This window comes from Rhodococcus erythropolis NBRC 15567 (assembly GCF_001552595.1).
Lineage (GTDB): Bacteria > Actinomycetota > Actinomycetes > Mycobacteriales > Mycobacteriaceae > Rhodococcus_F > Rhodococcus_F erythropolis.
In genome coordinates, this window is record NZ_BCRM01000022.1 from 1 (window position 1) to 57,671 (window position 57,671).

The 57,671-nt window shown below is 62.0% G+C and carries 56 protein-coding genes (1 of these 56 running past the window's edge); 28 read left to right on the top strand and 28 right to left on the bottom strand.

What is annotated here, in order from left to right; translation table 11 throughout:
• Positions 1 to 829, bottom strand: an 829-nt coding sequence (gene zapE, locus RE4_RS22940; RefSeq protein ID WP_060939409.1) for a cell division protein ZapE, incomplete at its 3' end; no start/stop codon positions are given.
• Between the two features lie 127 nt (positions 830 to 956).
• Here zapE and RE4_RS22945 point away from each other — a divergent pair.
• Positions 957 to 1,523, top strand: coding sequence for a TetR/AcrR family transcriptional regulator (locus RE4_RS22945; protein WP_060939410.1), 567 nt, complete (start codon positions 957 to 959; stop codon positions 1,521 to 1,523).
• Between the two features lie 10 nt (positions 1,524 to 1,533).
• Here RE4_RS22945 and RE4_RS22950 read toward each other — a convergent pair whose 3' ends face one another.
• Complete coding sequence (locus RE4_RS22950) at positions 1,534 to 2,694, bottom strand: lipase family protein (RefSeq protein ID WP_060939411.1); 1,161 nt, start codon at positions 2,692 to 2,694, stop codon at positions 1,534 to 1,536.
• A gap of 207 nt (positions 2,695 to 2,901) precedes the next feature.
• Between RE4_RS22950 and RE4_RS22955 the strand changes: the two genes are divergently transcribed.
• Entirely contained in the window at positions 2,902 to 3,696 is a 795-nt protein-coding gene (locus RE4_RS22955; RefSeq protein WP_060939412.1) for a putative protein N(5)-glutamine methyltransferase, read from the top strand.
• Here RE4_RS22955 and RE4_RS22960 read toward each other — a convergent pair.
• Genes RE4_RS22960 through RE4_RS22970 form a run of 3 tightly spaced genes read right to left on the bottom strand, consistent with a single transcriptional unit; the run spans position 3,687 to position 6,100 of the window.
• Positions 3,687 to 4,316 (bottom strand): TetR/AcrR family transcriptional regulator, encoded by a 630-nt coding sequence (locus RE4_RS22960; protein WP_021342839.1) that lies wholly within the window; start codon positions 4,314 to 4,316, stop codon positions 3,687 to 3,689. The genes RE4_RS22955 and RE4_RS22960 overlap by 10 nt on opposite strands.
• A 30-nt stretch (positions 4,317 to 4,346) precedes the next feature.
• Complete coding sequence (locus tag RE4_RS22965) at positions 4,347 to 5,147, bottom strand: ABC transporter permease (protein ID WP_003945537.1); 801 nt, start codon at positions 5,145 to 5,147, stop codon at positions 4,347 to 4,349.
• Positions 5,144 to 6,100 carry a daunorubicin resistance protein DrrA family ABC transporter ATP-binding protein gene (locus RE4_RS22970; RefSeq protein ID WP_003945489.1) on the bottom strand — a complete coding sequence of 319 codons (957 nt, stop codon included), beginning with the start codon at positions 6,098 to 6,100 and terminating at the stop codon, positions 5,144 to 5,146. The genes RE4_RS22965 and RE4_RS22970 overlap by 4 nt, the downstream gene beginning before the upstream one ends.
• A gap of 44 nt (positions 6,101 to 6,144) precedes the next feature.
• Here RE4_RS22970 and RE4_RS22975 point away from each other — a divergent pair, with 44 nt between their 5' ends.
• Positions 6,145 to 8,103, top strand: coding sequence for a glycoside hydrolase family 71 protein (locus RE4_RS22975; protein ID WP_238076916.1), 1,959 nt, complete (start codon positions 6,145 to 6,147; stop codon positions 8,101 to 8,103).
• 33 nt (positions 8,104 to 8,136) lie between these two features.
• On the opposite strand, the gene RE4_RS22980 is transcribed toward RE4_RS22975, so the two are convergent.
• The 6 genes from RE4_RS22980 to RE4_RS23005 all read right to left on the bottom strand — a co-directional run bounded on the left by RE4_RS22980 (position 8,137) and on the right by RE4_RS23005 (position 14,010).
• Positions 8,137 to 9,597, bottom strand: a complete 1,461-nt coding sequence (locus RE4_RS22980; protein WP_060939414.1) for an MFS transporter — start codon at positions 9,595 to 9,597, stop codon at positions 8,137 to 8,139.
• The gene (locus RE4_RS22985) at positions 9,594 to 10,442 is read right to left on the bottom strand and encodes a mycofactocin-coupled SDR family oxidoreductase (RefSeq protein ID WP_019746862.1); all 849 of its coding nucleotides are present in this window, start codon (positions 10,440 to 10,442) and stop codon (positions 9,594 to 9,596) included. Before RE4_RS22985 ends, RE4_RS22980 begins: the two co-directional genes overlap by 4 nt.
• Before the next feature lie 103 nt (positions 10,443 to 10,545).
• Positions 10,546 to 11,739, bottom strand: a complete 1,194-nt coding sequence (acmB, locus tag RE4_RS22990) for a methyl acetate hydrolase AcmB (protein ID WP_060939415.1) — start codon at positions 11,737 to 11,739, stop codon at positions 10,546 to 10,548.
• Between the two features lie 126 nt (positions 11,740 to 11,865).
• A complete protein-coding gene (locus RE4_RS22995) occupies positions 11,866 to 12,276 on the bottom strand; it encodes a VOC family protein (RefSeq protein ID WP_060939416.1) in 411 nt (136 codons plus the stop codon).
• A gap of 134 nt (positions 12,277 to 12,410) precedes the next feature.
• Positions 12,411 to 13,412 carry an AraC family transcriptional regulator gene (locus RE4_RS23000; protein ID WP_060939417.1) on the bottom strand — a complete coding sequence of 334 codons (1,002 nt, stop codon included), beginning with the start codon at positions 13,410 to 13,412 and terminating at the stop codon, positions 12,411 to 12,413.
• Positions 13,413 to 13,467: 55 nt separating this feature from the next.
• The gene (locus RE4_RS23005) at positions 13,468 to 14,010 is read right to left on the bottom strand and encodes a GNAT family N-acetyltransferase (protein WP_060939418.1); all 543 of its coding nucleotides are present in this window, start codon (positions 14,008 to 14,010) and stop codon (positions 13,468 to 13,470) included.
• 85 nt (positions 14,011 to 14,095) lie between these two features.
• Here RE4_RS23005 and RE4_RS23010 point away from each other — a divergent pair, with 85 nt between their 5' ends.
• On the top strand, positions 14,096 to 15,400 hold the full coding sequence (locus tag RE4_RS23010) for an HNH endonuclease signature motif containing protein (RefSeq protein ID WP_060939419.1): 1,305 nt from the start codon (positions 14,096 to 14,098) through the stop codon (positions 15,398 to 15,400).
• A gap of 107 nt (positions 15,401 to 15,507) precedes the next feature.
• Here RE4_RS23010 and RE4_RS23015 read toward each other — a convergent pair whose 3' ends face one another.
• The 6 genes from RE4_RS23015 to RE4_RS23040 form a co-directional block, all read right to left on the bottom strand.
• Complete coding sequence (locus RE4_RS23015) at positions 15,508 to 16,677, bottom strand: lipid-transfer protein (RefSeq protein WP_019746856.1); 1,170 nt, start codon at positions 16,675 to 16,677, stop codon at positions 15,508 to 15,510.
• Entirely contained in the window at positions 16,674 to 17,114 is a 441-nt protein-coding gene (locus RE4_RS23020; RefSeq protein WP_020968404.1) for a MaoC family dehydratase, read from the bottom strand. The genes RE4_RS23015 and RE4_RS23020 overlap by 4 nt, the downstream gene beginning before the upstream one ends.
• 2 nt (positions 17,115 to 17,116) lie before the next feature.
• Positions 17,117 to 18,118, bottom strand: coding sequence for a bifunctional MaoC family dehydratase N-terminal/OB-fold nucleic acid binding domain-containing protein (locus tag RE4_RS23025; protein WP_060939420.1), 1,002 nt, complete (start codon positions 18,116 to 18,118; stop codon positions 17,117 to 17,119).
• A gap of 7 nt (positions 18,119 to 18,125) precedes the next feature.
• The gene (locus tag RE4_RS23030; protein WP_020968402.1) at positions 18,126 to 19,277 is read right to left on the bottom strand and encodes an acyl-CoA dehydrogenase family protein; all 1,152 of its coding nucleotides are present in this window, start codon (positions 19,275 to 19,277) and stop codon (positions 18,126 to 18,128) included.
• The gene (locus tag RE4_RS23035) at positions 19,262 to 20,302 is read right to left on the bottom strand and encodes an acyl-CoA dehydrogenase family protein (RefSeq protein ID WP_020968401.1); all 1,041 of its coding nucleotides are present in this window, start codon (positions 20,300 to 20,302) and stop codon (positions 19,262 to 19,264) included. The genes RE4_RS23030 and RE4_RS23035 overlap by 16 nt, the downstream gene beginning before the upstream one ends.
• 83 nt (positions 20,303 to 20,385) lie before the next feature.
• Positions 20,386 to 22,548 carry an acyl-CoA dehydrogenase family protein gene (locus tag RE4_RS23040; protein WP_060939421.1) on the bottom strand — a complete coding sequence of 721 codons (2,163 nt, stop codon included), beginning with the start codon at positions 22,546 to 22,548 and terminating at the stop codon, positions 20,386 to 20,388.
• A gap of 94 nt (positions 22,549 to 22,642) precedes the next feature.
• Between RE4_RS23040 and kstR the strand changes: the two genes are divergently transcribed.
• A complete protein-coding gene (kstR, locus tag RE4_RS23045; RefSeq protein WP_003945752.1) occupies positions 22,643 to 23,281 on the top strand; it encodes a cholesterol catabolism transcriptional regulator KstR in 639 nt (212 codons plus the stop codon).
• 87 nt (positions 23,282 to 23,368) lie between these two features.
• The gene (gene otsB, locus RE4_RS23050; protein WP_060939422.1) at positions 23,369 to 25,909 is read left to right on the top strand and encodes a trehalose-phosphatase; all 2,541 of its coding nucleotides are present in this window, start codon (positions 23,369 to 23,371) and stop codon (positions 25,907 to 25,909) included.
• A gap of 3 nt (positions 25,910 to 25,912) precedes the next feature.
• Here otsB and RE4_RS23055 read toward each other — a convergent pair whose 3' ends face one another.
• On the bottom strand, positions 25,913 to 27,001 hold the full coding sequence (locus tag RE4_RS23055; protein ID WP_007733995.1) for a LacI family DNA-binding transcriptional regulator: 1,089 nt from the start codon (positions 26,999 to 27,001) through the stop codon (positions 25,913 to 25,915).
• 139 nt (positions 27,002 to 27,140) lie between these two features.
• Between RE4_RS23055 and RE4_RS23060 the strand changes: the two genes are divergently transcribed.
• From RE4_RS23060 to RE4_RS23090, 7 genes are all read left to right on the top strand, one after another.
• Positions 27,141 to 28,091: a metal ABC transporter solute-binding protein, Zn/Mn family gene (locus RE4_RS23060; protein ID WP_019746850.1), complete on the top strand. Its 951-nt coding sequence runs from the start codon at positions 27,141 to 27,143 to the stop codon at positions 28,089 to 28,091.
• A 102-nt stretch (positions 28,092 to 28,193) separates the two neighbouring features.
• Positions 28,194 to 29,036 (top strand): metal ABC transporter ATP-binding protein, encoded by an 843-nt coding sequence (locus RE4_RS23065; RefSeq protein WP_020723636.1) that lies wholly within the window; start codon positions 28,194 to 28,196, stop codon positions 29,034 to 29,036.
• A complete protein-coding gene (locus RE4_RS23070; RefSeq protein WP_003945811.1) occupies positions 29,033 to 29,914 on the top strand; it encodes a metal ABC transporter permease in 882 nt (293 codons plus the stop codon). The genes RE4_RS23065 and RE4_RS23070 overlap by 4 nt, the downstream gene beginning before the upstream one ends.
• Before the next feature lie 34 nt (positions 29,915 to 29,948).
• The gene (locus RE4_RS23075) at positions 29,949 to 30,710 is read left to right on the top strand and encodes a LamB/YcsF family protein (RefSeq protein ID WP_060939423.1); all 762 of its coding nucleotides are present in this window, start codon (positions 29,949 to 29,951) and stop codon (positions 30,708 to 30,710) included.
• Positions 30,707 to 31,321 carry a 5-oxoprolinase subunit PxpB gene (gene pxpB / locus RE4_RS23080; RefSeq protein WP_081098415.1) on the top strand — a complete coding sequence of 205 codons (615 nt, stop codon included), beginning with the start codon at positions 30,707 to 30,709 and terminating at the stop codon, positions 31,319 to 31,321. The genes RE4_RS23075 and pxpB overlap by 4 nt, the downstream gene beginning before the upstream one ends.
• Positions 31,322 to 31,378: 57 nt before the next feature.
• Positions 31,379 to 32,251, top strand: coding sequence for a 5-oxoprolinase subunit C family protein (locus tag RE4_RS23085; RefSeq protein WP_060939424.1), 873 nt, complete (start codon positions 31,379 to 31,381; stop codon positions 32,249 to 32,251).
• 77 nt (positions 32,252 to 32,328) lie between these two features.
• Positions 32,329 to 33,021, top strand: coding sequence for an LpqN/LpqT family lipoprotein (locus tag RE4_RS23090; protein WP_020723635.1), 693 nt, complete (start codon positions 32,329 to 32,331; stop codon positions 33,019 to 33,021).
• Between the two features lie 88 nt (positions 33,022 to 33,109).
• Here RE4_RS23090 and RE4_RS23095 read toward each other — a convergent pair whose 3' ends face one another.
• Positions 33,110 to 33,751, bottom strand: coding sequence for a hypothetical protein (locus RE4_RS23095; protein WP_060939425.1), 642 nt, complete (start codon positions 33,749 to 33,751; stop codon positions 33,110 to 33,112).
• 366 nt (positions 33,752 to 34,117) lie between these two features.
• Here RE4_RS23095 and RE4_RS23100 point away from each other — a divergent pair, with 366 nt between their 5' ends.
• Both RE4_RS23100 and RE4_RS23105 read left to right on the top strand, forming a co-directional pair.
• Entirely contained in the window at positions 34,118 to 34,840 is a 723-nt protein-coding gene (locus RE4_RS23100) for a hypothetical protein (protein ID WP_225989632.1), read from the top strand.
• 172 nt (positions 34,841 to 35,012) lie between these two features.
• The gene (locus RE4_RS23105) at positions 35,013 to 35,810 is read left to right on the top strand and encodes a helix-turn-helix domain-containing protein (protein ID WP_019746842.1); all 798 of its coding nucleotides are present in this window, start codon (positions 35,013 to 35,015) and stop codon (positions 35,808 to 35,810) included.
• A 4-nt stretch (positions 35,811 to 35,814) separates the two neighbouring features.
• Here RE4_RS23105 and RE4_RS23110 read toward each other — a convergent pair whose 3' ends face one another.
• The gene (locus tag RE4_RS23110) at positions 35,815 to 36,804 is read right to left on the bottom strand and encodes an iron-siderophore ABC transporter substrate-binding protein (RefSeq protein ID WP_029254436.1); all 990 of its coding nucleotides are present in this window, start codon (positions 36,802 to 36,804) and stop codon (positions 35,815 to 35,817) included.
• 199 nt (positions 36,805 to 37,003) lie between these two features.
• On the opposite strand from RE4_RS23110, the gene RE4_RS23115 reads away from it, so the two are divergent.
• Positions 37,004 to 38,632 carry an ABC transporter transmembrane domain-containing protein gene (locus RE4_RS23115; RefSeq protein WP_060939426.1) on the top strand — a complete coding sequence of 543 codons (1,629 nt, stop codon included), beginning with the start codon at positions 37,004 to 37,006 and terminating at the stop codon, positions 38,630 to 38,632.
• A complete protein-coding gene (locus RE4_RS23120; protein ID WP_060939427.1) occupies positions 38,629 to 40,410 on the top strand; it encodes an ABC transporter ATP-binding protein in 1,782 nt (593 codons plus the stop codon). The genes RE4_RS23115 and RE4_RS23120 overlap by 4 nt, the downstream gene beginning before the upstream one ends.
• A 34-nt stretch (positions 40,411 to 40,444) precedes the next feature.
• Here the strand turns inward: RE4_RS23120 and rlmB are convergent, their stop codons facing one another.
• Genes rlmB through carD form a run of 5 tightly spaced genes read right to left on the bottom strand, consistent with a single transcriptional unit; the run spans position 40,445 to position 44,517 of the window.
• Positions 40,445 to 41,422, bottom strand: coding sequence for a 23S rRNA (guanosine(2251)-2'-O)-methyltransferase RlmB (gene rlmB / locus RE4_RS23125; protein WP_020906105.1), 978 nt, complete (start codon positions 41,420 to 41,422; stop codon positions 40,445 to 40,447).
• Positions 41,423 to 41,424: 2 nt separating this feature from the next.
• Positions 41,425 to 42,819 carry a cysteine--tRNA ligase gene (gene cysS, locus RE4_RS23130; RefSeq protein ID WP_003945830.1) on the bottom strand — a complete coding sequence of 465 codons (1,395 nt, stop codon included), beginning with the start codon at positions 42,817 to 42,819 and terminating at the stop codon, positions 41,425 to 41,427.
• Positions 42,820 to 42,830: 11 nt separating this feature from the next.
• On the bottom strand, positions 42,831 to 43,307 hold the full coding sequence (gene ispF, locus RE4_RS23135; protein WP_060939428.1) for a 2-C-methyl-D-erythritol 2,4-cyclodiphosphate synthase: 477 nt from the start codon (positions 43,305 to 43,307) through the stop codon (positions 42,831 to 42,833).
• The gene (gene ispD, locus RE4_RS23140; protein WP_019746836.1) at positions 43,308 to 44,006 is read right to left on the bottom strand and encodes a 2-C-methyl-D-erythritol 4-phosphate cytidylyltransferase; all 699 of its coding nucleotides are present in this window, start codon (positions 44,004 to 44,006) and stop codon (positions 43,308 to 43,310) included.
• A gap of 22 nt (positions 44,007 to 44,028) precedes the next feature.
• Complete coding sequence (gene carD / locus RE4_RS23145) at positions 44,029 to 44,517, bottom strand: RNA polymerase-binding transcription factor CarD (protein ID WP_003945666.1); 489 nt, start codon at positions 44,515 to 44,517, stop codon at positions 44,029 to 44,031.
• Between the two features lie 265 nt (positions 44,518 to 44,782).
• On the opposite strand from carD, the gene RE4_RS23150 reads away from it, so the two are divergent.
• Together RE4_RS23150 and radA are read left to right on the top strand one after the other, a co-directional pair.
• Positions 44,783 to 45,418 carry a copper chaperone PCu(A)C domain-containing protein gene (locus RE4_RS23150; protein WP_003945942.1) on the top strand — a complete coding sequence of 212 codons (636 nt, stop codon included), beginning with the start codon at positions 44,783 to 44,785 and terminating at the stop codon, positions 45,416 to 45,418.
• A gap of 97 nt (positions 45,419 to 45,515) precedes the next feature.
• Positions 45,516 to 46,949: a DNA repair protein RadA gene (gene radA / locus RE4_RS23155; protein ID WP_003945739.1), complete on the top strand. Its 1,434-nt coding sequence runs from the start codon at positions 45,516 to 45,518 to the stop codon at positions 46,947 to 46,949.
• Between the two features lie 23 nt (positions 46,950 to 46,972).
• Here radA and RE4_RS23160 read toward each other — a convergent pair whose 3' ends face one another.
• Positions 46,973 to 47,533 carry a PaaI family thioesterase gene (locus RE4_RS23160; RefSeq protein WP_019746834.1) on the bottom strand — a complete coding sequence of 187 codons (561 nt, stop codon included), beginning with the start codon at positions 47,531 to 47,533 and terminating at the stop codon, positions 46,973 to 46,975.
• Between the two features lie 96 nt (positions 47,534 to 47,629).
• Here RE4_RS23160 and disA point away from each other — a divergent pair, with 96 nt between their 5' ends.
• Complete coding sequence (gene disA, locus RE4_RS23165; protein ID WP_060939455.1) at positions 47,630 to 48,715, top strand: DNA integrity scanning diadenylate cyclase DisA; 1,086 nt, start codon at positions 47,630 to 47,632, stop codon at positions 48,713 to 48,715.
• Between the two features lie 25 nt (positions 48,716 to 48,740).
• On the opposite strand, the gene RE4_RS23170 is transcribed toward disA, so the two are convergent.
• Positions 48,741 to 49,484, bottom strand: coding sequence for a DUF4232 domain-containing protein (locus RE4_RS23170; protein WP_019746833.1), 744 nt, complete (start codon positions 49,482 to 49,484; stop codon positions 48,741 to 48,743).
• A gap of 97 nt (positions 49,485 to 49,581) precedes the next feature.
• Positions 49,582 to 50,220, bottom strand: coding sequence for a carbonic anhydrase (locus tag RE4_RS23175; RefSeq protein ID WP_019746832.1), 639 nt, complete (start codon positions 50,218 to 50,220; stop codon positions 49,582 to 49,584).
• A gap of 228 nt (positions 50,221 to 50,448) precedes the next feature.
• On the opposite strand from RE4_RS23175, the gene RE4_RS23180 reads away from it, so the two are divergent.
• The 8 genes in view from RE4_RS23180 to RE4_RS23215 are tightly spaced (each overlapping or abutting the next) and all read left to right on the top strand, a layout consistent with a single transcriptional unit that may run on beyond the window.
• Positions 50,449 to 51,288: an MlaE family ABC transporter permease gene (locus RE4_RS23180; protein ID WP_020968384.1), complete on the top strand. Its 840-nt coding sequence runs from the start codon at positions 50,449 to 50,451 to the stop codon at positions 51,286 to 51,288.
• Positions 51,288 to 52,133, top strand: coding sequence for an MlaE family ABC transporter permease (locus RE4_RS23185; RefSeq protein WP_020906104.1), 846 nt, complete (start codon positions 51,288 to 51,290; stop codon positions 52,131 to 52,133). Before RE4_RS23180 ends, RE4_RS23185 begins: the two co-directional genes overlap by 1 nt.
• On the top strand, positions 52,130 to 53,314 hold the full coding sequence (locus tag RE4_RS23190; protein ID WP_030534783.1) for an MCE family protein: 1,185 nt from the start codon (positions 52,130 to 52,132) through the stop codon (positions 53,312 to 53,314). Before RE4_RS23185 ends, RE4_RS23190 begins: the two co-directional genes overlap by 4 nt.
• Positions 53,311 to 54,321 carry an MCE family protein gene (locus RE4_RS23195; RefSeq protein WP_020906102.1) on the top strand — a complete coding sequence of 337 codons (1,011 nt, stop codon included), beginning with the start codon at positions 53,311 to 53,313 and terminating at the stop codon, positions 54,319 to 54,321. The genes RE4_RS23190 and RE4_RS23195 overlap by 4 nt, the downstream gene beginning before the upstream one ends.
• The gene (locus RE4_RS23200) at positions 54,318 to 55,310 is read left to right on the top strand and encodes an MCE family protein (protein ID WP_238076924.1); all 993 of its coding nucleotides are present in this window, start codon (positions 54,318 to 54,320) and stop codon (positions 55,308 to 55,310) included. Before RE4_RS23195 ends, RE4_RS23200 begins: the two co-directional genes overlap by 4 nt.
• Positions 55,307 to 56,386 (top strand): MCE family protein, encoded by a 1,080-nt coding sequence (locus tag RE4_RS23205; protein ID WP_031332813.1) that lies wholly within the window; start codon positions 55,307 to 55,309, stop codon positions 56,384 to 56,386. The genes RE4_RS23200 and RE4_RS23205 overlap by 4 nt, the downstream gene beginning before the upstream one ends.
• A complete protein-coding gene (locus RE4_RS23210) occupies positions 56,386 to 57,459 on the top strand; it encodes an MCE family protein (RefSeq protein WP_060939430.1) in 1,074 nt (357 codons plus the stop codon). Before RE4_RS23205 ends, RE4_RS23210 begins: the two co-directional genes overlap by 1 nt.
• On the top strand, positions 57,456 to 57,671 hold the 5' portion of the coding sequence (locus RE4_RS23215; protein WP_060939431.1) for an MlaD family protein. 1,023 nt of this gene lie beyond the right edge of the window; 216 of the gene's 1,239 nt are visible here — the first part of the coding sequence; its start codon is at positions 57,456 to 57,458; its stop codon lies beyond the right edge, outside the window. The genes RE4_RS23210 and RE4_RS23215 overlap by 4 nt, the downstream gene beginning before the upstream one ends.

Below are 57,671 nucleotides of genomic sequence, written 5' to 3' on the forward strand. Positions count from 1 at the left end.
CCGTCAGTCGCGCATCGACGTCGTAGAGAACATCGACGACATTTCCGAAACGGCGAAGGGCAAATTCCGAAGCTTCGGCGAGCACTGGTACTCCGAAGATCACCCAGTCGTCGAAGCGGGAGGCAAGCTCGAGATAGTCGGCAGCCGAGGTCGAACCAGCGCACAGCACCTCGAAGTCGAACCAGACAACACCGTCTCGAATCGCCGAGCACTCCAATGTGCGTGTGCCTATCGTCAATTCGACACTTTCGCCCGAAGGCCACGTAATTCCCGAGCCGACGAGGAATTCCCCTGTCGCAAAACGGTAGTCTCCGGCACCTGGCTGACCCGCCGTCCGATAGTCGACGGAGCCACCCAATTCGATCACCTCGAGAGTCCGCTCGATCAACTCGATCGACGGAACGAACTGCTCGTGAAAAAGCGGATTCGGAAGAAGATCGGTCGGCGGGACATTGGACGTGACAACAACAGTCACACCTTTCGCGACGATTGTGTCGAGAACCCTTGCCATGAACATGGCGTCGGCGACGTCGTCGATGTGGAACTCGTCGAAACAGAGCACGCGGATTCCGTCGACGACGTGGTCCAGCGCCGCGCCCATCGACCCGAGTTCGTGCGCCCGAGAGTGCAGATCTGCAAAGAACCGATGAAAGTGAATGCGCCGCTTGCCGACTCGGATGCTCTCGTAGAACTCGTCCATGAGCATCGTCTTACCGCGGCCGACGCTACCCCAGAGGTAGATCCCTCCGCCGGCCTCACCGCCCGAGATTCGGGCCCGCAGTGCATCGAGGGCTTCATGTGCCGCCAACTGCTCTTCGTCCAGTAACATGAGGCTCCTCTACATCTGTAGAGTCGAGGCTAGTGACCGAGGGCAAATCGAGTCAATGTGACCCTCACGACGCACCATCTGCAGCATGCAACTCCGGGAGCATGCAACATCGACAGCAAGGAACGACATGAAGCCCGATCGCAGAGCCCTCATTGCGGCGTCCGCCGTTACGATCATCGCCGAGCAGGGCCCGCGTGCACTCACCCACCGGGCGGTTGATCAGTCCCTGGAACTTCCTGCCGGTTCGACGTCGTACTATTTCCGCACTCGCGAGTCACTTCTCGAAGCAACCGCATTGCACATCGTGCACCGGTCACGTTCGACTTTCGACGAACTCCGCGAGAGGCCCAGCGATCCTGCTGCCCTGACGGCCGAGTATCTCGACGATCTTCTCTCGCACCGCAGACACGAATTGATCGCGCGCTATGCACTACTCGTGGAAACTCCCCGAGATTCGGCATTGCACCAACTCCTCGAAGGCAGCGTGTTTTCGTTCGAGAAGGCAAGACCCGTCTTCGAAACCGTTGGCGTTGACGACCCTGACGTCTCCGCCGCAAATTTCCTGAGCCTGCTGGAGGGCTTGATCTTCGACTATTGTCTCGGATCACGTAGCCGGGACCCTCACTCCAGCGAGACCGTTCGGCAACTTCGGATCCCGATCGACATCTACCTTCGCGGAGTGGGGGTCATCTGAAAGACCTCGGTCAGCAGAGGCTTCCGGTACAGGGTTGTCGACCAGAGAACAGCGCCGCGACAAAGGGAGTGCTGTCTGGAACCGAAGCCGGGACGGTTCCCAGATGATCAGTGGGATAGGTATGGAATGCAAAATCCACACCGTTGGCAGCGAGGTCGGCCGCGAACTTCAGTGTCAGCGGTGCCGGAACATCGATGTCCGACAACCCCTGACCGATGAAGAACGGGCGGTCGTATCCTGCGGTCGGCACAGTGAGCAGTTCACGCGCAGCCTCCATGAATACTGGATTGTCCAGCGACTTCGTCAGCGCCTGCCCGAGTGTGACGGTTCCGTACTTCGTGCGCGCCTCGGTGTAGCACAGGTTGTTCTCGACGTCGTCGAGGATGGTCTTGCCGAGCGGGGTCAGATACGAGTCGATGTCGATGTCCGGCCGCGAAGCACGCAGTCCGTCAAGAACGTTCGCGATGTAGACCGTCGTACCCTTGAGCGGAAGCGCCGGGAAAGCCGGACCACCGAGCGGTAGAAGATTTTCGATGTTCGAGGGGACACCAGTGGCGACAGCGCCGCGGTAGTCCAACTCCGGCGCGTAATCAGTGGCAAGCGAAGCGGTGAACATAGTCGCCTGCCCACCCTGCGACTGTCCCATCGCAACCCATTCGCTCGACAGGTCGTCGTCGACCGCACGAGCGGCACGCACCATGTCCACAACGCTGTGTGCAGCGGAACGACCGTCGAGATACGGGTGAACACCAGGTGTTCCGAGCCCCACGTAGTCGGTCGTCACCACCGCGTATCCCTGCTCCAGCCAGTGACCCAGATGTGTCGCAGTCCGTTCGAGTGGAACACTGCTGCTCGGCGCACACCGATCCGCGACACCCACCGTTCCGTGCGCATAGGAGATGACCGGCCAACCACCCTCGGGCGGAGATCCCTCTGGGCGATACACCACACCGGTACTCGTCATCGGCGCATCCTTCGGGCCCGTCGACCAGTACGTCACCTTTGTTGCGCTCACGGCACCCGGGATCACCCGATCGGGACCGAGTAACTCCCGACTCACGACAGCACCCGGAGCATCATTCGGTTCCGCTCCAGCCGGCGCCGCAACTGTCAACGCCACCAATGCACTCGCACTCAGCCCGACGAGCGTCCTACCCAGTCGCTTACTCACGTACTTCTCCTACGATTGCGGTGACGGTGCATCTGTGGTGATCGGCCCCACATCAGCCGATCGAGTTCAGACCATAGAACAGCCTTACCAATTGGTCAACCTAGATTCCCACTCCGCATCTACCGTCGTGACACGCCTGCTCGGGTAGGGTGGCGGTGTTCGATACGTGCAGGTCCCAGCGAGATCAGGAGGCCGAAAGGCTCTCTCATGTCAGCACCTGATCTCCCGACCTTCTCTGCTTCGCAGCAGAAGTCGGTGGCCGCGATTCTCCGAGCAGCAGGTTGCGTATTCGCCGAAGACGAGGCTCGCCTACTTCTTCACACCGCACGCTCTCTCGATGAACTCGACGCGATGGTCGACCGACGAGTTGCCGGCGAACCACTCGAACCTGTCCTCGGATGGGTCGAGTTCTGCGGCTTGCGTATTCACATCGACTCTGGAGTCTTCGTCCCACGCCGGCGCACCGAGTTCCTCGCCCGGCAGGCCTGCTCACTCGTCGTCTCGGGAAGCGTCGTCGTCGACATGTGTTGTGGCTCAGGAGCTGTCGGTACCGTCCTGCAGTCGACGCTCGATGCCGTCGATTTGTACGCGGTAGATGTGGAACCAGCCGCGGTGCGGTGCGCTCGCCGAAACATCACACCGCCCGAGCGCGTACTCGAAGGCGATCTCTTCGAACCACTACCAACGGAATTACTCGGTCGCGTGGATGTCGTCGTTGCCAATGCACCTTACGTCCCCACCGATTCGATCAGGCTGATGCCGCCCGAAGCCCGTCTTCACGAACCGCTGGTCTCGTTGGACGGCGGCACCGACGGACTGGACCTGCAGCGACGCATCATCGCGGACGCTGCGCCGTGGCTACGACCGGGTGGCTGTCTTCTCGTCGAGACGAGTACGGAGCAGGTCGAAATGACTGTTGAAACATTCACTCGGGGAGGTTTTCTCACTCGAGTGGCAACCTACAGTGAGACCGCCTCGACCGTGGTGATCGGTCAGTGTTGAAGGCGATCGGATCCTGGCGTGGACCACTCCCGAGCGCGGGCGGCAAAGCCGTCGACAAAAAGCCCGAACGCACGATCGACGCGGGCCCGGTCCCCAGTGGCCAGAAGATCCATCGACAGACCCCGCATTTGCGAGAGCAACAGAGTAGCGACAGAGGCAACATCGTCCTCGGGGCAACCCGCTTGTCGTAGACCGGCTTCCAGTGCCTCGATCCAATCGCCTACAAAACGGTCCAGGAACCGTCCGTAGCGTTCGCGGTCGCCGAGCGCGAGGGCGTAAATCTCGACCATCACTCGGAACCGCGGCAGGACCTCCGGCGTCGTACGTTCGGTCCACCACGCGGTCAGCACTGCCGCCGGATCGACCCCCGGTTTCATCGGAACCGCAATCGGAATGGACTCACCACGCATGTTCTCGATGACCTCGGAGAGCAGGTTCTCCTTGCTCTCGAAATGGTTGAGCAACGACGCATGCGACACACCTACGGCCTTGGCGAGCTGCCTCACCGTCAGTTCCCCGACACCGTTGTCGATGACGTAGCGGGTCAGCGCGTCGAGCAACTCCTCACGTCGCCCGGCGTATCTCAGGCTGCGTTTGTCGATGCGTTCGGGCTCCGGCACATACCCACCCTACCGGCCGGAATCACCAGGTCAGCGGCTGACTGCCTTCTGATACCGACGAATAGCGAACGGCACGAAGACGATCAGCAAACCGAAAGTCCACAACAGCGACGCGATGACCGGATTCTGCAGTGGCCACGCATCCGGAACCGTCATCGCAGGATTGGTATTGCCGAACAGTTCACGCACCGCCTGAGTCACCGCCGACACCGGATTCCATTCGGCGATCACTTTGAGCGGGCCGGGAAGATTGGTGGTCTCGACAAAAGTGTTCGCGATGAACGACAGCGGAAAGATGACGATGAAACTCGCGTTGTTGAACACTTCCGGCGTGCGGATCCAAAGCCCGACGACAGCCATGACCCATGACAATGCGTACGCGAAGAACAGAAGCAGCGCATAACCGGCCACCGCCTCGAGGAAGCTGGAATGGATGCGCCACCCCACCAGAAGACCGGTCAACGACATGACCACCAAGCTGATGACGTTGATCAACACGTCACTCGATGTTCGGCCGGTCAGCACGGCAGACGGAGCCATGGGCAGCGATCGAAATCTGTCGATGATTCCTTTCTGAATGTCTTCGACCATCCCCAAACCAGTCCAGGTAGCACCGAATATGACCGTCTGCGTGAAGATTCCGGCGATCAGGAACTCTCGATACGACGTGCCCGGGACGGAGATCGCGCTGCCGAACACGTATGCGAACAAGAGCACGAACATGATCGGCGACAAAGTGGTGAACACCAGCAGATCCGGAACGCGCTTGATCTTGATCAAGTTTCGCCTGGCGATGGTCAAACCGTCTTCGAGCGCCATCTGCACGGTCATTTCTGATCCTCCAGTTCAGCCTGGTGCCCGGTCAGTGTGAGAAAGACATCGTCGAGAGTGGGCCGGCGCAGACCGACGTCGAACACCCGAATGCCTCGTGCCGACAGGAGATTCAGCGCTGCGACCAACGCATCGGTACCGTCGTCGACAGGAACGGTGACGCGACGGACATTCTCCTGAACCTGAATATCCCCCACGGCAAGCGAGCGCAATTCCTCTCGGACGATGTCGAGATGCTCGACCTCGTGCACACTCAGTTCGATGCGCTCACCCCCGACCCGCGCCTTCAGTTGATCTGCAGTACCGCGCGCGATGACCGAGCCGCGGTCGATGACGGCGATCTGGTCGGCCAACCTCTCGGCTTCCTCCATGTATTGCGTCGTGAGCAACAGCGTGGTCCCCTGCGCCACCAACCCTTCGATGACATCCCAGAGGCCGAGTCGCGCACGAGGATCGAGGCCGGTGGTCGGCTCGTCCAGAAACAACACCTGCGGCCGAGCAACCAATGCGCCGGCCAGATCGAGACGTCGCCGCATTCCGCCGGAATAGCCCTTGACCGGCCGATCTCCAGCCTCGACGAGATCGAACTGCTCGAGCAATTCACGCGCTCGGGCCTTACTACTTCGGGCACCGAGGTGATACAGCCTCCCGACCATGTCCAAGTTCTCATAGCCCGTCAGGTACTCGTCGACCGCGGCATACTGACCCGAAGCACCGATCTTGGACCGCAACGCCCGCGCATCCTCGACCACGTCCAGTCCGGCAACCTTGGCGCGTCCACCGTCCGGAATGAGCAGCGTCGTGAATATCCTTACCGCAGTGGTTTTTCCGGCGCCGTTGGGACCCAATAGAGCCATCACCGAACCCTCGCGCACTTCCAGGTCGATGCCGTCCAATGCCGTGACGTCGCCGTACTTCTTGACCAGCCCCTCGGCCACAATCGCTTCGGTCATGAGCCCTCCCGCATCGGTAATCCGTCGGTAGTCCGTTCCCCAGTGTGACCCAGGAGGCCGACACATTCCAGGATTTTTCGTCAGTTGCCCGGCTGCAATCACCTCCCTGGTTTCGCCGGTGCCTTTCGGCCACGAGGTACGGAACAGACCACACGTCCCAGTCCTGTCCAATACAGCCGATAAATTTCACCGACCTTTCGACGGATATATACCGGAAAGAAAAACCCGAAATTCTTGAACAAAGACCGCTTTCAGGTATTCATGATGAACGCGGCAGCGTTACACTCGTACAGCAAGTGACACTCGGGCCGGTGACGGTTGACTTATGGTGTCGAATCTCGAATTACAAATCAGACAGAGGCCGAAAAGAATTGAATCACCGATTCAGCGCACGCGGGGAAGACTCACACTTCGGGGGATCGAGAAAGGCTGACTGTGCCATGAGTATCAGAACTCGATACATCCGAACTCCGTGGATCCGAAAAACGGCGAAATATTCCTTCGAGACCATCTGCTTCACCCTGGCCGTGATTGTCGCGGCCGCACTGATCGCCGCGTACAACACACAACCACGCTCCGCGCCGACGTACACGCCGGCCTCGTTCTCGGCTAATCCTGAATCTGCAGCGCTGCCCTTCGACATTCCACCCAAGTCAGCACTGAACGGAAAGTTGGTTTTCGCTCACTACTTCCCGCCCTATCCGGTTTCGATCGACAATGCGAATCCGTCTGGCGATTACTATGCGACACAATATCTTACGGTCAACGGCGAGAACAACAAACACGTTCGCTACGGAGGATTCCTCCGCGATCGGCCGACACCGCGGCAACCCATCGCCGATACGCAGTGGCGCCAACGCGACCTCGAAAACGAAGTTCGTTCGGCAATCGCCGCGGGCATCGACGGATTCTCCGTCGACATCATCGCCAAGGCAACCGACACCAGTTGGTGGGGTTCCACCGTGCCCACCGCCCTGATCAAAGCGGCCGCAGCAGTCGATCCGAATTTCAAGATCATGCTCATGCCTGATATGAACGGCGCGTTCAAAAACATGACCGCAGCTCAAATGGCAGCAGAGATGAAACCGTATTCGACCATGGCATCATCGTTCAAATTGAACGACGGACGGCTCGTGATATCTCCATTCCTTGCCGAAAACAAGACTGCGGGCTGGTGGTCGGAGTTCATCACTCTTATGAAGAATTCTTACGGCATAAATGTGGCATTTGTTCCGGTTTTCCTCGACGCTGCAGCCAACCGGAATTCTTTTGCATCGATCAGCTACGGGATGTCGAATTGGGGTAATCGAAATCCGGCAGGAAATCCGCTCTCGGGATCGAACCCGAACTCTCCGATGGGACTTGCCGCTGCCGCTCACTCCTTGGGAAAGATATGGATGCAACCAGTCGCCTTCCAAGATGTTCGTCCAAGTCAGTCGATCTACGACGAGGCACAGAATTCACAGAATCTGCAGAACATGTGGCAGATTGCGATTGCGTCCAACAGCGAATGGGTACAGCTCGTCACCTGGAACGACTACAGCGAGGGAACGTCGTTCGCGCCCAGCGTCGGCCATGGGCGTGCGTTGCTCGACATGAGTTCCTACGGGTTGTACAGCTTTCGCACCGGCGCCTCACCCGCGATTGTTCGCGACACCGCGTATCTCATCTACCGCAATCAGTCGGCCTCCGCGGTCCCCGTCAATCGCTCTGCTGCCCCTATGACACTGCGCCAATGGTCATCCCCCGCTCGAGATACCGTCGAAGTCCTTTCCTTCTTGACGGCGCCGGCGGTCGTCAAAGTGACGGTGGGAACCACGACAACCACCTGCAATGCCCCGGCCGGGATGAGCAGCTGCATAGCACCGTTGAAAGTAGGTTCGATCAAGGCTTCTGTCGTTCGCGGCACTACCGAGGTGTCCCGGGTGAGTTCGCACGCTGCGGTAACGGCCACCCCGTACAACCAGAATCTCGAGTACCTGGTTGATTCCAGTCGAAGATAACGGTGACGACGAAGATCGGGTGAGTCCGTCGACTCACCCGATCTTCGTTGCGCCATCGGTTTGAGCTGCAATTGGTAACTCGGGCAGCGATACCGCCCCCGTCCGCTCCACCTTCACTGCCAACGTCACCGCGGCGGCCAGTGCTGATACGCCCGCTCCGATCCAGTACAAAACCGCGAACGAATGCAGGGTCGGCACAGCGCTCGCACCGATCACCACCGTTGAACTGGCCAATACCGCTGCCGCAACGGCGCTTCCGGTGGAGGTACCGACCGAACGGAGCAGGCTGTTGAATCCGTTGGCCGAGGCAGTCTGATGGATCGGCGCAGATTCGGTGATCAGAGTCGGCATGGCCGCCAGCGAAAATGCCACGCCGGCCGATACCACGGCAGCGCCGATCACGATATTGACCAACGTCGGCGCCAACAGCACACGCAAGACATATCCGATTGCAATGACGATCGCACCCGACGCCAACGTAGCCTTCGCTCCCCATCGCCTCGTCACTTTGGACGACACCGGCGCCAATCCGATCATCAGGACTCCGCCCGGCATCATCGCCAGTCCGGCTTCGGCAGCCGAGAGTCCGAGACCGTCCGCCGACGCCACGGGCAACTGAAGTTCCTGCGTTGCCGCCAACGCGCTGATGAACATGGCAAAACCGAGTAATACTGCGCAGACGTTCGAAACCAGAATCGGAGCGCGAAGGGAAGTCCGCAGATCGACCAGCGGTGCCGGCGTGTGCAGTTCCCACGGAATCCATCCACAGAGCAAGACCACGCCGGACGCGATCAGAACCAGAACCTCGGGGCTTGCCCAGCCCCATTCGGTTCCTTTCGAAACGGCCAGCAGCAGTGCAGTCATAGCGAGCGTGAGGACTGTGGCTCCCAGAAAGTCGAAGCGTCCGCGACTCTTCACAGTCGATTCCGGCACCACCAGCGGCAAGACGACTATCAGTACGACCCCGAATCCACCGGTGACCCAGAAAAGCGCGGGTAGTCCCCAGTGCGCCGAGATCACCCCAGCCATCGGCATACCGAACATGCCACCGATCCCCAACGTCGCACTCATGAGAGCTACTGCACCACTGAGCTTTTCCGGAGGAAGGACATCGCGCATGATGCTGATTCCGACGGGCAGAAGTGCCGTCGCGAACCCCTGCAACGAGCGCCCGAGGATCAGTAACCAGAAACTCTGGCTGAGCGCAGCAACCATGCAGCCGACGATCATCACGGCAAGACAGACGAGCATCATCGCGCGCTTGCCGAACATGTCGGCGAGTCTGCCGATGAGAGGGGTTGCGACGGCACCGGTCAGCAACGTCGAGGTCACCAGCCAGGAAGCGGTGGACGACGATACTCCCGATGCCGTCGCGAACGCAGGCAGGACCGGCACCACCAAGGTCTGTTGCAGCGCGACCACCACACCGCTCAGACTCAGGACGCCGACGACCCACCCGGTCCGCGCTTTCGCGCGAACAGTCTTGTCCGTCAAGCGTTCGAGCGAGCGGCTACTCCGGCGTCGACAGGAACCACGATGCCACTCATGTGGGCACTCGCGTCGGCGGCGAGGAACAGGACTACTCGCGTGATCTCGAAGGGATCCAGCCAACCGACCGGCTGCGCATGCAGAGTCGCGTACACGGGTTCGACGTCGTCTGCCGTCGGCGATTCGAGGTCAGGCCGCATCATTGCGTACATCATGTCGTTGTGAATCATCGGCGTCGAGATGTTTCCCGGTGCAATAGCATTCACGGTCACACCCGAGTTGGCCAGTTCGAGCGACACACTCTTCGTCAAACCGATGACGCCCCATTTGGAGGCGCCGTACGCCGCCATCTGGGTGCCACCTGATCGACCCATCATCGAGGAAATCGTGATGATGCGACCGTAACCACGTTCCGCCATTCCACCTGACACGGCCGCAACGGTGTTGAACACACCGGTCAGGTTCGACGAGATGACTTCGTTCCACTGTGCCGACGTCATCGACGTGATCGGAGCGGGCACGGACACACCGGCATTCGCGACGGCGATGTCGACACGGCCGAACTCGGCTTCAGCGCGGGCAACGAGCGCGTCCATTGCTTCGCGATCAGCAGTGTCCGCCTTGACGGCAATGCACCGACGACCGGTGGCTTCCACCAAACGAACGGTTTCCTTCAGATCCTCCTCGTTTGCGAGGGGGTAGGCGACGACATCACTGTTCTCGCACCGGTCGCAGATCACGATGTCCGCGCCACGCTCCGCGAATGCGACAGCGTGGGCGCGCCCCTGACCGCGCGCGGCGCCGGTGATCAGTGCAACTTTTCCTTCGAAGCTGCCTTCGAGGCTGTTCATGCCGTCTCCTAGTTCGTTGTATGCAAGCGTGCGCTGTACTGCATGCGTACTCCGAACCGGCCCGAAAGAAACAGTCGATCCCGGACAGCGGGAATCCAGCCGATCACTGGTAAACGGCGGTCTCGAATTCCAGGTATCCGTTGATGGATCCAGCGTCCGCGAACGGCAGAATCTGCGTTGCCCAGAACCCGCCGACGCCGGTCTGCCTGTCGATCCAGTAATAGAGGTTGGCAAGACCCGCCCAAGCCAGCGATCCGGCCGGCCTACCGGTGGGTGCCACCTCTTCATTTGTCATGAAGGAGTATGCCCATCCCTTGGGTACACCGGGGAAGAATTCCGCATCGTTGGACAGCGTCGGGAGAACTCCGGGCAACAACCCCACGTGCTGGCCTTCGAGCCCGTTCTGAACGGCTGCAGCTACCGTCTCCGGCGACAACACGCGACCGGATGTGCCCGCGCCGTCGTTGAGCCACATACGAATGAACTTCGTGTAGTCGCCGACAGTGCCGTGCAAACCGTGACCACCCATGTGCACCTCGGGTTCGGCCGGAAGCTCGAATCCGATGAGCGGAGTGAGGCTTCCGTCGCCCTCGCGCTGATGAATCGGCGCAAGTCGATCCTTCATCGACGGGCTCATCGTGAATGCCGTATCGGCCATCTCGAGAGGTTCGAAGATGCGCTGACGCATGACATCGCCGAGTCGCTGACCTCGAATCGACTCGACGACCTGTCCGGCCCAGTCGATGTTGGTGCCGTACTCCCATTTCTCACCCGGGTCGAAGAGCAGCGGTGTCGTGAGCGCCGCTTTGCTACACGTGATCACGCTGGGCTGCCCATGTTCCTGCGAGAGCCGGTTGTACGACTCGTTGAAGAAGTCGTAGCCGAACCCTGCAGTGTGAAGGAGCAGCATGCGAGTGGTGATGTCACGCTTGGGTTCCCGAAGAACGGGGTTTCCGCCGGCGTCGAAACCGTCCAGGACCTTCAGCTCACCGATGTCGGGAACATAGGTCGCTGCAGGTGCATCGAGATCGAGCAATCCCTCATCCACACATTGCAGGACAGCGGTACCGGTGATCGCCTTGGTGGTGGAGAAGAGCGCAAAGGTTGTATCGAGGGTCATCGGAACGCCGGAACCGAGAGTCCGCTCGCCCGCAGCACCCTCGTAGATGTTGCCTTCTCGATCCGTGATCATCGCGACCACACCCGGGACGCGATCAGCCCCCTGAGTTGCTCGCGCCAGCACGTCGTCGAGGCGCTGCTTCGAAAGGGGCTTCCGCGCAATATCTTCGATCGTCACTGCATTTCTCCATCCGACTTGCAACTTGTCTTGTCGAACAGAATGTAACGGCGATCACACACCTGGCTCTGCCTCGAAACGGCAGGAAAACTGTCTCGTTTCGGCAGAACCGGGCAGAGTCTGGAGTCAGCTCTGGGGCGCTCCGATATTCACCAGCCAGGAAATACCGAATTTGTCTGTACAGGCGCCGAATTCGTCGCCCCACATCTGCTTCTCGAGCGGAACGCTGACCGTACCTGTTCCCGACAGTTGCTCCCAGTACCCGCGCAGCACATCGCCGTCGTCGCCGCTGAGGCTGACCGTGATGTTGTCGCCGGGGTTGTACGGCATGCCGGGCGGAGTGTCAGCACCCATCAGGGTGTATCCCTGATCGGTCTCGAGCATTCCGTGCATGATCTTGTCCCCGCCTTCGCCGGGATTGCCGAATTCACCGAACGTGCTCAGCGCCAGCGTGCCACCGAAAATGCCCTTGTAGAACTCCAACGCTTCACGCGCGTCACCGTTGAAACTGATGTACGGATTGAGTCGAGTTGCCATGACGTACTCCTAGCTCGTGGGATTGCTGTCACGTTCGATTTCAATCCTTGCAGAACGCTCCGACACGAAACAACGGATCATCGCAGTTCATCGAGTGCGTAAACCGATCGTCATGACCGTTCAAACAACTGTCCTCAGAGTGGGTTCCGAGTCTCGGAAGGCAACTCTCCGAACCGTTTCCGGTAGGCGGCCGCAAACATGCCCAGATTGACGTAGCCCCAGGCGTTTGCGATTTCGGAGACGGTTCTCCCATCGGAACGCAACAGTTCGCTGCGTACCCCCTCCAGTCGACGCGCGCGCAATCGTTGCCCCGGCGTGGTGTCTCGGTACCGTCGAAATCCCGCAGTGAGCGCTCGGACACTGACGCCCACCGCAGCCGCGATCTCGGACGCCGTCGGCACCGAGCGCGCGAAGGTATCGATGTACTCCTCCGCCGATCGCACGTATGCCGGTTCGGCGGAGGCGACGTCGGCGCCGAGTTGCAAACCGGCCTGCGTCGCCCACTCGTCGAGAAGCTGAGCCGTGATGAGTTCTTGAACCCTGGCGCCCAGCCTTTCACTCGAGATCGCGTCAGGCGACTCTGCAATCGCGCGAACGACGTAGTCCATCAATGCGAGCCAACTCGAGCCACGCCCGCCGATGGTGCACTTGTGCCGCCACAGACGATCGTCGGGAACCGCCCCGTACCACTGCTGGGCGTGGTCGGCGACAAGCTGATGCGGCACAGTGAGATTCAGCTGCAGATGATCCGCGTCGAATTCGACGAAATAGTCGGTCCGACTACAGTCGGCGACAAAAGTCTCCCCCACGGCAGTATTTGCCGCAGCTCCCCGACCAAGGGTATGTCGGCCGTTGCCTCTGATCGTCGTCAGAACCAGAATGTTTCCGGCCTCGGGAGAACATTCACCGACAGAGACCGGAATGCCGTAGCAGAATCGGGTGACGTCGATCTTGCCCACCGCCGCCGAGTACATGTCCGAAGCCGGCTTCAACCGACTTCCTATCGGCGTGACCGTATACGGCATGTAGATGTTGTCGGACCATTCCTTGATGCGGTCCCAGTCCCGAGAAAAGGCCTGGTGATGCTGCATAGTGGGCCGGCCGGCCGCGTCGATGAGCAAGGCATCCTCGAACATGGTTCGAGTATCGCACCAGGGCCCGGGAAGGTCACGAAAAGTGAGCTGACGCGGTCTATGGCTGTACGGCGGCAGATCGTGTTGCAGCAAAAAGCAGCGAATCCACCGCGGTCCCCCGGATCACCATGTGTGCCCTCATCCGCCCCTCCTCCACCATTCCGATTTTGGTGAGCACCGACGCCGACGCCGAGTTCTCCGGACGACACGTTGCCTGCACGCGCTGTGCTCCAAGGCGAGCGAAGGCGAGTCCCAGGACCGCGCTCCCTGCCTCGGATGCATAACCTCGTCCTTGGGACTTCGGGTTCACGACAAAACCGAGTTCCGCCCGCCGGTGCGCGGCGGATACTTCCCACACAGCTACGGAACCGATGACCGTTCCATCAGCCTTCGACGTGATGGCCAGGGTGAACGTGCGACGTTCGACGAGCTCAGCTTCGAGTGCCGCGTCAGCCAGGAATGCCCTGGTCACCGCGGGGGTGTTCGGCCCCCAATCAACATATCTACAGACGGCAGGGTCGGACGCGTACCGATGGACGGCATCTTCATCCGCGGCAGTGAAATCTCGAAGAACAAGGCGTTCCGTAGTCAACGTGAACATCCAGCGATCCTAGAGCTAGCCCAAAAGCACCCCTTGACTCGAACGCATGTTCGAGTATTCTCTGAGTAGGGGATCGGGGGATTCAATGAGTGTCTATCTGTCGGACGTGGTTTCGGGTTCTGCGGTGGGGTTGCGCGGACGCCTGTGGCAGTTGTCTGCTTCTGAGTTGCGTGCGGCTGCGGTGTCGGCGAGTGCGGAGATTCTGCGGCTCGAGGCCGTTCGTGTGGCGGTGGTGGACGAACTCTCGATGCGCCCGGATGATCAGGTGATCGCCAGCCGCGGGGTGGGGTGCTGGTTGGCGGCGAACACGATGCTGCAGGTTCGGGACGGGAAGAAGATCGCCGCGTTGGGTGCGGCGCTACGCCCGTTTCCGGCAGTGGCTGCCAGATTCGATGACGGGGACTGCTCGTTCGAGCATGCCGTGTTGATCGTGGCGTTCTGCGAGTCACCGCCGAAGGGGATGCCGGAGGAAGCGCTCCCTCGCTGTATCGACTTGTTGTTGGCTGCCGCGTCCGGGGTGGAGGCGACGACCACGAAAGTACGGAACGTCATCGCGACCTTGGAGCGCATTTTCGAATCGGATGAGATTCCGCCCGCCGAAGATGTGGATCGCAACGAGCTCCGGATCGCGTCGACGTTGAACGGCCGGGTGGTGGTGCGCGGCGATTTCGATGCTCTCACCGGCGAAATGCTGCTCTCCGCCCTGTCGAATCTGACGATTCCCACCCCGGCACCCGATGGAACCCCCGATGCCCGGTCGGCGGCGAAGCGGACCGCGGACGGGTTCACCGAACTGATCCGGCGTTACCTGGACTGCGCGAAGACCGGTAACGATGGTGGCCAGCGGCCGCACGTGAACGTGCACATCAACGCCCGTGATCTCGCGGAGCACCGGGACTGCGCCGCCGCGCCCGCTGCTCCTGATGGTGGAGCGGCTGTGTCGGATATCGATGTCGGGCACATGCCCTGGCTCGGACCACTATCCGTATCGCAGACCAGACTCCTCGGGTGCGACTGTTTCCTCTCGACCGTGCTGCTCGACGATCACGGCGCGCCGCTCGATGCGAAACCCGGGAAACGGTTGGTCACCGCGGAGCAGCGAGTGGCGTTGATCGCCCGCGACAAAGGCTGCGCCTTCCCCGGCTGCACATGCGTGCCCGCCTGGACGGATGCGCACCACATCCGGCACTGGGCCAACGGCGGCCCGACGGTGATGAACAACCTTGTCCTACTGTGCCGTTCACATCATCGATTGATGCACCGAAAAACCGGATTCGTCGGGAAATGGGAAATCCGGATCGGGGTCGACAACAAACCGTGGTTCATCCCACCACCCTCGATCGACCCGCAGCGGCATCCGCGGCCGGCGAACACCACCTTCAAAACCTGAGGTAGTACTCCTCGGGCACAACAGAACACGGGCCAGCACCGCATCGAAGGAGACCTCGATGCGGTGCCAACAGGCCGTGACGCTTGATGAAGCTGTGCTCACAACGATCAGCGAGTCAGCACAAGCCCTGATGTCGGAACGCCCGTTCCTGCAGTCACCAGTACATTCTCGACGGAGTCGACCTGGTTTACCGAAGTACCGCGGATCTGCCGAACTCCCTCGGCGATACCGTTCATCCCGTGGATGTATGCCTCACCGAGCTGTCCACCATGGGTGTTGATCGGAAGCTTGCCTCCGAGTTCGATTGCGCCACCAGCGATGAAGTCCTTGGCCTCTCCCCTACCGCAGAAACCGAGTTCCTCGAGCTGCATCAGAACATAGGGCGTGAAGTGGTCGTAGAAGATCGCCGTCTGCATGTCCGACGGGCGCAGCCCACTTTGTGACCAGAGTTGATCGCCGACAAGGCCCATCTCCGGTAGGCCGGTCAAACCGTCGCGGTAATAGCTGGTCATGATGTATTGATCTGCCCCGCTGCCCTGTGCTGCGGCAGCGATAACGGCAGGGGTGTTCTTCAGATCTTTGGCTCGTTCTGGCGAGGTGACGACGATGGCGATGCCGCCGTCGGATTCCTGGCAGCAATCGAGGAGATGCAAAGGTTCAGCGATGAATCGCGAGTTCTGATGGTCCTCGAGGGTGATCGGTTTTCCGTAGAAGAACGCCTTCGGATTGGTGGCTGCATGCTTACGGTCCGCGACGGCGATTCGACCGAAGTCCTCGCTGGACGCTCCGTATACGTGCATGTATCGCTGCGCGACCATCGCGACAAACGATGCGGGAGTACCCAATCCGTGAGGATAGGAAAAGGCGTTGTCCGTTCCCGACGAATTGACCTGCGCCACAAGACCGGAGTTCACCTGCCCGAAACGCGCACCCGATCGCTCGTTGAATGCGCGATAAGCAACGACGACGTCTGCGACGCCAGTGGCAACCGCCATGGCCGCTTGCTGAATCGTCGCCGCAGCGGCACCGCCACCGTAGTGAATACGACTGAAGAACTTGAGGTTCGGGATACCCACCGAACGAGCCACTGCCACTTCGGTGTTGGTGTCCATGGTGAACGAGGTAAGACCGTCGACGTCGGCGGGTGTCAGACCGGCGTCGTCCAACGCGGCTTGAACAGCCTCGGCGGCCAGTCGCAGTTCACTGCGACCGGAGTCCTTCGAGAAATCCGTGGCTCCGATTCCGACGATCGCAGCCTTGCCGGACAATGCGCTCATTCAATGTCTCCGTTTTCAATGTCTCCATTCGAGCCCGACGCCGGAAATGCCAGTGTGACCTGCGCAGTGATGTGATCTCCCAGACTGTTCTTACCGACCACCGCGAGCGAAACGAGATCCTCGTCGTAGGAGGTCACCGTGCCGGAGAGCGTCAAAGTGTCGTAGGCGTACCACGGGACCCCGAGGCGCAGCTTGATCGACGTGAGTACTGCCCGCGGTCCTGCCCAGTCGGTCACGAATCGCTGCACCAGGCCGGTGTCCGTGAGGATGTTGACAAAAATGTCTTTCGAGCCGCGCTTCTGTGCGAGATCACGGTCGTGGTGAACATCTTGAAAGTCGCGGGTAGCGAGCGCTGCCGAGACCACAAACGTCGGGTCGCCGTAAATCGAGAGCTGCGGAAGAACCTCTCCCACAGTGATATCCGTCGTCAAAGTCATCGTCACTCCTTCCCCGCAGAAACCGCAGAAACCGCAGAAACCCCAACCGGTTGCCAGGCGTACAAAGTCCAGGGAGTTCCCCCGGTCTCGTCGTCTCCGGGGAAGTCGAGGTAGATCGCCTCCACCTCCATTCCGATCGACACACTCGAGGGATCGACGCCGCGCAATTCGCCGAGCATTCGCACACCCTCAGGCAGTTCGACCAGGGCAACGACGAACGGCAACGACCGACCAGGAACCTTGGGCGCGTGGTGAACGACAAAACTGAAGACCGTTCCCCGCCCTGACGCGACCACGTAGTCGGTCTGCTCCGACTTGTCCTTCCAGATCGCGGGCACGGGTGGGTGCTGCACCGAACCATCCGCACGCAGTTGAATACGCAACTCGTGTGCGGCGACACCGTCCCAGAAGAACTGTGTGTCGAGAGACGCCGTCGGGCGCAGCATCCGAGATGCGTCCAGGTCCGCAGGTACGTCAGTGGAGGGGCGCTCACTTACCGGCGGCGCGAACTTCAAGATCCGGAACATCATCTCCGAGACCAGTTCTTCGCCGACCCGCCAGAAGCTACGGGTAGTGAAGAACCACCCTTCACCAAGACCTGTCTTCTTCGGTCCCACTACGTCTTCCAACACCGAGGAGATGGTGACTTCTTCACCCGGCTTCAAATAGCGGTGGTAGATCTGATCGCAGTTGGTCGCGACGACGGACGTGAATCCGGCCTCGTCGAGAATGTCCGTCATCCGGCCCAACGGATCGTCGGCTTCTCGAATTGCCCCCAGACCGCGCATCGTCCATACCTGCGCCATCGCCGGCGGCGCGACTATTCCGTCGTGTCCGGCGGCGCGGGCGGCCGATTCGTCGACGTAGATCGGGTTCTCGTCACCGATCGCCTCGACCCAGTTGCGGATCATCGGCAAGTTCACGGGGTCCCGGCCGGCGCGAGGAGCGCTTGGCCCGTCCTCTCGAACCCGCTCGGCAGCAGTGAGAATGGGATCTGACACGATTTGTTTCCTATCTCGGAACGCGGGGAAGCTTCAGGCCGGCGGTAGCGATCAATTCGCGCATCACCTCGTTGACTCCACCGCCGAAGGTGATCACCAGGTTGCGCTTGATCTGCATGTCCAGCCACTCCATGAGATCAGCCGTTTCGGGATCGATCGGATTTCCGTACCGTCCGACGATCTCTTCCGCGAGTCGACCGACTCGCTGGATGCGTTCGGTCGCAAATACTTTGGTTGCCGAAGCGTCGGCAATGTCCACCGACTCCGAATCACTCGATGCCACTTGCCAGTTGAGCAGTTCGTTGAGGCGATACGTCGCGTGAATCTCACCGAGCGCGCGTCGTACGTCAACGTGATCAAGCAGGTTTTCACGCTTGGCCCAATCGAAGACGTGGTCGTAAATCCCTGCGACACGACCTGCCGGACCGAGCATGACGCGTTCGTGGTTGAGCTGCGTCGTGATCAGGCGCCAACCCTGATTCTCTTCACCCACAAGCATGTTCGCCGGAACGCGAACGTCCTCGTAGTAGGTGGCATTGACGTGATGCGCACCGTCGCAAGTGATGATCGGGGTCCAGGTGTAGCCGGGATCTTTGGTGTCCATGATCAGGATGGAGATGCCGCGGTGCCGTGAATCGGCAGATCCGGTCCGCACGGCGAGCCACACGTAATCGGCGTCATGCCCGCCGGTGGTGAAAATCTTCTGGCCGTTGACGACGTACTCGTCACCATTTCGTGTCGCCGAAGTACGCAGGGCTGCAAGGTCGGTGCCGGCTTCCGGTTCGGTGTAGCCGATCGCGAAGTGCACTTCACCGGCGAGGATCGCGGGCAGGAATTTCTGCTTCTGCTCCTCGCTGCCGTACTTCTGCAGAGTCGGACCGACGGTCTGCAACGTCACCGAAGGCAGTGGGACATCCGCCCGCACAGCCTCGTTGACAAAAATCTGCTGCTCGACTTCACCGAACCCACGTCCGCCGTACTCCACCGGCCAGCCGACGCCGAGCCAACCGTCCTTGCCCATACGACGGATGACCTCACGATAGGTAGGGCCATGCCGCTCCACACGCATGATCTTGGCCTCCTCGGGCGAGATCAGCGTCGAGAAGTAGCGTCGAAGTTCAGCTTGCAATGCGCGCTGACTGTCGGTCAGATCGATGAACACCGGGCCCCCACGAGGTCGAGTCGCTGCGAAGCGCCGCCGAGCAGGCGCGCCAAGTCTTTTGCAGTCGAGTAGTAACGATGAAGCGGATACGTGACGTCGACGCCCAGACCGCCGTGCAGGTGGTGAAGCACCTGCATTGTGGCGGGTACTTCCTGGGCGATCCAGTACGCCATGACGTCGAGGTCCGACTGAGCATCCAGGCCCTCCGACACGCGCCAGGACGCCGACAACGCCGCGACGTGAAGAGTCCGCGAGGTGACATAGGCGTCGGCGATCTGCTGTGAGACCGCCTGGAACGTGGCGAGCGGCTTGCCGAATTGCTCGCGTGAGCCGACATGTGCCGCAGTGAGATCGACGGCACCGGACACCAAACCGTCTGCAACGGCTCCGATACTCGCCGTGGCGATCCGGTACAGCGTCTGGACGGCTTCCTCGCCGGCACCGAGAAGTTCACCGACTGCCTCGTCCATCGTGACTGCGAACTCCGGACTGCCGGACGCACTGGGTGTCGGCGTCAATGCGACGCCGGCGGCGGTCGGATCGACGAGCACGACTCCGGCGTCGGTTGGCACAAGAATTCTGTGTGCGCTCGCCGCGAAAGGCACGGCAAGCACCGTCCCGCTGACGCGATACCAGTCGCCCGACTGATGGGCGGTCGTCGACGGCTGCGCCGGGAACTGCTGACCCGGCTCACCGAGCGCCGCGGTGAACACCCGTCCGGCGCTGACTCCGGTGAGCAATTCGTCCTGCTGAGCGTCGGTCCCCAGAGCGACTATGGGGAGTACGCCGAAGCCGAGGGTTGCGAGGGCTGGAATGGGAGCGGCGGCCCGGCCGACCTCGACGAGAAGAGAACCGACGTCGGTGACCGAGAGGCCCTCGCCGCCCAGACGCTCGGGCAGTGCCAACGTGAGCAGGTCGGCTTCGGCGAATGCCGCCCAGAGCGCGTCCGGCTCCAGTTCGCGGGCAAGGAGCGCGGTAGCCACCTCGGCTACCGCTTCCTGGGTTTCATCGGGAGTGAAGTCCACGCTGGCAATCCTGTCTCTGATGTAGAACGTGTTCTAGTTGTATCACCAACGTGGACATTTCTAAAGGCCTCTACTCACGCCGTCTAATCACGGGGCAGGCCCAGAATTCTCTCCGCGGCGACGGTCAACAGAATCTGCGTGGTTCCGCCGGCAATCGACAGGCATCGCGTGTTGAGGAACTCACGCGAGAGCGGACCCTCCACCCATCCGGCTGGGCCACCCAATTCCATGGCGAACTCTGCGACATTCTGACGCTGGCGCACGCCCACCAGCTTGCGGACGCTCGACGCCGGGCCCGGATCCTGACCATCCAATTGCCGCAGTGTCGTGCGCAATTCCAGCAACGAGCCCACCATGGCGGTTCCGATCAGCCCACCGAGCTTGTCTGCAACCACAGGATCGGGATCGCCCGCCAGCTCGAGCAATTCCTCCATCGCACCGCCGAGCGAAGAGCCCCCGCTCATCGCGACTCGCTCGTTGGCGAGGGTTGTTCGGGCCAGTTTCCAGCCTCCACCGAGCTGGCCGACGACGCAGTCGTCCGGCACGAAGACGTCGTCGAGGAAGACTTCGTTGAACAGAGCATCGCCGGTGATCTCACGCAGCGGCGAGATCCGAATCCCGGCCGTCTTCATGTCGAGAAGGAAGTACGTGATGCCCTTGTGCTTGGGAACCTCGCGATCGGTTCTGGCGAGGCAGATAGCCCAGTCAGCTTCACGTGCAAGCGAAGTCCAGACTTTCTGTCCGTTCAGCTTCCAACCGCCGTCGACCTTCTCCGCGGTCGTACGCAGCGCGGCAAGGTCCGAACCTGCGCCAGGTTCACTGAAGAGCTGACACCAGGTGATCTCACCCTTGAGCGTCGGTGTCGCAAATCTTTCGATCTGCTCCGCACTGCCGTGCTCGAGGATGGTGGGAACTGCCCACCACCCGATCACGAGATCGGGTCGGCCGATACCGACGGCTGCCAACTCTTCTTCGATCAAAATCTGTTGCGCGGCCTTGGCGCCCCGGCCGTACGGCTTAGGCCAGTGCGGCGCAAGGTAGCCCGATTCGGCCAACGCGTTGCGCTGTTCGGATTCAGGCAGCGCCACCAATTGCGCTACCTCTTCGCGAATGTCGGACCGGTCGGATTCCAGCTCACTCAAGTCGATCTGAAGGTGACGCCGTGCGCCGCCGATCGTCAATTCAGCGACGCGTGCGCGCCAGCGGGACGATCCGCCCAGAATCTGCCGGAGCGACAGTGCTCGGCGAAGGTAGAAGTGCGCCTCGTGCTCCCAGGTGAATCCGATGCCGCCGAGCACTTGAATGCAGTCTTTCGCCGTGTCGACAGCGGCGTCCAGAGACACCGCGGCCGCCACCGCCGCCGCGATCGGAAGTTCGTCGCCCGACTCGGCAGCGACCGCACCATCCCAGGCGACAGCTCCGGCATTTTCCACTCGGCACAGCATTTCGGCACAGATATGTTTGATCGCCTGGAACGAACCGATGGGCTTTCCGAATTGTTCGCGAATCTTCGCGTACTCCACCGCAGTACGCAGACTCCACGCCGCAATTCCGGCAGCTTCGGCAGCCCCAAGTACCGCCGCTAGGTCGGAAACCGATCCTGGCGCAATGTCATCGAGGATTCGGTCGGCGTCGACCGTCACTCGGTCGAAGGAGACTCGCGCCAGTGGTCGCGACTTGTCGATCGTGTCGACCGCTTCGTAGGTCACACCTTCGCTGTCTCCGTCGACGAGAGCCCAGACGACACGCGAGCCTTCACCTTCCGACACCACGCCCGCCGACACGAGGACCGATACGCCCGAGTCTCCACCCCAGGCGTAACCTCCTTCGCCATGAAGCTCGATGCCGCCGGACGCATTCACCGTTGCCGCAACTGGACTTTCGTCCAATACGACGGCACACGGCAACGCACCGTCGGCGAGCATTTCGGACCAGCGCTTGGCAGCGGGCGACGAACTACGCCCAACCACCAGAGCTGCAAGCGCAGTCGTGAGAACAGGACCCGGCACGAGTTCGATTGCCGCCTGCTCGAGCATTGCTGCGAGATCGACGATTTCGGCTCCGGCTCCGCCTACCGATTCAGGAACGGCGACCGAAAATATCCCGAGAGACGCGAACTCGGACCATTTCTCCCGCCACGAAACTGCTGGTCCACGGCGTACCATGTCCATCGGCGTGGCCGAGCGAGCCCAGGCCTCTATCGATTCCTGGACCGCCCGCTGTTCATCGGTCGTGGCGATTGTCACAACTGGTTCCCGCCTCTCGATAAGTGACACAATTGTTTAGAACGTGTTCTAATATGACACCTGGCCAAGAGTCAAGGCGCGAAGGAATTTGTCGATGACCACAACATCCCGATCCCGCTCCAACGCGGTTGCTTCTGCAACGCTCGGGGACGACGATCTCAGCTCCAACGCGCAACGTGAACGCCGCAAGCGGATTCTCGACGCAACCCTCGCCCTGGCGTCCAAGGGTGGCTACGAGGCTGTCCAGATGCGCGCCGTGGCCGAGCGCGCCGACGTCGCAGTCGGAACGCTCTATCGCTACTTCCCGTCCAAGGTTCACCTGTTGGTGTCCGCTCTGGCACGCGAATTCGAGAAGATCGATTCCAAGGGCAAGATCCCACCTGGAACCAGCCCGCTCGAGCGGATGCAGCTGATCCTCAGCCTCATCACCCGCGCGATGCAGCGCGATCCGCTCCTCACCGAAGCCATGACTCGCGCGTTCATGTTCGCCGACGCCTCCGCAGCGGCAGAGGTCGATCAGGTGGGCCAGTTGATGGACCGCCTCTTCGCACGAGCGATGACCGAAGAGGAGCCGACCGAAGAGCAGTTGGCAATCGCGCGCGTGATCTCCGATGTGTGGCTGTCCAATTTGGTGGCCTGGCTCACGCGACGTTCTTCGGCTACCGATGTCGCCAATCGACTGGAATTGACGGTTGAACTGCTGCTCGGTGACGGAACTCGGAAACCCGAATAGACATCCTTTGTCGCATCTGTCATTTTTGCACTGATCTGGCAGAAACGTATCGAGCCAGGAGTCGCTGCATCACCTAGATTTGAAGAGGTGAGCGCACAAGATCTGTCCATCGAACTCCGCCGAGCGCTGTCGGGCGTGGCACGCACGCCGCGTCTGCTCGTAGCCTCCGACTACGACGGGACGATGGCACCCATCGTCGCCAACCCGGACAAGGCGTATCCCCGCGCGGAAACGGTGCGTGCGCTCCGCTCCCTCGCCAGCCTGGCGTCGACGACTGCTGCCGTGATCTCGGGCCGCGCCCTCAAGGATCTGGCGGCGCTGTCCCGGCTTCCCGCCGAAGTGCAATTGGTCGGCAGCCACGGCTCCGAGTTCGACATCGGATTCGTTCACGCGATCGACGCCGACGCCAGGAAACTGCTCGACGAGATCGTCACCGAGTTAGGCCGAATTGCCGCCGATACCCCCGGCGCAACTGTGGAGAAGAAGCCCGCCAGCGTCGCCTTGCACGTACGCAACACGAGCGCCGACGACGCCGAGAAGGCGCTCATCGCCGTTCGCACCGAATCGGCCCTCTGGCCGGGTGTTCAGGTCACCGAGGGTAAGTCGGTGGTCGAGTTGGCGGTCATCGCCACCGACAAGGGCCACGCACTCGACTTGATCCGCCATCAGGACGGCGCTACCGCTGCCGTCTTCATCGGGGACGACGTGACCGACGAAAAGGCGTTCAGCAGGCTGCAGGGGCCGGACATCGGAATCAAGGTCGGCAGCGGGGACACCGTCGCCGACCATCGCGTCGACAGCACCGAGGATGTCGCTGCTGCTCTGGCGTTCCTGCTCGACGAGCGCCGTACGTGGCTTTCCGGTGCCGACGCTCCGCCCATCGAGCGACTCTCGATGCTCGCCAGTCCGCGGACCGTCGCTTTGGTGACCCCGGATGCGACGCTGACCTGGTTGTGTCACCCGGAACCGGATTCCGCGGCGGTCTTCGCGCACCTTCTCGGCGGAACCGGGGCCGGCCACTTCTCGGTCGGGCCTCGCCGCACAGCGTTGCCACTGAGCCAGAAGTACATCGACAGCACGATGACCGTTCAGACCCGCTGGGCGAGCCTGTCCGTCACCGACTACCTCCCGCACGACGTCCCGCAGGGACGAACCGACCTGACCCGCATCATTTCCGGTCAGGCCGACGCGATCGTCTCGTTTGCACCCCGTCCCGAGTTCGGCCAGGGTCAGGTCACGCTCGAGGTCGTCGACGAGGGCATTCGGGTCCTCGGCACCAACGAGCCGTACGTGCTCCGCTCCCCTGGTGTGCTGTGGAACATCGCCACCGACGGAAACCAGCAGACTGCCCACGCCATCGTCGAGCCGTCCAAGGGTGACGTCGTACTCGAATTGCGCTGTGGAACAGAAGAACTCGGCCCTTCCGAAGTTCCGGAACTCGAGCGTCGAGCGACCTCGGAGGCATACTGGTCCGATTGGGCCAAGACGCTCGAACTGCCGAAGCTGAAGCCGGACTTGATGAAACGCTCGGCGCTGACCTTGCGCGGGCTGGTTCATGCCGATTCCGGTTCCATCATGGCCGCCGCCACAACATCCCTGCCGGAAGAGATCGGCGGAGTCCGCAACTGGGACTACCGCTACTGCTGGTTACGCGACGCCGCCCTCACCGCAACAGCTCTCGTGAGCGTCGGATCCACCGATGAAGCCGAGAACTACCTCGACTGGGTCCACCGCGTGCTCGAAACGCTGCCGGGACCCGAGCGCCTGCACCCCCTCTACACGCTCTACGGGACTTCGCTACCGCCAGAGGCCGTCATCGATTCACTTCCCGGATACGCCGGCTCCAGGCCGGTCCGCGTCGGAAACGCCGCGAATCAGCAGGTTCAACTGGACGTGTTCGGCCCGATCGTCGAGCTGATCGTCGAACTGGCGAATGCACGCGAAAAGGCCGGTGCCCCCGATCCTTTGAGTGACCGCGACTGGGAACTGGTGTGCGCCATGGTCGAAGCAGTGCAGCGGCGCTGGTTCGAACCGGACCACGGAATCTGGGAAATTCGCGACAACCCGCGCCACCACGTCTATTCCAAGGTGATGGGTTGGGTCACCGTCGACCGCGCCGTCGATCTTGCTACCCGCTTTTCTCGCGAGGCTCTGCCCGAGTGGGCGGAACTGCGTGACCAGATCGCCGACGAAGTGCGACACAAAGGCTGGAAGGACGACGTCCAGTCGTACACCGCGGCCTACGACGGTACCGATCTCGACGCCGCTACTCTGCACATCGGACTGTCGGGACTGATCGATCCGACGGATCCACGCTTTGCTGCAACCGTCGTAGCCACCGAAGCTGAACTACGCAGCGGCTCAACGGTATACCGATACCATCACGACGACGGTTTGCCCGGCATCGAAGGTGGGTTCCACCTCTGCGCCGCCTGGCTCGTCGAGGCCTACCTACTGATCGGACAACGCCTGCAAGCAGAGGCACTGTTCGATCAGTTGGTCGCGGCAGCGGGTCCCACCGGACTACTCGCGGAGGAGTACGACCCCATCGCGGAACGCTCGCTGGGCAACCATCCCCAGGCGTACAGCCATCTGGGATTGTTGCGGTGCGCGCAACTCCTGGCGTGAGCGCTACCCCTTGATCCGACCTGATGTTCGCCCTGCCAGTAGTTCGGTGTCGAGCATCTCGACTATCGGAACGCCGGATCCAGACGGCGACATCAGGAGCGCACCGGCGCGCCGGCCCTTCTCTTCCTGGGGCTGGCGCACCGTTGTCAGTGATTCGCGCAGCGCCTCGTCGACGCCGTCGAATCCGGTGATCGACAGTTGGCCAGGTACATCGATGCCCTGCCAGCGCGCCCAGTCCAAGGCGCCGAGAGCCAGCACGTCGGTGGTACAGACCAGTGCGGTGATCTCAGGGTTGGTCGCGAGAGCTTCCGCCGCCGCCGAGTGCCCGGACTGCGATGTGTGGACGTACCGCTCGATCACCGTGAGTGAGAGTGGGTCCATGTCGGACGCCACCATCGCGTCGCGCACTCCTTCGATCCGCTCACGCTGGACGTGGAAGTGCGGGGACTTGAGTCGTTCCTGGCTGACAACGCCGTCCATCCGGTCGCGCCCCAGCCTCATGCAGAGCACGCCGATGTCACGGTGGCCGAGCCCGATGAGGTAATCGGCGACCTTGCGCATGGCAGCGCGGTCGTCGATGCCCACGAGGGATGCACCGGGAATCTCGCGCGGCTGGTCGCACACCACGATCGGAATGTGACGCTCGAGCACGGCAGCGAGATACGGATCGTCGTCGGCCACGGAGTAGACGACGAAGCCGTCGACGCCCGCCTGCTGGACCACGGCTGCAGCATCCACCTCGTCGCGGCCGGGCCCGGCCGGGATGAGCAGCAAGCCCTGGCCGGCGTCCTCACACGATTCCGAGAGACCGGCAAGGAAGCTCATGGCGGCCGGGTCGCGGAACGAATAACTGAGTGCTTCGGTGAGCAGAAGACCGACGGCACCGGCTTTGCGAGTTCGCAAGGAGCGGGCGACCGGATCGGGTCCGGGATATCCGCGTCGCTTGGCCGCTTGGAGCACTCGATCCCGCAGCTCGACGGAGAGCTGATCGGGTCGGTTGTACGCGTTCGAGACTGTAGTTCTCGACACATTGAGCTCGGCGGCAAGCGACGCCAAAGTGGCTTGACGGCGTGGCTGACGGGACCGGGGCATAAACGGACGTTAGCCGTAGTGCCCGCAGACGGCGCGTTGGGGCTGAACCGAAGGTGAACTACCAGCGACTATGCGCTAATGTGTAACGGTAACGGTTTCCAATAGCATTTAGCCCAGCCTTTGTTCAGGAGAAAAGCACGTGCGTTCGTCGTCGAAATTCCGCACCGCCACCGCCCTCGCGGCCGTCTCGGTCGCCGCAGCATTCGCGCTCACCGCGTGCAGCTCCAGCTCGTCGAAAGACGAAGGCATCACCGTCGTCGCATCGACGAACGTGTGGGGCGACGTCGCGCAGGCCGTCGCCGGCGACAAGCTGACCGTGACGTCGATCATCAACGAGCCGTCCGCGGACCCGCACTCGTTCGAGGCGACTCCCGCCGATGCCGCCAAGATCACCGACGCATCGCTTGTCGTCTACAACGGCGGCGGCTACGACCAGTTCATCACCGACGTCCTCGACGCGGGCAAGGGTGAGCAGAAGACGGTCAACGCCTACAACCTGCTCGACGGCGGCATCCACGCCGGCGAAACCGCGGGCGAATCGCATGACGGTCACACCCACGGCGCAGTCAACGAACACGTCTGGTTCGACATTCCGACCGTCGACGCCGTCGCACATTCGGTTGCCGATCAGCTGAGCGCTCTCGATCCGGACAACGCGGCGACCTACGAGGACAACGCGAAGGCATACAGCCAGAAGCTCGCCGGCGTCACAGCGATCACCGATTCCATCGCCGCTGCCCACGCAGGCGCACCGGTGGCGCAGACCGAGCCGATCGCGCACTACCTCCTGGTCGCAGCTGAACTGAAGGACGCAACTCCCGAAGAGTTCACCAGTGCCATCGAAGACGGCAACGATCCTTCACCGGCCGCAATCGCCGCAACGCGCCAGCTCCTCTCGGAGAAGCAGGCCCGCGCACTGGTCTACAACATCCAGACGCAGGACAAAGTGACCCAGGACATGCGCACCACAGCCGAAACCGCCGGAGTGCCCGTCGTCGAGGTTACGGAGACTCTCCCCGAGGGCCTGGACTACATTCAGTGGCAGACGCAGACTGCGGAGTCGCTCGCAAACGCCCTCTCTGCCCAGTAATTATTTGCCCCACCATTTCCGAGAAGAACCGATCGGCTTGTGACAGAAACTTCCGCGAATACTCCTGTGCCCCCTGGTAACACCGTGCCTTCTGGTAACACCGTGCCCGCTGTGACGCTGAAGGACGCTCGATTGTCCTTCGGTGCCCGCACATTGTGGGACGGGCTCGATCTCGAGGTACAGCCAGGTGAGTTCATCGCCGTACTCGGGCCGAACGGGTCGGGCAAGACCTCGCTCCTGAAGATTCTGCTGGGCCAACTACAACTCAGCGGTGGTAGTGCACAGATCGTCGGTACGCCGGCACGGGCCGGGAACTCACACGTCGGGTACATCCCGCAGCAGAAATCCATCGACGACGGCCTCCCGCTCCGCGGCCGCGACCTGGTAGGCCTCGGCGTCGACGGTCACCAGTGGGGTACGGGCCTACTGCGCCGGGGGCGTCGCCGCAAGATCGTCGACGACGCCATCGCACAGGTCAGCGCCCAGTCGTTTGCCGACGCTCCCATCGGTTCCATGTCCGGCGGTGAGCAGCAGCGACTGCGGATCGCACAGGCTTTGGTCGGCGACCCGCGGATCCTGCTGTGCGACGAGCCGCTGCTCAGCCTCGACCTCGCCAACCAGCACCTGGTCTCGACGCTGATCGACAAGCGTCGGCGCAGCCATGACACCGCAGTGCTGTTCGTGACGCACGAGATCAATCCGATCCTGCCGTTGGTCGATCGAGTGCTCTATCTGGTGGACGGCAAATTCCGGATCGGGACGCCGGCCGAAGTGATGACGTCCGAGGTTCTCTCGGATCTGTACAACACCGACGTCGAAGTGTTGCAGGTTCGTGGCCGCCTCGTCGTGATCGGCACCGGAGACGCCATCGACGCGCTCGGCAGCGCAGGCGGACTACGCCCGGGAGAAGGCGTTCACCATTCTGATGAGGATCACCACCAGTGAGTAACAAGTTCACCGACGCGATGTCGCGGATGTTCGACGTGTCCGCCACCGTCGACCTACTGCAGTACGACTTCGTCCAACAGGCGTTGATTGCCGGTGCCATCCTCGGATTGTTGGCAGGCATCATCGGGCCGCTGATCGTGAGTCGTCAGATGTCGTTCTCGGTGCACGGAACGAGTGAGCTGTCACTGACGGGTGCATCCGCCGCACTTCTCGTCGGTGTGGGCGTCGGCTTCGGTGCCATCGTCGGATCCGTGGTCGCGGCAGTGCTGTTCGGGCTGCTCGGAGCCAAAGCGCGGGACCGAGATTCGGTGATCGGCGTGATCATGGCTTTCGGTCTCGGCTTGTCGGTGTTGTTCCTCTGGGCGTACGACGGTCGCACGGGAACCAGCTTCTCACTGTTGGTCGGACAGATCGTGGCGCCGGGAAACAGCGGTCTCGAACTTCTGCTGCTGTGCGCGGTCATCGTGATCGGCACACTCGGATTCATCTACCGCCCTTTGCTGTTCGCAAGCACCGACCCCGAAGTTGCTGCAGCTCGCGGTGTTCCGGTTCGGGCACTGTCGATCGTGTTCGCCGTGTTGGTCGGCATCACCGCAGCACTCGGCGTGCAGATCGTCGGCGCGCTGCTGGTGATGTCGCTGCTGATCACTCCCGCAGCGGCCGCCGCGTACGTCACGGCAAGCCCACTCAAGGCGACAATTCTCTCCGTCGTCTTCGCCGAACTCGCAGCCGTCGGCGGCATCCTTCTCTCGCTGGCCCCCGGCGTTCCCGTCTCGAGTTTCGTCACCTCGGTCTCGTTCGTGATCTACCTGATATGCCGACTCTTCGGATCCGCACGCCGCAAGAATGCGGGACGGATTCCGGCGCACGCCTGAACACCGAGAGCCCATACCTACCTAGAATCGAGGTATGGGCTACAGCGTTGATCTGAACAGCGACCTCGGCGAGGGCTTCGGCGCCTGGACCCTGGGCGACGACGACGCCATGCTCGAACTTGTCACCAGCGCGAACATCGCCTGCGGATTCCATGCCGGCGACCCGACAACGCTGTTGGCGACTTGCAAATCAGCCGCCACCCGCGGCGTGCGGATCGGCGCGCAGGTGGGTTACCGAGACCTCGCCGGTTTCGGCCGACGCTTCATCGACATGTCCCCGAAAGACCTCACCGCCGACGTCATTTATCAAATAGGGGCACTCGACGGTTTGGCTCGTGTCGCCGGATCGCGGGTCGCGTACGTCAAACCCCACGGCGCGCTTTACAACGCAATAGTCCATCACCGACGGCAGGCGCGGGCCGTGGTCGCCGCCGTCGTTGCCTACGACAGTTCGCTACCTGTTCTCGGACTACCTGGTTCGGTGTTTCTGGAAGAGGCGCGCGAAGCCGGTCTCGACGTGGTCGCCGAGGCTTTTGCCGATCGCGCGTACACGGCAGAAGGCACCTTGGTCCCGCGCACCGAGTCGGGCGCCGTTCTGCACGACCCGGCGCTTGTTGCAGAACGGGTTCGGCGAATGGTCGTCGACGGCGAGTTGGATGCGGTCGACGGGAGCACCCTCAAAATTACCGCGGAGTCGGTGTGCGTACACGGTGACAGTCCGGCAGCCGTCGACATGGCCGCAGCGATCCGCGATCTCCTCGAATCCTCCGACGTCGAGATCACACCGTTCACATGATCACGATCCTGCCCGCCGGTGAATCCGCAGTCCTCGTCGAATACGACGAACTGCCGAGCGTGCTGGGCAACTTCAGGGCTCTCGACGCCAGTCGGATCCCCGGAGTGATCGATCTGATTCCCGCGGCGCGAACCATCCTGATCGAGTACGACAACACGATTACCGGACGCAAACTCGTGGAGAAATGGGTACGTGGGGCCGTACCCATCGAACTCACAGCAGATGAGAGCGGGCCTGCTGTCGAGATTCCGGTCCGCTACGACGGCGACGATCTCGTCGAAGTGGGCAAGCTGACCGGACTCGGGGTCGACGGTGTCATCGAGGCTCACACGTCTGCGTCGTGGACCGTCGCGTTCATCGGTTTCGCCCCCGGCTTCGCGTATCTGACCAGCAACGAGAGAAAGCTCGAAGTTCCACGTCGATCGGACCCGCGCAGGCAGGTCCCGGCCGGTGCAGTCGGGTTGGCCGGACCGTTCTCGGGCGTCTACCCGCGTATCTCCCCGGGCGGCTGGCAGTTGATCGGAACGACGGAACTGTCGGTGTGGGATGCCGAGCGCCGCCCGCCGGCGCTGCTTCTACCCGGCACCACAGTCACCTTTGTCCGTGCATGATTTCGGTGCAAGGATGATTTTGGTGTCTTCACCGCGTTGTTGCGGGACAATGGATTCATGGCCTGGCTCGAGGTAGTGCGTACCGGCCCGCTCGCCACAGTTCAGGACCGCGGGCGGAGAGGCTACGGCGCTCTCGGGGTCGGCAGATCCGGCGCCGTCGACATGATCTCGCACGACAGCGCGAACAGACTCGTAGGCAACACTTTTCGAGCAGCAACCATCGAAGTCACCACTGGGGTTTTTGCGATGCGGGCCGTCGGTTCGATGACGGTGGCAGTGACAGGCGCGCGGGTGCCGCTGGCCGTCGACGGACGGCCGGCACCTGACTACGCGAGCATCCACCTGGGCGGTGGCAGCATTATCGAATTGGGTTACAGCACAACCGGGTTGAGAACGTACATCTCTGCACGCGGTGGCGTCGACGTCCCACAGGTACTCGGCAGCAGATCCACCGACACACTCTCCGGGCTCGGGCCGCCGCCGCTCGCCGCCGGCGATCTACTCCTCCTCGGGGCAGAGGAAGGGACGTGGCCCACCGAAGAGTTGATTCCACCGCCCGCACCTGCACTCGGCGCGGTTCCGATCGAGATCACGCTCGGCCCCCGAAATTCCTGGTTCACCGCCGCATCCGTTCACGCGCTCCTTCACACCACGTGGAAAGTCACCGAACACACCAACCGAGTCGGGGTCCGGTTACAGGGCCAAGGGCCTTTACATCGCTCACGCACCGAGGAATTGCCGAGCGAAGGCGTCGTGATGGGATCCATCCAGGTGCCGCCAGGCGGCCAGCCCGTCGTGTTTCTGGCAGACCATCCCGTGACTGGCGGATACCCGGTCATCGCCGTCGTTTCCGACGCTGGGATTGCGTCGCTGGCACAGCTGCGGCCCGGCAGCACCATTACCTTGAAGGCCACTACCAGGCCGTCCTAGCGCTGATAGTCTCAGCCGCGCCAGCAATGCTGCCGGCGGCGCTCGGCCGTCGCCAGAACCTGAAGGACTGTCACACTATGAGCCCTAAGAGCAGCACACTTGCTCTCGGAATAGCGTCACTGATCACTGCTGCACTCGTCCTGTCCGGATGCAGCAGTTCGGAAAGCGGCGACGCTGTCTCCAGTGATACCAGCACCAGTGAGACCACTGCTTCCGAAAGTTCTGCATCCTCGTCGTCTGCCGCTGCCGCGACGCCGACCTTGAGGGACGGAACACCGTTCATCGGTGAGCGGACGACGATCGAAACCGGCGACGACCCCGAAGCGCCGAGCATCAGCGTCAGCCTCCCGCCGAGCTGGACTCACGGCGAGAACATCCCTGCCGGCGTTACGGATGCGTTGTCCAGCAACAGCCAGGAACCCAGCGGTTTCATGCCGAACACCACCGTGACGGTCGAAAACCAAGGCACCGCAACAAAAGACGAGGTTCTTGCCGCTGCGCGTGAAACGATCGCCACCCTCGACGGATGGACCGAGGTGAAGTACACCGAGATCGACGTCGACGGACAGCAGGGGTTCCGCCTCTCCGGAACCTGGACCGCCCCAAACCTGGACGTTCCGCTCTACGCCGTCATGACAGTCGTCGCTTACCAAGCCGACGACAACTCGCCGGTCTACCTGGTCAGCTTTGCGAATCAGTTCACCGACACGACGAACATGCAGACCTCCAACCAGGTGGAGGAAATCAACACCTCGATCGAATTCGGCTGAGCACCTCATGATTTGAGCGCTTGATCACCGACCAACCGCGGCGGGCCGAGACTACGACAGTCTCGGCCCGCCGTTTCACAATTCTCGGCTAACTCTTCCCGAACAGTCCGCTGAGGGAACCGAGGCCACCACTCAACGAGCCGAGCGATCCGGTTCCGCCACCGGTTCCGGGGCCAGTGGGATCAACCGGATCAACGGGATCAACCGGGTCAACGGGATCGACCACATCCGCGGCGCGGACAGTGATGGACGGGCCCAAGTTGGCGAAATTCGCACTCGACTGGAATCCGTTGCCCATCACCGTGGCACCTACCGCCAATCCACTTCCGTACACGGTTCCCGGCGCACACGAAGCAGTGACCGTGTAGCTGGTCTTCATGGTCACCGGTTTGCTGCCGTTGTTGATCCAGCCGGCACTGGTCACCTCGAGCGTCGTGGCTGTCAGTTCCGGCGTTTCAGTGGTTTCGGTCATCGTCCCGCCAACGTGAAACTTCGTGACCTTCGCCGAGCCCGGGACAAAGGTCAAGCATGCGGCATGCGTCTCGGTGAACCTGCTGATATATCCGTCGATTCCGCTCTTCTTCGACACTGTCGTGTAGGTGATCGTGTCACCGACCTTCGGGGACGCATTGTCCACGGTGCGAGTAAATGTGTAGGCACCAGAAGTTGCCGTCTCGGCAGTCGCGACTCCCGCACCCAGCGCGCTTGCGCCCACAGCAAGAGCAATCACCCCCAAACCAGCTCCAACGGTGGACAGTCTACGATTCCTGGATCCAAACTTTGCCACGAACAATCTCCACTCTGTGAGGTTCCAGGACAACCGAATTCGTTGATTACTGAAACTTGTTGCAACCCGACTCTCGAAGTACGATACAGTCGACCTGGACATTCGCCCAGCTTTTCGCCGACTTGGTCGCCAATCAGTTAACAACAGGCAATCAAGGTCGAAAAAGTCCTCTCAATTCGGACTTTTCCGTAAATTCTGCCGAACTGACACATAGGCAAGCGTCCGATAGGTTTCAATGGTTACCACGGCGCAACCTTTGAAGAGTCATCCCCATCGCCGTCAGCGTGAACCCCTCGAACGGAGAATTTCATGTCACGTTTCTCAATGCGCAAAACACTCACCGGAGTAGCAATCGCTGCGCTTGCAACCAGCGGACTTCTCATCGGCACCGGAGCTGCGCACGCAGATGCCGCGCACCCGAAGACCAACACCGTGACTTCGAACCAAGTCACGATCACCAAGAGCGTCGTAGGCGACGGAGAAGTGGCGCCCGGCGGAAAATTGACCGTCCGCACCACGGTTTCGGCCAACGGCCATCCGGACTTCTTCGTCAACAAGTTCGTCGACCGTTTCCCGGCCGGATACACCTACATCAAGGACAGCGCCTCGATCGATTCATGGCACTTTCTCGGACTGACTCAGAAAACCGAGAAGGTGTCCCCCACCGTCGACAATGCGGCGCGCACCGTCACAATTCCCGATGCGGGTTGGAATGTCTCGATCACCGGCAGCAAGACAGTCACTTTCGAAGTGAGCTACTTGGTTCCGGACAACGCACAGCCGGGAACTTACGTCGAGCTCCCCAGTTCCATCGGCATCTCGCTGTGGGGCAGTGATCAGAACATCGGCGATGTCTACGCCAAGATCCGCGCCAAGAACCCCGGCGAGGCTGCCGCATCGGGCTCGGCAGATCTGGGCTTCGGCTCTTCTGACGGCGAGGGCGGAACCGGTTCGGCCGGCTCCTCCATCCTGGACAACCCGGCCGGCTTCATCTCCGACATCATCAGCGGTGTCCTGGCCAACGGCAGCTGATTCACCTGCTCCACCTGTAAACACTCCGTCGGGGAATGTGATCGAGGGTGGCATCGAGTCTTCGGACTCGGTGCCACCCTCGGTCTTTTGTCGCGACCGCACTCCGTCGTGCCCTGCGTCAAAGAACCAAATAGGAAAGCATTACCTAAGTCATTCGCGGTATGATCCACCGATGAGTTCCACAGGATTTCCGTACTGGGCTGTGCCGGCAGGCCGGTACGTTCCGCTCCCCTTCGCCATGACGACGTCCACCATCGGGCGCGATCAGAAGCGCGCGTGGCGTGAGATCCGCCATCCCGAGCACGAACTCCTGTGGGGCGCTTCCGGCGAGATGAGCGCGTACATCGACGACGTTCGTTGGCAGATCCCACCGACGGTCGGCATGTGGATTCCGGCTGGAACTCCACGGCGCATCACGCTCGGCGCATCCACCGAGGCTCGCTTCACCTATTTCCGGCCCGAGTCGTTCCCCCACCCGTGGACAAAACCCGCGATCATCGGCATCGACGACGTGGTCAAGACGATGCTCATCCATCTGCACCAGCGAAACATGCCTACCGAGGCTCGCTTGCGGGCGGAATCCGTAGTCTTCGACACGCTCGCGCCCATCGAGGCGGCTGATGTCGCAGTGCCAATGCCCGCCGATCCCCGGGCCCTCGCCGTTGCACGCCGCTTGATCGCCGACCCCGCCGATCAACGCGGGCTTGCCGATTGGGCCTATGTGGTCGGCGGAAGCCCCCGTACCCTGAGCCGCGTGTTCTCTCAGGGAACGGGGATGTCCTTCACCGAGTGGAGGATTCAAGTTCGCGTCCGCGCCGCGATGTCCTATCTCGCTGCGGGCGTTCCTGTTTCGACGGTTAGCCGTCGCGTCGGATACGAAACCCCCAGCGCCTTCACCAGCGTGTTCCGCAAGGTCACCGGACGAACACCGAAGAACTATTACTCGGACGCGTGCGAATTGTCAGCCTAACTGGTCAGAAGCCGTTCATCTTCGAGACCAGTTCGGCGAAGGCATATTTGACGCTCAGCGACGTGGGCGAAGCCAGTGCCATCACTCGGGCCAGACCGAGCTGCTGAATCAGCCTGCCGTCCTTGACTGCCGGCAGGTCGGCAAACAACTTGTCCCCCATCAATCCGGGGAGCCCCTGACCACTCGCGTCGTTGAGCACGATCACGTCCGCGTCCAGTTCGTTGTACTGTTCGCGCGATGCAGTCACCGACCCCTGGGTGTCGCCGCACAGCTCTGCGCTTCCGGCCGACTGCTTCAGTCCGAGCTGGGACATCAGGATGACTCTGCCGTCGTCGGCGCAGTAATTGGTGAGGCCGTCGATGTTTCCCGACAGGAAGGTCAAGGTTTTCCCGTTCAGATTCGGGGACCCAGCAGCCAGGTCGGCTATGGAATCGTCAGTTTCCTCGATCAGCTCAGCCGCCCGCTTCGGTTGTCCGAGTACTGAACCGATGGTCGACATCTGCTCCTGCCACGTAGTCGCCCAGGCGGTCTCCTTGAACGGAATCGTGGGTGCGATCTGAGAAAGACGTGCGTAGTCGTCTTCGGTGATTCCCGAGACCACCGCGATGATCACGTCCGGCTCCAACGCCAGGATCTGCTCGAACGGCACACCGGAAGTGCTGTCGAGCAACGTGGGTTCGACGTCGCCCAACACTTCTTCGTCCCACGGCAGGATTCCGTTCTCCAAGCCTGCCCCACTGAACGACTCCATGGCGACGGGCGTCTTGCCCAGTGCCAGGACCGAATCCTGGCTGTTCCAGCCGATGGTCACGATCCGCTGAGGTTCGGTCTCGATGGTGGTCGAGCCGTACGCGTGATCTACGGTGACCGGCAGCGCACCGGCCTCGGCTAACTGCGTCGTGTCCTCCGACGCTGTTGACTCGGTGCTGCTCTGGCAGCCTGCGAGCAGGGCAATCGCGGCCAACGCAGCCACTATTCGGGTAGTGCTTTTCATCTTCTGTCAGCTCTCTTCGCAAACGTACTTGTTTCGACCAGGCAGGTATATCGAGACCTGATCCCGGTAATGGGGTGTCGATACTCCATCTGTCCGCTGCCGCGTAGCCCTTGGCATCTGCGAGCACTTTCCGCACTCGCTCCGGCTCTACCGTAGAACTGCACAACGAGTGTTCAGATCTGGGCGAGGAGTTTCACGAGTGTCAGCGCTGCCCGAAACTCGTTCCGGTCCGATGGAGATGATCAGAGTCGGATCGTTCTCCTCCGGACGCGGCCCGCGACTGGTTGCAGCCGTCACCGGCCAGGCGTCGTATCAGGTAGCTCAAGCCCTCATTCCGGTGCTGATCGGTACCGTCGTCGACCGTGCAATCGGAAAGTCCGACAGCACAGCACTTCTCGTATGGCTTGCTGTGTTGTGTGCTCTGTTCGTAGGACTTGCTCTGTCGTGGCGCATCGCGGTTCGCCTGAACACGCAGGTCTTCGTCTACGGCGAACACGACCTACGATTGAACGCTGCCAGACGGGTACTCGATGCCAGAGGCATGCAAGCTCAGCGCTCGACGGGTGAAGTTCTCACCATCTCCACCTCGGACGCCTCACACGTCTCGGGCTTCTCCTGGGTTGTCGCCGAACAGGGCTCAGCTTTTGCGGGGCTCGCCGCGGCAGTGATTTCGCTTGCCTTCGTCTCGTGGCCGCTCGCACTGATCGTCGTACTCATCACTGCTGCGCAGCTCGTATTCATTCACAAGATCAGCGGTCCACTGGACGAGCGTGTGTATGCAGAGCAGAAGAAGGCAGCCGAGGCAGGCATGCTTGCAACTGATTTCACGCTGGGCCTGCGAGTACTGAAGGGTTTCGGGGCCGAGCCCACTGCCCTGTCGCGATACGTCAAGGCGAGCCGGGCGTCGATGAAAGCAGCGATCCGGACGGTCAGAGCAATGTCCAGTCTGACCGCGCTCAATTCCGGGGTCTCCGCGTTGGTGCTGGCTTCGGTCGCGCTTGGAGCCGCGTGGATGGCGCATCAAGGCACGATCACCGTGGGCAACTTCGTCACCGTTGTCGGCTTGAGCAGGGTCATTGCCGGTCCGATGGAAACTCTGGGGTTCTTCGGTGCAGAACTCGCTGCCAAGCGAGGCTCCGCACGCAGGCTGTCCGAACTCCTGGCCGAGCCGCACCTGATCGAACTGCCGCCTTCCACCGCCCCGATCAGCGCTGTCAGAAGTGAAGACGCCCTGCTGATTTCGACGGACAACGGAACTGTCGTCTCAGCTCGCCGCGGCGAGGTGGTGGGCGTGCGCGCGGACGATTCCGCTCACCGACTGGCACGCCAACTCGCCTTTCAGACTCCGCTGGACCCCGACTGCTACTTCGTATTCGGCACCGATGCAACCGAACTCGGTCCGGACGGAGTTCGCGATCAGGTGTTCGTGTCCGCTCATGAAGGAACCGTGTTCACCGGCACCGTCTTCGACAATCTGGCTGCACCGAACGTCGACTCGTCGGCAATGACGTCATCTGCGCTCGACGACGTGTTGACGCATCTGCCCGACGGCCACCTCTCCGAGGTAGGTGAGCAAGGAAAGAAACTCTCCGGAGGTCAGCGCCAACGCCTTCTCCTCGCCCGCGCTTTGCATCAACCCCAGCCGATCCTGGTCCTCCACGAACCCACCACTTCCGTGGACTCTGTCACCGAACATCGAATTGCACACTCACTGAGAAACTTTCCCGACAAGGCCATTGTGGTGATCACCTCGAGTCCGACCTTGCTCCATTCGTGTGACCGTGTCGTCACGATCGACCACGCCGCTCGGGACGGAGACTCACTGTGACCGACACCCTTCCGGATGCATCTGCTGTTCCGGCTACATCTGCCTTGCCGATCGCGTCGACCACACAGACGGTCCGCGCATTGATCGCACTGCTTCGGCCACGGGGGCGAGCGCTCGCACTCACGACCGTCGTACTTCTCTCCGCTACGGCCTGCGGCCTGTCCACCCCGGCGCTGCTCGGGCTCATGGTCGATGCAGTCACGGAGGGCAAACCGTTTGTCTCACTTCTGCGTATCACCGCATTCATGCTCGGCGCAGCGGCAGCAGGAGTTGCGCTGACTTGGTGGAGCACACAGCTTCTCGCGAATGTCGCGCAGAACGTGCTGGCCGATCTTCGTGAGGACGTGTTCGCCGCCACGCTCGCGCAGCCCTCGTCGCTGGTCGAGGATGCCGGAACCGGTGATCTGATTTCCCGGGTCTCGGGTGACGTCGAAGCGGTAAACACCGTCATCGCGCGGGTGCTACCCGCAACGGTGTCCGCCCTGTTCATGATTTCACTGACGCTTGTCGGTGTGGGAGTGATCGATTGGCGATTCACCGTGGCGATCGTTGCCGTTGCGCCGATTCACTATTTCGCTCTTCGTCATTTCCTCCGACGCTCCGGACCCGTCTACCGACGCTCTCGCGCTGCGCAGGCCAGGCGGGGACAGCAGCTCATCGAAACCCTGGGTGGTGCAGGTACTGTCACTGCCCTGCGTCGAACCGACGAGCACATCGGCCGAATCGCCGAGACCTCCGAGCATGCCATCAGCTTCGACATGCAGGCAGTTCGACTGCGCACCAACTTCTTCGCTCAACTCAACGGCGCCGAACTGCTCGGACTGGCCGCGGTCCTGAGCGTCGGCTACTGGCTCGTGACCACGGGGTCGGTGTCCATCGGGGCCGCTACCGCCGCTGCGCTCTACTTCCACAGTCTGTTCAGCCCCATCGCGGTATTTCTCTCGAACATCGACGAATTGCAGGATGCGGGTGCCAGCCTGGCTCGCCTGATCGGTGTCACCGCGATGCCCGGGCGTCCCGCGAGCATTCCTGCCTCGGCTCGGTCCGCACCCATCGGAGTCGACGTGGAGCGGGTTTCTTACTCGTACGACAACTCCACCCCGGTGATCGATTCGATCTCGATCTCGATCGCACCGGGGGAACGAATCGCCGTCGTCGGCAGCAGTGGTGCCGGAAAGACCACACTCGCCAAACTGATTGCCGGCATCATTCCCGTCGGGGACGGGCGAATCACCGTCGACGGCACACCGATTGACGACCTGAGTGATGCCGAACTTCGGCACAAAGTCGTCCTGGTCAGCCAGGAAGTTCACGTGTTCGTCGGGACGATCGCCGACGATCTCCGGTTGTGCGCACCAGATTCGGACGATGCGAAGATCGCCGAAGCCGTCGAAACGATGAAAGCTCAATGGATCCATGAGCTTCCGGACGGGCTCGAGACCAGGGTCGGGGCCGGCGGGTACCAGTTGACGGCGGCACAGGCACAGCACATAGCCCTCGTCCGGCTGGCTCTGCTCGATCCGCCCGTCGTCATTCTCGACGAGGCGACTGCCGAAGCCGGAACCACTGCAGCAGGTCTACTCGATCAGGCAGCCGAGCTCGCAGTCACCGGCAGGACTGCCGTGGTGATCGCACACCGCCTGAGCCAAGCAGTCCGCGCCGATCGCATACTCGTCATGAGCGGTGGCCGCGTGGTCGAGAGCGGGACACATGACGAACTGATCGGCGCGGACGGTTCCTACGCTGCACTGTGGGAAGCCTGGTCGGTACGGAGCTAGAACCCCGCCAGGCTCACCTGAAAGCCGTTACAACTCAGCTGCTACGACGCCTGCGGGCGATGTCCGCCAGGACGACTCCGGCGGCAACCGAGGCGTTGAGCGACTCGACCGGACCGGCCATCGGAATCGACAGGATCGCGTCGCAGTTCTCGCGGACGAGGCGCGAAAGGCCCTTGCCCTCGGAACCGACCACGATCACCACAGGACCGCTGCCGTCGAAATCGTCGAGAGTGGTGTCACCTTCGGCGTCGAGACCGACGACCTGAACACCCTTCGACGCCCAGTCCTTGAGCGTGCGAGTGAGGTTGGTTGCCCGAGCAATCGGCAGACGAGCGGCAGCACCGGCGCTGGTACGCCAAGCGACAGCACTCACGCTCGCGCTACGACGCTCCGGAATCACGACGCCGTGTCCACCGAAAGCTGCGACCGAGCGCACAACGGCACCCAGGTTGCGGGGATCGGTGATGTTGTCCAGCGCGACGAGCAGAGGGGGCTCGGCGTGCTTACGTGCCTCGGACAGAAGATCGTCCGGGTGCGCGTAGCGGTACGGCGGAACCTGCAGAGCGATGCCCTGGTGAAGACCGTTGGCGCTGAGGCGATCCAGATCCGAGCGCGGCACCTCGAGGATGGAGATACCGGCGTCGGCAGCCCGCTGAACGGATTCCTTCAACCGGTCGTCGCTCTCGGTACCGACAGCCACCCACAGCGCCGTCGCCGGAACACCCGCGCGCAGGCACTCCACCACCGGGTTGCGACCGAGCACGGTCTCGGGACCGTCGAGAACCTTTCGGCCCGGACCCGGACGGCCACCGCGGCCCTGGTTCTGCTTCTCGTCGGCCCGGGCGGCGCGCGCTGCACGCTTTGCCGCTGGGTGCTTGGTGCGTGCCTCGGCGGGAGGCGTAGCACCGCGGCCGGCGAGACCACGCTTGTGCTGGCCACCGGAACCGGCAACCTGGCCCTTCTTGGTGCCGCCCTTACGGACTGCGCCGCGCCTGCTCGAGTTTCCAGCCATTGTTACTGCCCTGCCTTAAGGGACCATTCGGGTCCGTCGGGAGTATCGGTTACTTCGATACCCGCCTTGATGAGGCGATCGCGGACCTCGTCCGCCACCGCCCAGTTCTTTTCCGTACGTGCCTGCTGCCGACGATCGAGATCGGCCCGCACCAACACGTCCAAAGCTTCCATTGCCGTCTCGGTGTCGCCACCGGACTGCGTCCAATGCTCGTCGAGTGGGTCGACGCCCAGGATCGCGAGCATGGCCCGCACCTGACCGGCAGCCACCCGAGCCGCGTCGAGATCACCGGCAGCGAGCGCGGAATTACCCTCGCTCGCCTTGCCGTGAATCTCGGCCAACGCGATCGGCACCGACAAGTCGTTGTCGAGAGCCGCCGCGAAACCTTCGGTCCAAGTACCGAGTTCGACGCCACCCGCACGCTTGTGTGTGCGCAGGACGAACGACTCGAGCCCCTGGTAGGACTTCGCGCTTTCGTCCAACGCCTCGTCCGAGTACTCGAGATTGGAACGGTAGTGCGCACTACCGAGGTAGTACCGAAGTTCTTGCGGACGAACCTTCTTGAGCACGTTCGGCACCGAGAGAACATTGCCCAACGACTTGGACATCTTCTCGCCACTCATCGTGACCCAGCCGTTGTGCAACCAGTACTGAGCGAAATCGTCGCCGGCGCACTTGGCCTGCGCAATTTCGTTCTCGTGGTGTGGGAAGACGAGATCGCGTCCACCACAATGGATGTCGAACGCGGCCCCTAGGTAGAACTCCGCCATGGCCGAGCATTCGAGGTGCCAGCCCGGACGGCCAGGTCCCCACGGCGTCGGCCACGAGGGCTCACCGGGCTTGACGGCCTTCCAGAGGGTGAAGTCGCGAGGATCGCGCTTGCCCTCGGCCGCACTCTCGCCCTGATGAACGTCGTCGAGTTTGTGGCCGGACAGTGCGCCGTACTCGGGGTAGCTCTGCACGTCGAAGTAGACGTCGCCGCCCGCCGCGTACGCGTGGCCGTTCTCGATCAGGCGTTCCATCATCTCGACCATCTGCGTCACGTGACCGGTGGCCCGCGGCTCGATGGACGGCGGCAGCACACCCAGTTGGTCGTAGGCCCACGTGAACGACCGCTCGAACGTCGCCGCCCACTCCCACCAAGGTCGACCGGCGCCGGCGGCCTTGTTGAGAATCTTGTCGTCGATGTCCGTCACGTTGCGCACGAAGGCAACGTCGTTGCCGTGCGCCAACAGCCAGCGTCGCAGCACGTCGAAAGCGACGCCGCTACGAACGTGTCCGATGTGAGGATCGCCCTGAACTGTCGCCCCACACAGGTACACCGATGCATGTCCGGGGGCCAACGGAACAAAATCCCGAAGGGCCCGCGTACCGGTGTCGTATAGGCGCAGGGTCACGACCAGCGATCTTACCTGTCGTGTTCGGTTGTCATGACCAACGCGGTGGCCATGGCGGCGATCCCCTCGCCGCGACCGGTCAAGCCGAGCCCGTCCGTGGTGGTCGCGGACACCGAAACAGGCGCGCCGAGAATGTCCGAGAGCACCTTCTGCGCCTCGTCGCGTCGCGGCCCGATCTTCGGTCGGTTGCCGATGACCTGCACCGCGGCGTTGCCGACGGTGAACTGGTTCACTTCGAGCAGTCGACGAACCTCGGCAAGCATTCGAGCGCCGCTCACGCCGTCCCATTCGGGCCTGCCGGTGCCGAAAACCGAACCGAGGTCGCCAAGACCTGCGGCGGAGAGCAACGCGTCACAGAGCGCGTGGACGGCGACGTCGCCGTCCGAATGCCCCGAGCACCCGTCTGCTTCCTCGAACAGCAACCCGGCCATCCAGCAAGGTCGGCCGACCTCGATGGGATGAACATCCGTGCCGAGACCGACGCGCATCTATTTTCCGTCCTGTGAGTCCGCGCTCAACTCTGTCTCCGAGATCAGGAGCGCCCGTGCAAGGACGAGGTCGAGCGGAGTGGTGATCTTGAAGGCGAGAGCGTCGCCGGGAATCGTCTGCACCGAAACACCGAGACGCTCCACCAGAGCGGCGTCGTCGGTCGCGGCGACATCACCGGCGTCGTACGCACTGCGCAGGACGTCGGTGGAGAAGCCTTGAGGAGTTTGAACCGCACGCAACTCCGAACGCAGAGGCGTTCCGGTGACTGCGCCGAGTACGTCGACCGACTTGATCGTGTCGGTAACCGGGAGTACCGGGATGACAGCGGAGCTGCCGGCTCGGAGAGCGTCGACGACGCGCGCGATCAACGCCGGCGGCGTCAATGCCCGCGCGGCGTCGTGCACGAGTACAAAATCTGCATCGCCGGCAGCACTGAGACCGGCTCGAACCGAATCGGTTCTTTCGGCACCACCACCGACGACGTCGACGTCCGATGCACGACCGAGGTCGGCCACGACGGATTCGACCAGTTCAGGCGGCACAATGACAACAACGCGGTCGATCGCTCCGGATTTCCGGAGTCCATCGACCGCGCGTGCAAGCATGGTGCACCCACCGAGTTCGACAAATGCCTTGGGCAATTTCTCGCCCAATCGCACTCCCCGACCTGCGGCAGGTACCAGGGCTACTACTGCCACTGTCAGCTTTGTTGTGTTGCAGTCAGGACGCGGCCGCGAGGACCTCGTCGAGAATGGTCTCTGCCTTCTCGGTGTCAGTGCCCTCGGCGAGCGCGAGTTCTCCGACGAGAATCTGACGAGCCTTGGCGAGCATGCGCTTCTCACCAGCGGAAAGCCCGCGGTCCTGCTCACGACGCCACAGGTCACGAACAACTTCCGCAACCTTGTTCACGTCACCTGAGGCAAGCTTCTCGAGATTTGCCTTGTATCGACGAGACCAGTTGGTGGGCTCCTCGGTGTGCGGTGCTCGCAGAACCTGGAAAACCTTGTCGAGGCCTTCTTGGCCGACCACGTCACGAACTCCGACGTACTCTGCGTTGTCTGCAGGAACCCGTACTGTGAGATCGCCTTGAGCGACCTTCAGAACCAGGTACTCCTTCTGCTCACCCTTGATGGTGCGGGTTTCGATAGCTTCGATCAGCGCCGCACCGTGATGGGGGTATACGACGGTGTCTCCGACCTTGAAAATCATGTGTCCCGTGCCCCTTTCGATTCCACTAGTTTAACACGTGAAAGAACCGACCACTCATCAACTGTGCAGGTCAGGGGCATCCTTGCTCGAGCGTAGGGGTTGACAGGGCTTGTTGTACGTGCATTCAACTGGTCTGGAGCACCCCTGCATAACCGACTGAAAGCCCACGCAGACAACCGTTGTGGCGACCCGACGGCCAGCCCGCGGGACCTTATCTACTACTCTGCCTAGTGGAGTGCGAACCTGACGCCGTGGAGGACAAATCGTGACTGCTATCCGTAAGCCGACTCGTCGAGTCGCTACCGCCATTGCACTGGCTGCAGGCGCAGCCATCGCGCTGTCCGCTTGCGGTTCCGGACAGGTGAGCCAGACCGCCGTCCAGCAGGCCGCCGTGAACGGCAACAGCGCCGACCTCGGTGAGATCGCACTGCGCAACGTGCACATCGCCTACCCCTCGTCCGAGGAATACAGCATCGAGCCGGGCGGCAACGCCGTGCTCGCGTTCACCGTCGTGAACGACAGCGCCGAGACCACGGACAAGCTCGTCAGCATCACCACCGATTACGCAGCACGCGTCATCGCGGGTGAAGAGGTAGGTGGCTTGACGATCAAGCCGCAGACGTCGCTGCAGGCCGGCCAGTTGCCCGCAGGCGAAGGTGCCGCGACCGAGGCAGAGACCCAGATCAAGAACAACGAAGAGAACGACGACGCACCCGCTGCGCTCACTCTCGTCGTTCTGCAGGACATCAAGGCAGGCGTTCGCCCCGGCTTGACCGTCCCGATCACCTTCAAGTTCGAGAAGGCCGGCTCGGTCACCGTCGACGTACCGGTCGACGCAGGCCCGCAGCTCGAGCGCAACGAGTCGGACAAGTCGCCCGACGTCGCAGAAGCCGGGCACTGAGCCCGAATCACCAAGGCGCACACTGCGCTTCGCAGAACAACTTAAGAATCACACTAGAGGCGGGGTCCATGTCGGACCCCGCCTCTAGTCTGTCCCGGTGGCCAAAGTGAAATCGAACTACCGATGCTCCGAATGCCAGTCGGTAGTGCCCAAGTGGGTCGGTAGATGTCCGGACTGCGATTCGTGGGGCTCGATGACCGAGGTCGCGGTAGTGGCACCCGTCGCCAGTCGCGCCGGCGCCTCACTCGCCAAAGCAGGATCGAGCGCCGTACTCCCTACGACGCCGGCCACGCCGCTGACACAGATCGACAGCACCTCGACGCAGGCCAAGCCCACCGGGATCGGCGAGTTGGACCGCGTCCTCGGCGGTGGCGTCGTACCTGGTTCGGTGGTGCTGCTCGCGGGCGAGCCCGGAGTCGGAAAATCGACGCTACTTCTCGAGGTCGTCTACCGCTGGGCGATGCGCAGCGCGGATGATCGAGCGTTGTACGTCACGGGCGAAGAGTCCGCCGGTCAGGTCCGACTTCGGGCAGATCGCACCAACTCTGTCCACGAACGGATGTATCTGGCGGCCGAATCCGATCTCGCGACCATCCTCGGCCACATCGAGCAGGTCAAGCCGACCCTGGTCATCGTCGACTCGGTGCAGACCATGCTTGCTGCCGACGTCGACGGAGTCGTCGGCGGCGTGACTCAGGTCAAGGCCGTCACCAGCGCCTTGACCTCCCTGGCGAAGGCCAGTGGAATCCCGGTGCTTCTGATCGGCCACGTCACCAAGGACGGCGCCGTCGCCGGACCGCGCTCGCTCGAGCATCTCGTAGACGTGGTTCTGCACTTCGAAGGCGACAAGCACTCCACGCTGCGCATGGTCCGCGGCGTCAAGAACAGATTCGGTGCGGCCGACGAGGTGGGATGCTTCGAGCTGAGCGAGCAGGGCATCAACGAGATCAGCGATCCGTCCGGCCTGTTCCTGCATCACCGCGAAGAAGCCGTGGAAGGCACGGCCGTCACCGTGATGATGGACGGTAAGCGACCGCTACTCGGTGAAGTTCAGGCCCTCGTCGCCGCCACGCCTCTACCGACACCTCGTCGAGCCGTCAGTGGGCTCGACACCGCCCGTGTGGCCATGGTTCTGGCCGTGTTGGAGCGCCGCGTCGGGGTGTCGATCTCGAAGGCCGACGTCTACGCGGCGACCGTCGGCGGTATGCGGATGACCGAGCCGGGTGCCGATCTGGCTCTCGCGATAGCGGTCGCTTCCGCTGTGAAAGCCAAACCTGTCCCCAAGGGGCTCGTCATCCTCGGCGAGGTCGGACTCGCCGGAGAGGTTCGACGAGTTGCCGGTGTGAACCGACGGCTGATCGAAGCTGCCAGATTGGGATTCACCAGCGCCATCGTGCCGGTCGATTCCGGCCCGAACATTCCCGGCATGCGCGTCAACGAAGTAGCGAACCTGGCCGAGGCACTCGCCTATGCCGGATTGATGGGCGGCAAACAAGCCCCGTCTCGCCCCAAGCTCACTCCGGTGAAGTGACCGGCCTGCGGCCGACTACCGCGTCAGACCGACGAGGTGCCGAACGGGGAAGTCGGTTCGCCGTCCACGAACTCCTTGGTCTTGGCGAAGTGTTCCGACGTGATGGTCAGGAACAGTCCGCGGGACGTTCCCACCACCGTGTCCGGATCCGCTGTCGGACCTTCGACGATCACCGCTTCCGCGCTGGTGTAGACCTTGCGGCGCACAACGCCGTCGATGCGAGCCCGAAATTCGAGCACCGATCCCAACGGGATGGGCCGGGCGAAATCGATCTCGAGGTGCCCGGTCACCACCGGCGAGCCGAGAGCCATGCATGCCATGCCTTGCGCCTCGTCGAAAGCCGTCGACAAAATGCCGCCGTGAATGACCCCCGGACCGCCCTGATACTTCTTGGCGACCTCCAGACGGCCCGTCACTTCCAACCCGTCACCAGCCCTGAAACTCATCGCCATTCCCGCAGGCTGGTCGTCGCCGCAGCCGAAGCATTTCGACCAGTGCTGAGGCAACTTCTCGCCGGCGGCCGGAAAGAATTCTACCGGCTCCGGGACAGTCAGGTCATCAGGCAGGGTCCAGGTACTACTCATGGATAGGTAATCTAAACGGGGATCAGTCCGGCGCAGGCATCGGACCCGACCGAAGTGACATCGACCTCAGCAGGGAGTTTCTCAATGATCAGTGCGATGGCGGACACACAGTCGTCGTCGGCATTGCGAGAGACCATCGCCAGGTTGGCGCCGGGTACCGCTTTGCGAGACGGGCTCGAACGAATTCTGCGCGGACGTACCGGCGCACTGATCGTCCTCGGATACGACGAGGAGATGGAAGCGCTGTGTGACGGCGGATTCAACCTCGACGTGGAGTTCGCACCAACCCGATTGCGCGAGCTCTCGAAGATGGACGGCGCGGTAGTCCTCTCGACGGACGGCACACGCATCGTGCGCGCCAACGTCCAGCTGGTTCCCGATCACAAGATTCCCACCGTCGAATCCGGCACCAGGCACCGTGCCGCCGAGCGCACGGCAATTCAAACCGGCTATCCCGTGGTCTCGGTCAGTCAGTCGATGTCGATCGTCAGTGTGTACGTCGGTGGTATCCGGCACGTCATCGACGGCTCGGCCACCATACTTTCGCGCGCCAACCAGGCCGTCGCGACGCTCGAACGATACAAAGCGCGACTCGACGAAGTGACACGGCAACTGTCGGTGGTCGAGATCGAGGATTTCGTGACTCTGCGCGACGCGTTGACCGTCGTACAGCGACTCGAAATGGTTCGCCGTGTGTCGATCGAAATCGAGCAGGATGTCCTCGAGCTCGGCACCGACGGTCGCCAGCTGGCACTGCAGCTCGAAGAACTGGTCGGCGACAACGACATTGCACGTCAACTGATCGTTCGGGATTATCTTGCCGGCCCCGAACCCATCGGCACCGCGGCGATGGACAACGTCCTCGTCGCACTCGATCGTGTCACCGACGCCGACCTACTCGATCTCACGACTCTTGCGCGTGTTCTCGGTTATCCGGGCACGATCGAAGCCCTCGACACTCCGATGACTCCTCGCGGATATCGCGTACTGATGCGTGTGCCTCGAGTGCAGTTCCATCAGATCCACCGGTTGGTCGGATCCTTCGGCACTCTCCAGTCGCTGCTGGCCGCTACGGCTGCCGATCTGCAGTCGGTCGAGGGCATCGGCGGGCTGTGGGCCCGTCACATCCGTGAGGGACTTTCCCGGCTCGCGGAGACGTCGATCACCGGATCGTTCAACTAGCGGGCCTGTTCGGGCTTGCCCGCTCTCACGCGATGTTGAACGGCTCCGGGGAGCTTCGCAGTGCGCCGAGCTGACCGACAACCGTGTACGCGCCTGCGCCCACCGGATTGCGCTCGGGGTTCTGCGCGGTCGCGCACTCGGGGGTCGACGTCGTGGCCGACCAGGCGACCTTGAACGCAGCTTGCTCGCCGGGAGCGAGATTGCGTACGTCGGCTGCGGGCTGGGGATAGCAGTCGACGTTGGACCACAAACGGGTCTTGCCGTCGATGCTGTAGACGAGCACCTGCTGCAGGCCGCCCGCCAGATCTCGATCACAGGGTGCCGAACCGATGTTGGTGATGACGATCGTGAAGGACGGCTCTTCACCGGGAGCGAAGGTCGCCTTGTCTGCGGTCGCCTTGACTGCCAACGACGAGTCCGCGCACTGACCAGCCGGGACCGGAGCGCCGGTGGTCGACGAGGACGATGCCGACGTCGACGATCCCGAAGCCTGCGTGCCCGAGCCACCTGATCCACCCGCAGCACCGCCACCCGAACCACCGTTACCGTCCGGCGCGTTGGAGCCGGAAGGGTTGGGGGTGAAGGAGACGTCCGTCGTCAGCGAGGAACTCGCAGCGGCCGAATTGGCCTCAGGAGTATCGCTTCCACCGCCGAAGAGGGCGGACGCCGCCCAGATGATCAACGCCAGTGCAATGACGGCGGCACCAATGGCCAGCGCCCGGCGACGCCAGTAGATCTCGGGGGGCAGTGGTCCATTCGGTTCCAACACGGACTCAACGGTAGTTGGCGCAGGGTCCACTAACCGTCAGCTGAGGCGGCGTGTCGGTACCCATTGTCTGCTACCGGGTATCACTGCCCCGGAAGATCTAACCCTCGACGGTCTCGACGCTCTCGCCGATGTCGCCGACCGCGCCCTGAACTCGCATGTGACCGTCGGACAATGTGTACGTGACACCGACGATCGCGCACGCACCGTTGTCCACCTTGTCTGCGATGATCCGCGACCTCTGCATGATCAACGAGCCGGTCTCCACGACGTGTCGACCTTCGAGTTCGTCGACGGTGGACAAGCCTTCGTTGCGACCCATCAGGATGGAGGGAGCAACGCGCTCGACCACGCTGCGAATGAAGCCGTCGGGAACCGCACCCTTGTCCAGGGCGTCGAGCGTTGCCTTCACCGCACCGCAACCATCGTGACCGAGGACGACGATGAGCGGCACGTTGAGCACGTGAACGGCGTACTCGATCGAACCGAGCACCGAATCGTCGAGCACGTGACCCGCCGTACGCACGACGAACATGTCGCCGAGGCCCTGATCGAAGATGATCTCGGCGGCTACGCGCGAATCACCGCAACCGAACAGCACCGCGGTGGGGTGCTGCCCATCGACCAGCTTCGCGCGATCGGCGATTCCCTGGCTGGGGTGAATGGACGCGTCGTTGACAAATCGCTCGTTGCCTTCGCGAAGGGACTTCCAAGCGGAAATGGGGCTTGATCGTGGCATTCACTCATTGTGCACCCGTCGCATTTCGGACTCTCGCCGGGAAGGTTGCGTAGACGCAAACGGAAGCTCCGCGTCCACATTCACGCCTTGTGATGGCGTGCCCGAATTGGAACTTACTTCAGAGTCAGTTTCCTGATACCGTCTCCGAACGTGACCTGGAGCACTTCGACCTTCCGAGTGTGATCGAAGAAACCCGACCAGAACGATTCGGACGGAAAGGGGGATGGCGTGAGCACTGAAGTTGGAACAACCGGGGACGCAACGCCTGCCTCCCCCGCCAAGACGAACATGTTCTCGAACCTGCTGTCCGAGATCGGACTGCTGTTCACCTTCACCGTTCGCGTATGCGTCGCCGCTTTCACAACTCTGCGACACAAGCGCCTCGCCTGGCGTGAAGCGCTCGACCAGATGTGGTTTCTCGCCCACGTCACCTCGGTCGCTTCGGCACTGGTGATGATTCCCCTCGGCGTGGGCGTAGCTCTCCAGATCGGTTCGCTCGCAGACCAAATCGGCGCGGGTTCATACAGCGGTGCAGTCGTCGCGTTCCTCATCATCGGACAGGCCGGACCGCTGGTCTGCGCCCTGATCATCGCCGGCGTCGGCGGTTCCGCAATCTGCGCAGATTTGGGAGCGCGCACGATCCGCGAAGAGATCGATGCGCTCGAAGTACTGGGCCTGCCGGTGTTGGAACGCCTGGTCGTGCCGCGGATGATCGCAATTGCCGTCGTCTGCCTCCTGCTGAATTCGATAGTTCTCGTGATCGGTTTGGGCGCAAGCCTCTTCGTTCACGTCCTGATACTCGACGGCAACGCACAGAGCTTCCTGCGCAATCTCGTTCAATTCAGTCAACCGAGCGACTTCGTCGTCTCCGGTATCAAAGCCGTTGCCTTTGCTCTCATCTCGGGAATCGTGGCCTGCTACAAGGGCCTGACCGTCAAGCGCGGAGCTCAAGGCGTCGGCGACGCAGTCAACGAGACCGTCGTGCTCTCGTTTGTCCTCGTGTTCGTCGCCAACCTCGCAATTACCCAGTTCTACCCGCTGTTCGTCTCGGTGAAGGGTGCCTACTGATGCACCTGCCCATCGCAATTCGTGCCAAGCGGGCCAGTTCGCGCACCGTCGACGGTCTGAGTCGACTCGGCGATCAGTTCACGTTCCACGCGCGTGTCATCACCTCGATTCCGGCAACCCTCAAGCGATATTGGCGTGAAGTCGCCCGTCTCGTCGCCCAGGTGGCATTCGGTTCGGGCACCCTGCTCGCCGGCGGCGGCAGCGTCGTCGTGATCTTCGCGATCTCGTTCTTCGCAGGTTCCCAGATCGGACTCGAGGGCTACCGCGGACTCAACCTCGTCGGCCTCGCACCGCTGTCCGGCGTGATGTCCGCCATCGCGAATACTCGTGAGGTCGCACCACTCGTTGCCGCAATCACCTTGGCTGCCAAGGTCGGAACTGGATTCACCGCGCAGCTCGGAGCCATGCGGATCTCCGAGGAAATCGACGCACTCGAAGTCATGGCGATTCCCTCGCTGCGATACCTGGTCACCACCCGAATGATCGCGGCGCTCATCGCGGTGGTCCCGCTGTACCTGGTCGGCCTGTTTGCTTCGTACATGGCAACGGCGCTCGCGGTGATCCGGGTCAAAGGCCAGTCGGAGGGAACATACGGCTACTACTTCAGTCTTTTCCTCTCTCCCAACGACATCTGGTTGTCGTTGATCAAAGTCATGGTGTTCGCGGTCGTCGTGACCCTCGTGCACTGCTACTACGGTTATACCGCGACTGGCGGACCTGAAGGCGTCGGGCGAGCAGCCGGGCGAGCGCTGCGCACCAGCATCGTCTTCCTGGCCTTCACCGACGTCGCCATGACCATCGCGCTCTGGGGACTCAAACCTCAGGTGCCCGGGTTGACCGGATGATCGTCACGGGTACCAGTCGAATTGCACTGGCACTGCGTGGTTTACTTGCGATAGTCCTGCTGATCGTCGCCTACGTCTTCTTGTTCAGCAGGGGCACGGACACGTTCAGTTCCACACCGCAGGTCAGTGCTGTCGTCCCTGCCAGCGCCGGTGCGCTGCGAGTCGGATCCTCGGTTCAGTACCGCGGCGTCGTCGTCGGTTCGGTCGCCGACATCGAGCCTGGCACCACCGCTTCCACCATCTCACTCGCAATCGACGAGGGTGCATTCGAGGACATACCGTCGACAAGTCAGGTGCGGCTGATGCCCCGCAACATCTTCGGCGACTTCTTCGTGGACCTGATTCAACCTGACGGTCTCTCGCGCGGTCCTGCTCTAGCGCCGGGTACCGAGTTGGCATCAGATCAGTCCGAAGTCGCGGTCCAGCTCTACCAATCGATCTCACGGATCTACTCGCTCGTTTCTTCCCTCGACCCCGCCGACATCAACGTGGCGCTCACGGCAGTCTCGGATGCGATGAGTGGCAAGGGAAACCAGATCGGTGAGTCTCTCGATTCAGTCCACCAAGCGTTGGTCGGTGCGCAGCCCGTCATCGACGGACTCGGTGACGACCTCGACGACATAGCCACGCTCGCCGACAGTCTCTCGACGAGTGCGCCCGACATGCTCGCCGCATTCGAGAACTCCATCACCACATCCAAGACCGTCGTCGAGAAATCCGACGGATTGGCGGGGCTTCTGCGAGCAGGCACCAGCACTGGATCTGCTGCCACGAGTCTGATCGGCGACAATCGCGACCGCCTGATCACCTTGGTCGACGACGCCGATTCCCTCACCGGTGCAATCACTTCGCGGCCAGACCACATCACCACCTTCTACAACGGCCTGCGCAATCTCACGATCAAACTCCCGCCCGCATTGGCGCACGGTCCCTGGCTCAGCACTGACTTGCGCCTGTCTGTCACAGATCTGTATCCGTATGGAAAGACCGACTGCCCACAATACGACGGGACCCGCGGCCCCAACTGCCCTGCCGCCGCGACCGCGTTCGGCGGAACCGTCGGCCCGGTCGGCAGCCCTGCCGAACAATCCCTGATCTCAGCTATCACCCAGGGCAGTACAGCTTTGGACACTCTCGTGGCGGGGCCGGTCTTTCGCGGCACGACGGTGGTGGGCGGATGAGCGTGAAGAAATCTCTGATCAGGTTCGGACTGTTTGCCGCGCTGTCGATTCTCGCCACCGTGGTCGTGGTGAGCACTCTGATCAACCCAGTCTCCGGGTCTAGTTCGCAGTACCGGGCCGTCTTCGTCAATGCCTCCGGCCTGGTCACCGGCAGCGATGTTCAGATCGCCGGGGTGCGAGTAGGGCGCGTCGACAGCGTCGAGTTGGTGAACAACCAAGCCGTCGTCGGCTTCGAACTCGAATCTACACAACGTATTCCGACCGACGGTCGGGCTGTGGTGAGGTATGCAGATCTGCTGGGGGCACGGACGATCTCGATCGAACCCGGACAGGGCGAACTCGTAGCCGGCAACTACCTCTCCCCCGGAGCCACAATTCCCGTGGAACAGACTCAGCCGGCGATCGACCTCACCGACATCCTCGGCGGTTTCCGTCCCCTGTTCGACGCACTTGACCCCGCAGAAGTCAACGAGCTTGCCGCACAAGTCGTCCAGGTATTCCAAGGACAAGGTTCCACCATCGAAAGCCTGCTGGAGCGCACAGTTGCCGTCACCGAGAACTTGACGTCCCGAGACGCGATCTTGGACCAACTACTGACCAACCTCGACCGGGTACTCACCGTCACGACGACGAATCGACCCAACTTCGTCGAGATGATCAACACGCTCGACACGCTGGTAGGCGGTTTGGCACAGGATCGCCAACAGATCTCGGCCGCAGTTGATTCCGCAGGTGCCCTGACTTCTTCCCTTCAGGACTTGGTGACGCGCGTGGAACCGGACTTGGCTGGCGCGCTGACTTCGATCGATCAGTCGGCCAGCGTCGTCGTCGACAATCGTGAGTCGCTGGCGACCGGTATCACCGCTTTCGATCAACTGTTCACCCAATTGGGAATCGCAATGAGCTACGGCAGTTGGGCGAACATCTACATCTGTAATTTCCGGCTCAGCGCGCTGGACCAATCGGTGACTCTCGGCGGCCCCGAGCGTTCGGCGGTGTGCCGATGAACTGGCTCACCGTCAAGAACCCGGTCCGCAACGGAATGATCTGCATTCTCGTCGGAGTCTGTGTCGTTCTGGCCGCACTCGTTGTCCCTCAATTGATCTTGAAGGTCAAGACCAACGAGTACAACGCCGTGTTTGCCAACGCCACCGGATTGACGCAGGACGATCCGGTCAACGTCGCGGGAGTCCCGAGCGGGGTGGTCACCTCGTTGGCGGTCAGCGGCAACTCTGTTGAAGTCACCTTCCGACTCGACGACGGCGTCACTCTCGGCGAAAACTCGCGCGCGGACATCAAGATCTCGACTCTGCTCGGCCGACGCTCGCTCGACATCACTCCGAACGGATCGCGCTCGTTACCCGGAGGTTCGACCATTCCCATCGAGAACACGAGTGTTCCGTTCACCCTCGACGATCTCGGACGAGGAGCACAATCCACTTCGGAAAACCTTGATCTGCAACAACTGCGAAACATGCTGACCGTGGTGTCCGACAACTCACCTGACGATCCCGAGCTCGTTCGCCGCTCGCTCGAGGGAATCGACGCACTCTCCGGAGTAGTCAACGACAACGACGTTGCGCTCCGTTCCCTTCTCACCGGAGCGCAGCAGACGACCGCAACACTGATCGAGCAGAAGGACACTCTGGAAACCCTTCTGGGAAATGCGGACCTGGTGATGGCCACGATCGCCGACCGGCGAGATGTGCTGAATGCGCTTGTACAAGACCTCAATCAGTTGAGCACCACACTTGCCCAGTTCCTGGGTGACAACCAGGCATTGGTCGACTCGGTCATGGGAGACATCCACGAGGTGACGGGAATTCTTTCCGAGAACGAACAATCACTGACCACGTTGCTCGACAACTTCGCCCCCAGCGTTCGGTACGTCACCAATGCGACCGGTAACGGCAACTGGCTCGACCTCAACTCGCCCTCCACCCTCATCCCGGACAACTGGTTGTGCGTCGTCGGGCTCGTTCAGGGGTGTCGATGACCACGACCGTCAAGAAGCTCGCCGTGCTGGCAGCGATAATGATCTGCGCGATCGGTGCGGTCCTGTTCGTCACGCGTGACGAACACCAACTCACTCTCACTGCCGAATTCACCTCGACCGACGCCATCTTCACCGGCAACACGGTGACTATTCTGGGAGTTCCCAGCGGGAGGGTCGAGAGCGTCACGCCGGAAGGGTCCCGGGTACGAGTGGCGATGAGCCTGCCATCCGGAACACGCATACCGGCCGACGCGCAGGCCTGGGTCCTTTCTCCTTCGGTCATCAGTGACCGCACGATCGAACTCGGCCCCGGCTACGAGGACGGTGAGTTCCTCGTGGACGGCGCAGTGATCCCTCTCGAACGAACTCACTCCCCTCTGACATGGGACCAGCTCACCGCATCGGTGAACGAACTGACGGTGGCGCTCGGCCCTGGCGCGGACGGCGGTGGGATCGGTGACCTCATCGGAGAAGGCGCCCACGCGTTGGACGGCAACGGGCAAGCATTCAACGATGCCGTTCGGTCCATCTCACAGGCTAGTTCGGTACTGGCGGGTGCAAGTCCCGACATCTCCGAACTCGTGAAGAACCTGAACACCCTCGTGCAGTTGATCGCGGACAACCAGACCAAGGTCGACTCGCTGTCGAATTCGGTGACAGTCACCGCCCGCGCGTTCAGTACCCAGCGAGAAGACATCAGCGGGGCGCTCGATTCCCTGACCACGTTGCTCGGACAGGTCTCAGCGCTACTCGCCGAACACGGCGAGGCGGTCACCGCCGATCTGGGTGCGCTCGCACAGTTGGCCGGTGCAGTCGCGACCAAACAGGACCAACTGCGCGAGATCATCGAAACGGCACCAACGGGATTCGAGAACGTCGCCAACCTCGTCACCGAAGAAGGCCGAGCCAGAGCGCGATTGAACGTCGCCACCGATCTCTCACAGTTCGACACGACGCGAGAACTGTGCGAGAAGATGCCGATTCCGCTGTGCACCGGGCCTGGGATCGTCAATCCCATCGAATTTCCTTCGGCAGGCAGCTCCGACCTGGCACGCATCCTCGGTGGGGGCAACTGATGGCGTCGAACAAGTCCGTGGTGAGCGTTGTCGTGGCACTTGTCATCGCGGCGCCGTTGACCGGCTGCAGTCTCAACTTCCAGCACCTCCCCCTCGGGCGCGGTCTGCCAGGAGAGTCGTACCCGCTGAACATGGAATTCGTCGATGCGTCATTACTCCCCGTCGGCGGCGAGGTGCGGATCGGCCAGGCAGTGGTCGGCAGAGTCACGTCGATGAGCGCGGAAACATTTGCAGCCGTGGTACATACCGAAATCGAATCGAACATCGAACTACCCGTCGGCACTCGCGCTCGGATCGAGCTGTCCACCCCGATCGGCGACGCATTTGTCAACCTCGAAGTTCCGGTCGATCCAACGGGCCCCAGGCTCGAACCAGGTTCCACCATCGCGCGAGCGGAGACCGTGCGCGGACCCGATGTCGCACAACTGCTCGGCGCCGTCGGAACTCTGTTGAACGGCAGTGGGTTGGCGCAGGTCAAGAACATCGTCAGTGAGGCTGATCAGATTCTCGACGGCAGGGAGGAGACGATCCGCGATCTGCTTGCGCGCCTTGACACTTTTCTCGGAACACTTGACGACCGAAAGGAATCGATCAATTCGGCACTGAATTCCCTGAACCGGCTCAGCGCTCTGATCGGTGACGAGAGCGCCACCATCGACGAAGGCTTGCGAACACTCACACCCGCATTGGGCGTGATCGCCGACCAACGACAACCGCTCCTCGATCTTCTCGACGAAACCGATCGGCTCAGTACCGCAACCAATTCCGTGCTCGACCAGTCGACCGACCAGATTTCCGAGATCACCGGACGACTGTCACCCATCCTCGACCAGTTCTCGGCAATGGGCCCGACACTGAGTGAGACCATGTCCAACCTGGACAACGCAAGAGCGCTCCTCGAGCGCGCCAGCCCAGGTGATTACGTGAACATCGACCTCGACGTCGATGTCGAGGGCACCGTGACCGGGGTGCTCAACGAGATAATTCCGGGCGCCGCACCGCCACTGCCACCTCTGCCCGCCTCCGATCGGGAACTGCCGATCACGACACCCCTGCAAGGAGGAACGCGATGAAGAACCGAACCGTCTATTTCGAGATCGTCGCCTTTCTCCTCATCGCGGTGGTAAGCACTACGTATGTGCTCCGACAAGTAGGTGCTGGAGATCCTTTCACCGGAACATTCTCGGTCACCGTCGAATTGGAGAACGCGGCCGGAATCGCTCCGGGTTCGGAAGTGGCCTATCGCGGAGTCACCGTCGGCGACGTCGAGTCGGTGGAGGTGGAC

What these genes read in the sequence shown, in the direction of transcription:
- RE4_RS22945 (WP_060939410.1), top strand. Translation starts at nt 957, where the DNA reads ATGAAGCCCGATCGCAGAGCCCTCATTGCGGCGTCCGCCGTTACGATC.
- RE4_RS22955 (WP_060939412.1), top strand. Translation starts at nt 2,902, where the DNA reads ATGTCAGCACCTGATCTCCCGACCTTCTCTGCTTCGCAGCAGAAGTCG.
- RE4_RS22965 (WP_003945537.1), bottom strand. Translation starts at nt 5,147, where the DNA reads ATGACCGTGCAGATGGCGCTCGAAGACGGTTTGACCATCGCCAGGCGA.
- RE4_RS22970 (WP_003945489.1), bottom strand. Translation starts at nt 6,100, where the DNA reads ATGACCGAAGCGATTGTGGCCGAGGGGCTGGTCAAGAAGTACGGCGAC.
- RE4_RS22985 (WP_019746862.1), bottom strand. Translation starts at nt 10,442, where the DNA reads ATGAACAGCCTCGAAGGCAGCTTCGAAGGAAAAGTTGCACTGATCACC.
- RE4_RS22995 (WP_060939416.1), bottom strand. Translation starts at nt 12,276, where the DNA reads ATGGCAACTCGACTCAATCCGTACATCAGTTTCAACGGTGACGCGCGT.
- RE4_RS23000 (WP_060939417.1), bottom strand. Translation starts at nt 13,412, where the DNA reads ATGTTCGAGGATGCCTTGCTCATCGACGCGGCCGGCCGGCCCACTATG.
- RE4_RS23005 (WP_060939418.1), bottom strand. Translation starts at nt 14,010, where the DNA reads ATGTTCACGTTGACTACGGAACGCCTTGTTCTTCGAGATTTCACTGCC.
- RE4_RS23010 (WP_060939419.1), top strand. Translation starts at nt 14,096, where the DNA reads ATGAGTGTCTATCTGTCGGACGTGGTTTCGGGTTCTGCGGTGGGGTTG.
- RE4_RS23015 (WP_019746856.1), bottom strand. Translation starts at nt 16,677, where the DNA reads ATGAGCGCATTGTCCGGCAAGGCTGCGATCGTCGGAATCGGAGCCACG.
- RE4_RS23020 (WP_020968404.1), bottom strand. Translation starts at nt 17,114, where the DNA reads ATGACTTTGACGACGGATATCACTGTGGGAGAGGTTCTTCCGCAGCTC.
- kstR (WP_003945752.1), top strand. Translation starts at nt 22,643, where the DNA reads ATGACCACAACATCCCGATCCCGCTCCAACGCGGTTGCTTCTGCAACG.
- RE4_RS23055 (WP_007733995.1), bottom strand. Translation starts at nt 27,001, where the DNA reads ATGCCCCGGTCCCGTCAGCCACGCCGTCAAGCCACTTTGGCGTCGCTT.
- RE4_RS23075 (WP_060939423.1), top strand. Translation starts at nt 29,949, where the DNA reads ATGGGCTACAGCGTTGATCTGAACAGCGACCTCGGCGAGGGCTTCGGC.
- pxpB (WP_081098415.1), top strand. Translation starts at nt 30,707, where the DNA reads ATGATCACGATCCTGCCCGCCGGTGAATCCGCAGTCCTCGTCGAATAC.
- RE4_RS23085 (WP_060939424.1), top strand. Translation starts at nt 31,379, where the DNA reads ATGGCCTGGCTCGAGGTAGTGCGTACCGGCCCGCTCGCCACAGTTCAG.
- RE4_RS23090 (WP_020723635.1), top strand. Translation starts at nt 32,329, where the DNA reads ATGAGCCCTAAGAGCAGCACACTTGCTCTCGGAATAGCGTCACTGATC.
- RE4_RS23100 (WP_225989632.1), top strand. Translation starts at nt 34,118, where the DNA reads ATGTCACGTTTCTCAATGCGCAAAACACTCACCGGAGTAGCAATCGCT.
- RE4_RS23105 (WP_019746842.1), top strand. Translation starts at nt 35,013, where the DNA reads ATGAGTTCCACAGGATTTCCGTACTGGGCTGTGCCGGCAGGCCGGTAC.
- RE4_RS23110 (WP_029254436.1), bottom strand. Translation starts at nt 36,804, where the DNA reads ATGAAAAGCACTACCCGAATAGTGGCTGCGTTGGCCGCGATTGCCCTG.
- rlmB (WP_020906105.1), bottom strand. Translation starts at nt 41,422, where the DNA reads ATGGCTGGAAACTCGAGCAGGCGCGGCGCAGTCCGTAAGGGCGGCACC.
- ispF (WP_060939428.1), bottom strand. Translation starts at nt 43,307, where the DNA reads ATGCGCGTCGGTCTCGGCACGGATGTTCATCCCATCGAGGTCGGCCGA.
- carD (WP_003945666.1), bottom strand. Translation starts at nt 44,517, where the DNA reads ATGATTTTCAAGGTCGGAGACACCGTCGTATACCCCCATCACGGTGCG.
- RE4_RS23160 (WP_019746834.1), bottom strand. Translation starts at nt 47,533, where the DNA reads ATGAGTAGTACCTGGACCCTGCCTGATGACCTGACTGTCCCGGAGCCG.
- disA (WP_060939455.1), top strand. Translation starts at nt 47,630, where the DNA reads ATGGCGGACACACAGTCGTCGTCGGCATTGCGAGAGACCATCGCCAGG.
- RE4_RS23175 (WP_019746832.1), bottom strand. Translation starts at nt 50,220, where the DNA reads ATGCCACGATCAAGCCCCATTTCCGCTTGGAAGTCCCTTCGCGAAGGC.
- RE4_RS23185 (WP_020906104.1), top strand. Translation starts at nt 51,288, where the DNA reads ATGCACCTGCCCATCGCAATTCGTGCCAAGCGGGCCAGTTCGCGCACC.
- RE4_RS23190 (WP_030534783.1), top strand. Translation starts at nt 52,130, where the DNA reads ATGATCGTCACGGGTACCAGTCGAATTGCACTGGCACTGCGTGGTTTA.
- RE4_RS23195 (WP_020906102.1), top strand. Translation starts at nt 53,311, where the DNA reads ATGAGCGTGAAGAAATCTCTGATCAGGTTCGGACTGTTTGCCGCGCTG.
- RE4_RS23200 (WP_238076924.1), top strand. Translation starts at nt 54,318, where the DNA reads ATGAACTGGCTCACCGTCAAGAACCCGGTCCGCAACGGAATGATCTGC.
- RE4_RS23205 (WP_031332813.1), top strand. Translation starts at nt 55,307, where the DNA reads ATGACCACGACCGTCAAGAAGCTCGCCGTGCTGGCAGCGATAATGATC.
- RE4_RS23210 (WP_060939430.1), top strand. Translation starts at nt 56,386, where the DNA reads ATGGCGTCGAACAAGTCCGTGGTGAGCGTTGTCGTGGCACTTGTCATC.